Annotated in this window: 43 protein-coding genes, 6 tRNA genes, 2 pseudogenes and 1 other annotated feature (1 of these 52 running past the window's edge); of the genes and pseudogenes, 27 read left to right on the forward strand and 24 right to left on the reverse strand. The window is 41.9% G+C overall.

What is annotated here, in order from left to right:
- The first annotated feature begins 30 nt into the window (after window positions 1-30).
- The gene (locus ACF8FD_RS11215) at window positions 31-321 is read left to right on the forward strand and encodes a DUF4062 domain-containing protein (protein ID WP_234303799.1); all 291 of its coding nucleotides are present in this window, start codon (window positions 31-33) and stop codon (window positions 319-321) included.
- A gap of 36 nt (window positions 322-357) precedes the next feature.
- Here ACF8FD_RS11215 and ACF8FD_RS11220 read toward each other — a convergent pair.
- Window positions 358-1,591, reverse strand: a pseudogene (locus ACF8FD_RS11220) (IS3 family transposase).
- Window positions 1,200-1,316 (reverse strand) — a sequence feature (AL1L pseudoknot). It overlaps the preceding pseudogene by 117 nt.
- Window positions 1,592-1,611: 20 nt before the next feature.
- Here ACF8FD_RS11220 and ACF8FD_RS11225 point away from each other — a divergent pair.
- From ACF8FD_RS11225 to ACF8FD_RS11255, 7 genes are all read left to right on the forward strand, one after another.
- The gene (locus ACF8FD_RS11225) at window positions 1,612-2,205 is read left to right on the forward strand and encodes a DUF4062 domain-containing protein (RefSeq protein ID WP_234303800.1); all 594 of its coding nucleotides are present in this window, start codon (window positions 1,612-1,614) and stop codon (window positions 2,203-2,205) included.
- Window positions 2,206-2,399: 194 nt separating this feature from the next.
- Entirely contained in the window at window positions 2,400-3,782 is a 1,383-nt protein-coding gene (gene ahcY / locus ACF8FD_RS11230) for an adenosylhomocysteinase (protein ID WP_234303801.1), read from the forward strand.
- 185 nt (window positions 3,783-3,967) lie between these two features.
- Window positions 3,968-4,804: a methylenetetrahydrofolate reductase [NAD(P)H] gene (gene metF / locus ACF8FD_RS11235; protein WP_087010755.1), complete on the forward strand. Its 837-nt coding sequence runs from the start codon at window positions 3,968-3,970 to the stop codon at window positions 4,802-4,804.
- A 40-nt stretch (window positions 4,805-4,844) separates the two neighbouring features.
- Window positions 4,845-5,561 (forward strand): 16S rRNA (uracil(1498)-N(3))-methyltransferase, encoded by a 717-nt coding sequence (locus ACF8FD_RS11240; protein ID WP_279678763.1) that lies wholly within the window; start codon window positions 4,845-4,847, stop codon window positions 5,559-5,561.
- Between the two features lie 181 nt (window positions 5,562-5,742).
- On the forward strand, window positions 5,743-8,619 hold the full coding sequence (locus ACF8FD_RS11245; protein WP_279678764.1) for an EAL domain-containing protein: 2,877 nt from the start codon (window positions 5,743-5,745) through the stop codon (window positions 8,617-8,619).
- A gap of 139 nt (window positions 8,620-8,758) precedes the next feature.
- Window positions 8,759-11,038, forward strand: a complete 2,280-nt coding sequence (locus ACF8FD_RS11250) for an NADP-dependent malic enzyme (protein WP_234303804.1) — start codon at window positions 8,759-8,761, stop codon at window positions 11,036-11,038.
- Between the two features lie 83 nt (window positions 11,039-11,121).
- The gene (locus ACF8FD_RS11255) at window positions 11,122-12,345 is read left to right on the forward strand and encodes a multifunctional CCA addition/repair protein (RefSeq protein WP_205666866.1); all 1,224 of its coding nucleotides are present in this window, start codon (window positions 11,122-11,124) and stop codon (window positions 12,343-12,345) included.
- A gap of 52 nt (window positions 12,346-12,397) precedes the next feature.
- Here ACF8FD_RS11255 and epmA read toward each other — a convergent pair whose 3' ends face one another.
- Together epmA and ACF8FD_RS11265 are read right to left on the reverse strand one after the other, a co-directional pair.
- Entirely contained in the window at window positions 12,398-13,381 is a 984-nt protein-coding gene (gene epmA, locus ACF8FD_RS11260; protein WP_125273040.1) for an EF-P lysine aminoacylase EpmA, read from the reverse strand.
- Window positions 13,378-14,445, reverse strand: coding sequence for a 4-phosphoerythronate dehydrogenase (locus ACF8FD_RS11265; RefSeq protein WP_234303805.1), 1,068 nt, complete (start codon window positions 14,443-14,445; stop codon window positions 13,378-13,380). Before ACF8FD_RS11265 ends, epmA begins: the two co-directional genes overlap by 4 nt.
- Before the next feature lie 416 nt (window positions 14,446-14,861).
- Between ACF8FD_RS11265 and ACF8FD_RS11270 the strand changes: the two genes are divergently transcribed.
- Window positions 14,862-15,284 carry a hypothetical protein gene (locus ACF8FD_RS11270; protein ID WP_005242960.1) on the forward strand — a complete coding sequence of 141 codons (423 nt, stop codon included), beginning with the start codon at window positions 14,862-14,864 and terminating at the stop codon, window positions 15,282-15,284.
- A 103-nt stretch (window positions 15,285-15,387) separates the two neighbouring features.
- Here ACF8FD_RS11270 and ACF8FD_RS11275 read toward each other — a convergent pair.
- From ACF8FD_RS11275 to lldP, 6 genes are all read right to left on the reverse strand, one after another.
- A tRNA-Ser gene (locus ACF8FD_RS11275) sits at window positions 15,388-15,478 on the reverse strand.
- A gap of 87 nt (window positions 15,479-15,565) precedes the next feature.
- Window positions 15,566-17,602 (reverse strand): NADPH-dependent 2,4-dienoyl-CoA reductase, encoded by a 2,037-nt coding sequence (locus ACF8FD_RS11280; RefSeq protein ID WP_234305104.1) that lies wholly within the window; start codon window positions 17,600-17,602, stop codon window positions 15,566-15,568.
- 189 nt (window positions 17,603-17,791) lie between these two features.
- Window positions 17,792-19,489 (reverse strand): D-lactate dehydrogenase, encoded by a 1,698-nt coding sequence (gene dld, locus ACF8FD_RS11285; protein WP_279678765.1) that lies wholly within the window; start codon window positions 19,487-19,489, stop codon window positions 17,792-17,794.
- A 331-nt stretch (window positions 19,490-19,820) separates the two neighbouring features.
- Window positions 19,821-20,975 carry an FMN-dependent L-lactate dehydrogenase LldD gene (lldD, locus tag ACF8FD_RS11290; protein ID WP_062034458.1) on the reverse strand — a complete coding sequence of 385 codons (1,155 nt, stop codon included), beginning with the start codon at window positions 20,973-20,975 and terminating at the stop codon, window positions 19,821-19,823.
- Window positions 20,976-20,977: 2 nt separating this feature from the next.
- Window positions 20,978-21,721: a transcriptional regulator LldR gene (gene lldR / locus ACF8FD_RS11295; RefSeq protein WP_004694009.1), complete on the reverse strand. Its 744-nt coding sequence runs from the start codon at window positions 21,719-21,721 to the stop codon at window positions 20,978-20,980.
- 32 nt (window positions 21,722-21,753) lie between these two features.
- Complete coding sequence (gene lldP, locus ACF8FD_RS11300) at window positions 21,754-23,421, reverse strand: L-lactate permease (RefSeq protein WP_234303807.1); 1,668 nt, start codon at window positions 23,419-23,421, stop codon at window positions 21,754-21,756.
- A 626-nt stretch (window positions 23,422-24,047) separates the two neighbouring features.
- On the opposite strand from lldP, the gene argG reads away from it, so the two are divergent.
- The gene (argG, locus tag ACF8FD_RS11305) at window positions 24,048-25,391 is read left to right on the forward strand and encodes an argininosuccinate synthase (protein WP_234303808.1); all 1,344 of its coding nucleotides are present in this window, start codon (window positions 24,048-24,050) and stop codon (window positions 25,389-25,391) included.
- 55 nt (window positions 25,392-25,446) lie between these two features.
- Here the strand turns inward: argG and ACF8FD_RS11310 are convergent, their stop codons facing one another.
- Window positions 25,447-26,709, reverse strand: a complete 1,263-nt coding sequence (locus tag ACF8FD_RS11310) for a GGDEF domain-containing protein (protein ID WP_279678766.1) — start codon at window positions 26,707-26,709, stop codon at window positions 25,447-25,449.
- Between the two features lie 151 nt (window positions 26,710-26,860).
- Here ACF8FD_RS11310 and pyrC point away from each other — a divergent pair, with 151 nt between their 5' ends.
- The 10 genes and pseudogenes from pyrC to ACF8FD_RS11360 all read left to right on the forward strand — a co-directional run bounded on the left by pyrC (window position 26,861) and on the right by ACF8FD_RS11360 (window position 33,754).
- Entirely contained in the window at window positions 26,861-27,895 is a 1,035-nt protein-coding gene (gene pyrC, locus ACF8FD_RS11315; RefSeq protein ID WP_010326368.1) for a dihydroorotase, read from the forward strand.
- Complete coding sequence (gene rnt / locus ACF8FD_RS11320) at window positions 27,880-28,539, forward strand: ribonuclease T (RefSeq protein ID WP_081313228.1); 660 nt, start codon at window positions 27,880-27,882, stop codon at window positions 28,537-28,539. Before pyrC ends, rnt begins: the two co-directional genes overlap by 16 nt.
- 20 nt (window positions 28,540-28,559) lie before the next feature.
- A tRNA-Glu gene (locus tag ACF8FD_RS11325) sits at window positions 28,560-28,635 on the forward strand.
- A gap of 504 nt (window positions 28,636-29,139) precedes the next feature.
- A pseudogene (locus ACF8FD_RS11330) lies at window positions 29,140-30,570 on the forward strand (amino acid permease).
- A gap of 175 nt (window positions 30,571-30,745) precedes the next feature.
- Window positions 30,746-30,821 (forward strand) — tRNA-Glu (locus ACF8FD_RS11335).
- Window positions 30,822-30,930: 109 nt separating this feature from the next.
- Window positions 30,931-32,343, forward strand: coding sequence for an amino acid permease (locus ACF8FD_RS11340; protein WP_234303810.1), 1,413 nt, complete (start codon window positions 30,931-30,933; stop codon window positions 32,341-32,343).
- Between the two features lie 301 nt (window positions 32,344-32,644).
- Window positions 32,645-33,130: a hypothetical protein gene (locus tag ACF8FD_RS11345; RefSeq protein ID WP_279678767.1), complete on the forward strand. Its 486-nt coding sequence runs from the start codon at window positions 32,645-32,647 to the stop codon at window positions 33,128-33,130.
- A gap of 325 nt (window positions 33,131-33,455) precedes the next feature.
- Window positions 33,456-33,531: transfer RNA gene (locus ACF8FD_RS11350), tRNA-Glu, on the forward strand.
- Between the two features lie 24 nt (window positions 33,532-33,555).
- Window positions 33,556-33,631 (forward strand) — tRNA-Glu (locus ACF8FD_RS11355).
- A 47-nt stretch (window positions 33,632-33,678) separates the two neighbouring features.
- A tRNA-Glu gene (locus ACF8FD_RS11360) sits at window positions 33,679-33,754 on the forward strand.
- 77 nt (window positions 33,755-33,831) lie between these two features.
- Here ACF8FD_RS11360 and ACF8FD_RS11365 read toward each other — a convergent pair.
- Window positions 33,832-34,440 (reverse strand): YiiX family permuted papain-like enzyme, encoded by a 609-nt coding sequence (locus ACF8FD_RS11365; RefSeq protein ID WP_005399767.1) that lies wholly within the window; start codon window positions 34,438-34,440, stop codon window positions 33,832-33,834.
- Between the two features lie 62 nt (window positions 34,441-34,502).
- On the opposite strand from ACF8FD_RS11365, the gene ACF8FD_RS11370 reads away from it, so the two are divergent.
- Together ACF8FD_RS11370 and ACF8FD_RS11375 are read left to right on the forward strand one after the other, a co-directional pair.
- The gene (locus ACF8FD_RS11370) at window positions 34,503-34,748 is read left to right on the forward strand and encodes a glutathione S-transferase N-terminal domain-containing protein (RefSeq protein WP_279678768.1); all 246 of its coding nucleotides are present in this window, start codon (window positions 34,503-34,505) and stop codon (window positions 34,746-34,748) included.
- Window positions 34,749-34,895: 147 nt separating this feature from the next.
- A complete protein-coding gene (locus ACF8FD_RS11375) occupies window positions 34,896-35,273 on the forward strand; it encodes a glutathione binding-like protein (RefSeq protein WP_279678769.1) in 378 nt (125 codons plus the stop codon).
- Window positions 35,274-35,281: 8 nt separating this feature from the next.
- Here ACF8FD_RS11375 and ACF8FD_RS11380 read toward each other — a convergent pair whose 3' ends face one another.
- The 6 genes from ACF8FD_RS11380 to ACF8FD_RS11405 form a co-directional block, all read right to left on the reverse strand.
- Window positions 35,282-36,526, reverse strand: coding sequence for an NADH:flavin oxidoreductase/NADH oxidase family protein (locus ACF8FD_RS11380; protein ID WP_279678770.1), 1,245 nt, complete (start codon window positions 36,524-36,526; stop codon window positions 35,282-35,284).
- Window positions 36,527-36,645: 119 nt separating this feature from the next.
- Complete coding sequence (locus ACF8FD_RS11385; protein WP_279678771.1) at window positions 36,646-38,235, reverse strand: ABC transporter ATP-binding protein; 1,590 nt, start codon at window positions 38,233-38,235, stop codon at window positions 36,646-36,648.
- On the reverse strand, window positions 38,210-39,223 hold the full coding sequence (locus tag ACF8FD_RS11390; protein WP_234303816.1) for an ABC transporter permease: 1,014 nt from the start codon (window positions 39,221-39,223) through the stop codon (window positions 38,210-38,212). Before ACF8FD_RS11390 ends, ACF8FD_RS11385 begins: the two co-directional genes overlap by 26 nt.
- Window positions 39,223-40,284 carry a microcin C ABC transporter permease YejB gene (gene yejB, locus ACF8FD_RS11395; protein ID WP_279678772.1) on the reverse strand — a complete coding sequence of 354 codons (1,062 nt, stop codon included), beginning with the start codon at window positions 40,282-40,284 and terminating at the stop codon, window positions 39,223-39,225. The genes ACF8FD_RS11390 and yejB overlap by 1 nt, the downstream gene beginning before the upstream one ends.
- 21 nt (window positions 40,285-40,305) lie before the next feature.
- Window positions 40,306-42,147, reverse strand: coding sequence for an extracellular solute-binding protein (locus ACF8FD_RS11400; protein ID WP_234303818.1), 1,842 nt, complete (start codon window positions 42,145-42,147; stop codon window positions 40,306-40,308).
- Window positions 42,148-42,182: 35 nt separating this feature from the next.
- Complete coding sequence (locus tag ACF8FD_RS11405) at window positions 42,183-45,452, reverse strand: LysM peptidoglycan-binding domain-containing protein (protein WP_279678773.1); 3,270 nt, start codon at window positions 45,450-45,452, stop codon at window positions 42,183-42,185.
- 209 nt (window positions 45,453-45,661) lie between these two features.
- Between ACF8FD_RS11405 and dnaQ the strand changes: the two genes are divergently transcribed.
- From dnaQ to nudC, 3 genes are all read left to right on the forward strand, one after another.
- Window positions 45,662-47,083, forward strand: a complete 1,422-nt coding sequence (dnaQ, locus tag ACF8FD_RS11410) for a DNA polymerase III subunit epsilon (RefSeq protein ID WP_234303820.1) — start codon at window positions 45,662-45,664, stop codon at window positions 47,081-47,083.
- A 126-nt stretch (window positions 47,084-47,209) separates the two neighbouring features.
- Complete coding sequence (locus ACF8FD_RS11415; protein ID WP_234303821.1) at window positions 47,210-48,853, forward strand: chemotaxis protein; 1,644 nt, start codon at window positions 47,210-47,212, stop codon at window positions 48,851-48,853.
- A complete protein-coding gene (nudC, locus tag ACF8FD_RS11420) occupies window positions 48,853-49,629 on the forward strand; it encodes an NAD(+) diphosphatase (RefSeq protein WP_234303822.1) in 777 nt (258 codons plus the stop codon). Before ACF8FD_RS11415 ends, nudC begins: the two co-directional genes overlap by 1 nt.
- Window positions 49,630-49,671: 42 nt before the next feature.
- Here the strand turns inward: nudC and ACF8FD_RS11425 are convergent, their stop codons facing one another.
- Genes ACF8FD_RS11425 through ACF8FD_RS11435 form a run of 3 tightly spaced genes read right to left on the reverse strand, consistent with a single transcriptional unit; the run spans window position 49,672 to window position 51,697 of the window.
- Entirely contained in the window at window positions 49,672-50,556 is an 885-nt protein-coding gene (locus tag ACF8FD_RS11425) for an alpha/beta hydrolase (protein WP_062034475.1), read from the reverse strand.
- Entirely contained in the window at window positions 50,546-51,229 is a 684-nt protein-coding gene (locus tag ACF8FD_RS11430) for a BON domain-containing protein (protein WP_010326352.1), read from the reverse strand. The genes ACF8FD_RS11425 and ACF8FD_RS11430 overlap by 11 nt, the downstream gene beginning before the upstream one ends.
- Before the next feature lie 60 nt (window positions 51,230-51,289).
- Window positions 51,290-51,697 carry a YraN family protein gene (locus ACF8FD_RS11435; protein ID WP_078388871.1) on the reverse strand — a complete coding sequence of 136 codons (408 nt, stop codon included), beginning with the start codon at window positions 51,695-51,697 and terminating at the stop codon, window positions 51,290-51,292.
- A gap of 330 nt (window positions 51,698-52,027) precedes the next feature.
- Here ACF8FD_RS11435 and rsmI point away from each other — a divergent pair, with 330 nt between their 5' ends.
- On the forward strand, window positions 52,028-52,873 hold the full coding sequence (gene rsmI, locus ACF8FD_RS11440) for a 16S rRNA (cytidine(1402)-2'-O)-methyltransferase (protein WP_126035949.1): 846 nt from the start codon (window positions 52,028-52,030) through the stop codon (window positions 52,871-52,873).
- 212 nt (window positions 52,874-53,085) lie between these two features.
- On the opposite strand, the gene ACF8FD_RS11445 is transcribed toward rsmI, so the two are convergent.
- From ACF8FD_RS11445 to ACF8FD_RS11460, 4 genes are all read right to left on the reverse strand, one after another.
- Window positions 53,086-54,015 (reverse strand): LysR family transcriptional regulator, encoded by a 930-nt coding sequence (locus tag ACF8FD_RS11445; RefSeq protein WP_010326350.1) that lies wholly within the window; start codon window positions 54,013-54,015, stop codon window positions 53,086-53,088.
- A 95-nt stretch (window positions 54,016-54,110) separates the two neighbouring features.
- On the reverse strand, window positions 54,111-54,929 hold the full coding sequence (locus ACF8FD_RS11450; RefSeq protein WP_205666893.1) for a peptidoglycan DD-metalloendopeptidase family protein: 819 nt from the start codon (window positions 54,927-54,929) through the stop codon (window positions 54,111-54,113).
- A gap of 153 nt (window positions 54,930-55,082) precedes the next feature.
- On the reverse strand, window positions 55,083-55,853 hold the full coding sequence (surE, locus tag ACF8FD_RS11455; RefSeq protein ID WP_058869283.1) for a 5'/3'-nucleotidase SurE: 771 nt from the start codon (window positions 55,851-55,853) through the stop codon (window positions 55,083-55,085).
- 471 nt (window positions 55,854-56,324) lie between these two features.
- Window positions 56,325-57,029 carry a DUF1003 domain-containing protein gene (locus ACF8FD_RS11460; RefSeq protein ID WP_234303823.1) on the reverse strand — a complete coding sequence of 235 codons (705 nt, stop codon included), beginning with the start codon at window positions 57,027-57,029 and terminating at the stop codon, window positions 56,325-56,327.
- A 246-nt stretch (window positions 57,030-57,275) separates the two neighbouring features.
- Between ACF8FD_RS11460 and ACF8FD_RS11465 the strand changes: the two genes are divergently transcribed.
- On the forward strand, window positions 57,276-57,671 hold the 5' portion of the coding sequence (locus ACF8FD_RS11465) for a catalase family protein (RefSeq protein ID WP_234303824.1). 759 nt of this gene lie beyond the right edge of the window; the window shows 396 of its 1,155 coding nt (coding positions 1-396); the start codon lies at window positions 57,276-57,278; its stop codon lies beyond the right edge, outside the window.

Genomic DNA, 57,671 nt, shown 5'->3' on the forward strand with positions numbered 1-57,671 from the left:
TGTAAATAATCAAATTTCAGAAAATTAGAAATGGCATATCAAGCTACAATTTTAAATGTAATGATCGCATCCCCAAATGATGTCTCAGAAGAAAGACAACTAGTACGTGATGCAATTTATGAGTGGAATGCGATTCACTCAAAACAATTTGGTGTAATGCTAAATCCTGTTGGCTGGGAAACACATGTCGCACCAGAAATGGGTGGTAGACCACAAGAAATTATCAATAAACGAATTTTAGAAGATTCAGATATTTTATTGGGAATATTTTGGACTCGCTTAGGCACTGAAACTGGCGAATATGTGAGTGGTACTGTCTGAACCGTACCGGGTTTGTCGGAGGCTTTTTTATTTAAGTTAGGCCACCTGACCTAACGGATTAATCTTATCATAGTACATTGCTTCAAACTCAAAAGGCGATACATAACCTAGTGCACTGTGTACACGCTTTTTATTGAACCAATCTACCCAGTTTAGTGTCGCAAGTTGTACATCTGCTAAACCTTGCCAATCTGCTTTTAAATATTCAATCACCTCTGTTTTGTATAAGCCATTCACCGTTTCAGCCAGAGCATTATCGTATGAATCACCAGTCGTACCGACTGATGCTCGTAAATTTGCAGCTTCTAAACGATTGGTATAGCGAATAGAAAGATATTGAACACCTCTATCTGAATGATGAATCACATTCTTAGGCATACCTCGATCGTGCAATGCTTGCTCCAATGCATCGAGCACCATATCTGTATTCATCCGTGTAGATACTTTCCATCCAACAATTGCTCGTGAGAACACATCAATAACAAATGCGGTATATACCCAGCCTGAATGAGTTTGAATATACGTAAAGTCACTGACCTGAGAAGCACTGCTTCGCAAGGGTCAGGATGATCAGCATTAAAATTACGTTTCACTAAATCATCTGCCCGTTTTTAGTCATCTCGGTTACGGGTGGTTTGTTTATTCTTACCACGCCAAACACCTTGTATACCTAGCTTTTGCATCAATCGAGCAACTGTACAACGTGCAATAACATAACCCTCACGTTTCAATTTTTGCCAAACTTTACGTACACCATATCGACCTGAACTTTCTTTCCAAATACGTTTGATTTGCTCTGCATGATGTAAATCATGCAGAGCACGTTTCGCTCGATGTTCTGGGTTATCAACGAGATCTAAAGCCCGATAATAGGTCGAAGCTGCAATCGGTAAAATTCTACAAATCGCTTCAACACCATATCGATCTTTATTGTTATGGATAAAATCCACCATTATTTGTGTGGGCGGTCGAGCTCCGCCTGGGCGAAAAAAGCAGCTGCTTTACGTAGAATTTCGTTAGCACGTTGCAGTTCTTTATTTTCACGTTCGAGTTGTTTAATACGTTCTTGATCTGAAAGCTGCTGTACTTTAACTGGATTTTGTTTATCCAGATATTTTTGATGCCAAACACGTAATGTTTCAGGAGTACAACCAATCTTGGGTGCAATTGCTGTGATTGCAGCCCAAGTAGAAGGATAATCTTTTTCAGATTCAATTAGTAATTGAACCGCTCTTTCTCTGATTTCGGGGGTATAGTTTGGTTTTTTCATCGGCATAGTCTCTCAGAATATTGACTCTCCGACAAACCCGGTACGGTTCAGTCGAAGAAATTTCAAGACATATCGCATCTCAGAAACTAACCTCTATTTATATTTGTGACAGACCAATACCACCAAGTAAAATTACTGATCAATATCAAAAACTACAAGTACAAATTCGGGAATGGATGCCGAATGGAGTATTAGAATTTTATAATGATCTATTAACTCTTAAACAAAAAATTAAAGATCATATAACACTACAATTACAAAATAACGAATATATTCACAATCTTTTAGATAACTCATCATTTGAAAACGAAGCACCATCCTCAAATAAACACTCCATTGAACCTAGTGATGAAATGGTTCAACTCATAATAAGTGCTGGAGAAACACAAAGTGAAATTCAATTTATTTCGGGTATTGATTGCACAAATTTATACGCGGGCGATTTAAAATTGAATTTGGATACACCTAGAAAAATTGCTACATGGAAAAGCACTCTACATGAACTTGTAACATTGGGACTCATTCAAGACGAATATGATGGAAAACTCTTTAACCTCACCAAACAAGGTTGGAAGGCATTTGATCAACTGAAAGAACAGATGCAGGAAAAGTAAATAATATTCACACTAACAACTTGGAACACTTTTAGAATCCAAGTACAATACTTCGCTAGTCGAGGGATGCTGCGACTTTTTCACAGGTACATAAATGTGAAATCGCTAGGCTCGACGATCCGGTTCAAATCCCTTTTGAATCAACAACGGCATCCGCGAACTGAATGATCAATTTTTTATATTAGGAGATCGTGATGAACGCGGTTACTGCTTCATTTACAGATTACAAAGTTGCTGATATTTCACTCGCTGACTACGGCCGTAAAGAAATCAAACTTGCTGAAGCAGAAATGCCAGCACTTATGGGCCTACGTAAGCGCTATGCTACTGCAAAACCACTTGCTGGCGCAAAAATCCTTGGTTGTATCCACATGACCATTCAAACTGCGGTTCTTATTGAAACCCTAGTTGAATTAGGCGCAGAAGTTCGTTGGACATCTTGTAACATCTTCTCTACTCAAGACCATGCTGCTGCGGCAATTGCGGCTTCTGGTGTTCCAGTATTTGCTTGGAAAGGTGAAACTGAAGAAGAGTACATGTGGTGTTTAGAACAACAAATCAATGTGAATGGCACGCCTTGGGATGCCAACATGATTTTGGATGATGGCGGTGACTTAACACTTCTTGTTCATGAAAAATATCCAGAAGTGATTGCAAAAATTCACGGTGTAACTGAAGAAACGACTACAGGTGTTCAACGTCTGTATGAAATGCTTCGTGACGGTACTTTGAAAGTTCCTGCAATCAACGTCAACGATTCAGTAACTAAGTCTAAAAATGACAACAAATATGGTTGCCGCCACTCACTGAATGATGCCATCAAACGCGGTACAGATATGCTTTTATCTGGTCGTCGTGCGCTTGTGATTGGTTATGGTGATGTAGGTAAAGGTTCTGCTCAATCACTTCGTCAAGAAGGCATGATTGTACGTGTAACTGAAGTTGACCCTATCTGTGCAATGCAAGCATGCATGGACGGTTACGAAGTTGTATCTCCATACAAAAATGGCGTACAGACTGGTAAAAAAGAAGACATCAATGTTGACCTTCTTGAAAACACTGACCTGATCGTAACGACAACAGGTAACTACCACGTATGTGACGCTGCAATGTTAGATTCATTAAAAGCAGGTGCAGTGGTGTGTAACATCGGTCACTTCGACACTGAAATCGACACAAACTACTTACGTGGTTACAAGTGGGTTGAAGTGAAACCTCAAGTTCACCAAGTTTATCGTTCAGAAGATGAAAACAACTACTTGATCCTTCTTTCTGAAGGTCGCTTAGTTAACCTAGGTAATGCAACAGGTCACCCATCACGTATTATGGATGGTTCATTTGCCAACCAAGTCTTGGGTCAAATGCACTTATTCGCTGAGAAATTTGCTGATCTTCCAGAAGATCAAAAACAAGCGGCGATTCGTGTAGAACTTCTTCCTAAGAAATTAGATGAAGAAGTTGCTGCGGCAATGGTTGCTGGTTTTGGTGGCGTCTTGACTCAATTGACTCAAGAACAAGCAGACTACTTAGGTGTTCAAGTTGAAGGCCCATTCAAGTCTGATGCTTATAAATACTAAGTTTTATATTTCCCCTCATCCTAGCCTTCTCCCAGTGGGAGAAGGGACTTTTCATTATTAATGCAATTTATAGTAAAAGTCCCCTCTCCTGTAAAGCGGGTTTTAAGCACTGCTTTAAAGCTACGCGCAAGTGAGGGGCTAGGAAGAGGTCTAAATAAAAAGCATTTATAAAAAAGGATTTGAACATGTCTAAACACATTCCTATTTCTTTTGAGTTTTTCCCAACCAAAACCGATGCTGGTGCAGAAAAACTTAAAGTCGTACACCAAGAACTTCAGTTATTAAACCCAGAGTTCTTCTCAATTACTTACGGTGCAGGTGGTTCAACCCGTGAACGTACCTTAGCAGCGATTGCAGAATTTAATGGTAAAGGCACACCTGTTGCCCCTCACCTGTCGTGTATTGGCGATGACAAAGCACGTATTGCAGAGTTACTCGACATTTATAAAGATCAAGGCATTGACCGTATTGTGGCGCTGCGTGGTGACTTACCTTCAGGTCAAGTTGGCCTAGGCGAATTACCTTATGCCACGGATTTGGTTCGTTTTATTCGTGAACATTCGGGCGATCATTTCAAAATTGAGGTTGCCGCTTATCCAGAAATGCACCCTCAAGCAGATAGTTTTGACCTAGACATTCAACGTTTTTGTGACAAAGCCAATGCAGGTGCGAATGCCGCACTGACTCAGTTCTTCTTTAATCCAGATGCCTACTTCTATTTTGTAGATCGCATTCAAAAAGAAGGCGTGAACATTCCTGTAGCACCAGGCATTATGCCAATTACCAATGCCAGCAACTTGATTCGCTTTGCAGATGGGACAGGCGCTGAGATTCCACGTTGGATTCGTAAGCAACTGGCAACCTATGGTGATGACACGGCCAGCATCAAAGCATTTGGTCATGAAGTAATTGTGAAACTTTGCGAACGCCTGATTGCAGGGGGCGCACCAAGTTTGCACTTCTACACCATGAACACGACTGACCCTACCCGTCAGCTTGTACTAGACCTTGGTTTAGCATAAGCATTTAAACTAGATTCACCCTATTTGAGAGTAAAACCGAATGCCTCGTTTTTTTATGGAAGCAGAACTCAATGTTGATCGCACTGTCGAACTGACTGAAACTGTGTTTCACCATTGGGTCAAAGTTTTGCGCGCTCAAGTCGGTGAAACGGCTACCTTGTTTAATGGACAAGGCGGCGAATATGAAGTGACCTTAAGTGACGTTGCTAAAAAGTCAGCATCAGTTCAGGTCACTGCTTTTAACCCAACCAATCGTACGCCTGCGTTTAAAACTTTACTCGGTCAAGTCATGAGTAAAGGTGATCGTATGGACTATGTCATTCAAAAGGCAGTTGAATTAGGCGTTTCCGAAATTCAACTATTAACTTCTGAACGTTGTGAAATGCGTTTGAAATATGACCGCGACCAAAAGAAGATTGATCATTGGCAAGGCATTGCTATCGCGGCATGCGAACAATGTGGCATGAACATTGTTCCCACTATCCATGCTCCAGTCAGCTTAGACAAATGGCTCGCATCTGAATTACCTGCGACGCGGCTTGTACTTGCCCCGAATAAAGAAAAATTCGACGTATTGGCAAATGCAACACCAAACATTGCTCTACTCATTGGGCCTGAAGGTGGTTTAAGTGAGGCTGAAATTACGACAGCCAATGACCACAGTTTTATCAGCTGGTGTATTGGTGAACGTGTATTACGTACAGAGACAGCGCCAGTCGTCGCTTTGTCGATCCTCAATTACAATTTAGTGATTTAAATCACATAAACAGCCGAGTCACCCTTTTGTTCTGTTAATATATTGATTATTATGTACAACAATATTACCCTTGACTTATATCAAAATATAAATTGATTGTGTTTTACACAATGTATTTAAATTTGAAAAAAGACACAACACAACGCCATTGGGTCATAAAAAAAATAAGGTTTCGCGATTCATGCCAGATATTTCTACAGAAAATCTTGATCGGCACTTGCAGACTGCGCAAATATCGCATTCCATTAGCCATCTTCGTTTCCTCATCAGTAGTTTACTGATTCTTAATTTTTATATTTTCTGTGCATATCACTATAATTTTTCTCAAGATTCTTTTTATTTTAACCTGTGGTTCTTTGTTTCTGAGTTTATTCTCAGCATTTTTTGGCTCGTGAACACCGTGTATTTCAACCCGAAAAATCACTCTGCTAAACATGCGCACCGCTGGATTCAAGGCATCTGTTTGAGTATTGGTCTTTTGGTTGCAGCAGGCGTCGTCAGTATCTACTACTACTTACCCAGCCTATCTGGCAATTTTAACTATACAAATGCCCTACTCTTATCTGCACTTTTAGTGATTGTCACACAGACCGTTTGCCTCACCTATTTAACGCAACGCATTAGTTATTTTTGTTTGGTTTTTATTCCGTCTATCACCCCTTATGTCCTCTCTCAATTTATCAACTTCGATGCCAATCACACTCTTTTTCACCTTGCTGTGAACTTTATTCTGATTGTGATTTTGCTCTGTGCCAATGCCACCAACCGTATTAATCAGCACTTATCCCGTCTCTCAATTAAAAATCGAGAGCTGAAAAAAGAAGCTGAAAAACAAGTCGCTTGGACCGATGATTTATGCAAACAGCTACAAAACGAAGTGAATAAATCCAAAGAAATTGAACAACAGTTACAACTGAATAATCAATTGCTTGAGCAAAAAGTACGTGAACGAACCTTTGACGTAAATCAAATCAATAAAGACTTAAAAAATAAGCAAGAAAACCTATCGCTTGCCCATGAAATTTCAGGTATTCGTCCTTGGGATTGGAATATTAAAGATCGGCTCATTTCCCTGACCAATCACAAACAAGAAAAAGTACTTAAAAATTCCACAGAGCATCAACTTCAGCTTCAGTACCTAATTCATCCAAATGATATTGCCCCGTTTAAATCTGCAATGAAAAGTCATTTACGGGGTCATTCAGACCGCTATGAAGCCACTTATCGTGTGCAACACAATAACGGGAAATGGTACTGGGTACATGACACGGGACGCGTCATTGCTCGCGATCCAATCAATCAAAAACCGTTACAAATGGTCGGTATTCGACGCGATATTCAACATGAAAAAAGCAACCAAGAACGCCTTCGACTAGCAGCGAGCGTCCTTGAACAAGCTGAACAAGGGATTTTCATCTTAGATGAAGACCTGCGTTATATCGACGTAAATCCGTTCTTTGAACGTCTGGCTGGCTTTGAAGCTGCACAAATTAATGGCAAACATCTGTTTGATATTGTTGCGAACTATAAGTCACATCAACGCAGCACACATAACCAAATCATTGGACAGCTCCTAAAAAAAGGCGAATACGACGGTGAACTTAATGAAAAGTTCCTATCAGGCAAAGAGCTGTGTATTTGGATGCATCTGAATACCATTACCGATGAGCAAGATCGTGTCACTCATTATATTGGTATCGTGTCCGATTTAACCGAGCGCAAACTGCAAGAACAGCGTCTTTCCTATTTAGAAAACTACGATACGCTAACCGATTTGCCCAACCGTTTTTACTATAACTATCAGCTTCATCAGTATTTGGTTTCTCAGCAAGACAGTATTAAGCAACTGGCGATTATTCGACTCAATATTGACCGTTTCCGCCCATTGAATGAATTCTTAAGCAATAATGGCGGAGATGAACTGCTGCGCCAAGTTGCCCAGCGCCTTCGTTTAACCAATGCTGAAGCTTTGATAGTGGCTCACTTAAATGGTGACGATTTTGCAATTGTATATGAGGTCTCTCATATTCGCCCCTCTGTTCAGGAACATATTGATCGCATTAACAAAGCCTTTAGCCTGCCTTTTGATATTTTTGGTCAAGAGCACATTATTACGCTTTCAATGGGGATTTCGCAGTACCCCGAACATGGTCGTCAACTGGACTACTTAAACAACTGTGCTGAACAAGCACTGAGTGAAGCAAAGCGCTTAGGTGGAAACGCCACAAAGTTCTACAGCCTGAGCAATACCGTTGCATTGGAAGAAGGGATCTATTTAGAGCGCGATTTAAGACTGGCGATACAAAACAATGAGTTAGTGGTTTATTACCAGCCCAAAATCAACTTTCACAATCAGAAAATTTATGGTTTTGAGGCACTAGTACGCTGGAATCATCCAACCAAGGGCATCGTACCGCCAGGTCTGTTTATTCCTATGGCAGAAAAAACCAGCTTGATTTCAGACATCGGTCGCATTGTGATTTTACAAACCGCGAAGCAAATCAAAGAATGGAATAAATTGGGTTTTGATAATATCTGTGTCTCGGTCAATGTGGTTGCCCAACAACTACAACGCGGACAGCTTTTAAAGGACCTAGATGAAGCCCTTGATCGATACAAAATTAGTGGCAGCAGCCTCGAATTAGAAATTACAGAATCCACTTTGGTTGAAAACTCGGAAACGGTAAAAAATCTCCTTGAAACCATCAAATCACGTGGCATTCATATTTCTTTAGATGATTTTGGCACAGGTTATTCATCGCTGTCTTATCTGACCGACTTTCCAATCGACACCTTAAAAATTGATCGAAGCTTCATTTCAAAAATTGGACACTGCAAACAAGAAGCTATTTTGAGCGCCATGATTGCCATGGGGAAAGCCATGGGTATGACCGTGGTGGCGGAAGGAATTGAGACCGAACAACAACTGAGTTACCTACAAAACTTAGAATGTGATATCGCGCAAGGTTATTTATTTTCCAAACCTCTTCCGCAGCTCGATGCTACCCAATATTTAAGAGATCATCTCGACACACCCTCGTATACATACTTAATATAAATCAGACTGTTTTAGCTCTAAGTTTGCGTTAAAAAGCACCAGCTATCACTGGGATATGCCAGCAACTAATGGTATATTCGGTCTTGTCTACTAAAAACTACCAGCTCCGCTGGCTAACCCACGCTACAAAGAGATTCAGATGGACGATCAATCATTAAAACAGCAAGCTTTGTATTATCACGAATTCCCAACCCCAGGGAAAATCAGCGTTACACCTAGCAAGCAGCTGGTCAACCAACACGATTTAGCCTTGGCGTATTCACCTGGTGTCGCAGCACCATGTCTTGAAATTGAAAAAGATCCTTCAAAAGCAGCGCTTTATACTGCACGTGGAAACCTTGTTGCCGTAATCACAAATGGTACTGCCGTTTTGGGTCTAGGTAATATTGGTCCACTGGCTTCTAAACCTGTCATGGAAGGTAAAGGCGTTTTATTTAAAAAATTCGCAGGTGTTGATGTATTCGACATCGAAATTGCAGAAAATGATCCTGACAAAATTGTCGATATTGTTGCTGCATTAGAACCAACTTTTGGTGGTATCAACCTTGAAGACATCAAGGCGCCAGAATGCTTCTATATTGAACAAAAACTTCGTGAACGTATGAATATCCCTGTGTTCCACGATGATCAGCATGGTACATCCATTATCGTTGGATCTGCTTTACTGAATGCTTTGCAATTAAATGGCAAAAAAATTGACGAAATTAAAATCGTCGCTTCAGGCGCAGGTGCTGCAGCTCTGTCTTGCCTAGATTTACTTTGTGCCATTGGTGCAAAAAAAGAAAATATTATTGTTGCAGACTCACGAGGTCTACTTACAACAAAACGTGAAGGTCTAGACGACTCTAAAAAACGTTATGTACAAGATGTTGAAGGCACTCAACTGGCTGACGTGATTGCAGGCGCAGACATGTTCCTCGGCTTATCTGCTGCGGGTATCTTAACCAAAGAAATGGTTAAAGTAATGGCGAAAGATCCGATTATCTTCGCACTTGCCAACCCAGATCCTGAAATTCTGCCTGAACATGCACACGAAGTTCGTGATGACGTGATCATGGCGACAGGTCGTTCAGACTATCCAAACCAAGTGAACAACGCACTTTGCTTCCCTTACATTTTCCGTGGTGCTCTTGATGTAGGTGCAACAACGATCAATGAAGAGATGAAAATCGCATGTGTCTATGCAATTGCGCGTATGGCACACATTGAAGCAGATGCGGCATCTTATGGTGAAAAATCTGCATCCTTTGGTCGTGATTACTTAATTCCACGCCCACTTGATCAGCGTCTGATTTTAGAAATTGCACCTGCTGTTGCACAAGCGGCCATGGATTCAGGTGTTGCAAGTCGTCCAATTCAAGACTTCTCTGCATACCGTCAACGTCTTTCTGAGTTTGTTTATAACTCAGCACTGATGATGAAACCTATTTTTGCTCAAGCAAAATCTGATCCGAAACGTATCGCTTATGCTGAAGGTGAAGACCTACGTGTACTTCGTGCAGTACAAATTGCGGTCGATGAAGATCTTGCAAAACCAATTTTAGTCGGTCGTACTGCGGTTATTGAAGCGAACATTAAAAAATTAGGCTTACGTCTTGAACATGGTGTGAACATCACGATTGTGGATCAAGAAAAAAATCCTGACTACGAATTGTTTGCAGATGACTACTACACGCTTATGCAGCGTAAAGGTGTAACACCTGAATATGCACAACGTGAAGCACGTCGTCGTTCAACCTTGATCGCATCGATGTTAGTGAAACATGGTAAAGCAGACGGTATGCTATGTGGTACGTATTCAAGCTACGACATTCACTTAGACTTCGTTAAAAACATCATTGGTAAAAAAGAAGGTCACAACTCTTTCTTTACATTGAATGCTTTAATGCTTGAAGACCGTAACCTGTTCATTGCTGACACTTATGTCAACACTAACCCAACAGCTGAACAGTTGGCTGAAATGACAATTTTAGCCGCTGAAGAAGTACGTCGTTTTGGTATGACACCACGTGTTGCTCTACTTTCTCACTCAAGCTTCGGTTCAGATCAAACGGACCCAAGCGCGCAAAAAATGCGTAAAGTGTTTGAAATTTTGACGCAAATCGCGCCAGAACTTGAAGTTGAAGGTGAAATGCATGCGGACGCGGCATTGGATGAAAACATCCGTAACTTTGCATACTCAAACTCGCGCTTCAAAGGTTCTGCGAATCTATTGATCATGCCAAACTTGGATGCAGCCAACATTTCATTTAACCTGTTGAAATCAACTTCAGGTAATAATGTCACCATTGGCCCTATCCTACTTGGCGCAGCGAAACCAGTTCATATTCTTACACCGACAGCAACAACACGTCGTTTAGTGAATATGACTGCGCTGACTGTAGCGGAAATTCAAGAAGCGGAGAAAAACGGCGACTAATTGTTTGTCGTTATACACGTATCTTGTGACTTGAGAAAACCTCTATTCTGTAGCATGATGGCTGCAAGAATAGAGGTTTTTTCATGCAAGTTTATTTAGTAGGCGGTGCGGTCCGAGATCAGCTTCTGGGTCACCCCTATCACGAAAAAGATTATGTAGTTGTCGGTGCAACGCCTGAACAACTGCTTACCCAAGGTTTCCAACCTGTAGGTAAAGATTTTCCTGTTTTTTTACATCCTGAAACCAAAGATGAATATGCACTTGCCCGCACCGAACGTAAGTCGGGACAGGGTTATCATGGCTTTGAGTTTTATACCGACAGTACCGTTACCTTAGAACAAGATTTAATTCGACGCGACCTTACCATCAATGCCATCGCCATGGATGATGAAGGCACACTGTATGACCCCTATGGTGGCCAGCGCGACTTAGAGCTGCGTGTTTTAAGGCATGTTTCTGATGCTTTTGTAGAAGACCCACTACGCGTCCTCCGTGTTGCACGATTTGCTGCACGTTATAAAACCCTAGGATTTACGGTAGCCGAAGAAACGTTGGCACTGATGCAGCAACTCGCAGACTCGGGTGAACTGGAGGCACTAACTCCTGAACGCATTTGGAAAGAAACCTCTCGTGCTCTGATGGAAGATCATGCCGATGAATACTTTGAAGTGCTACGTCGCTGTGGTGCTTTAAAAGTACTTTTTCCAGAAATCGCGGCACTTTACGGTATTCCACAGCGCCCTGAGTATCACCCTGAAATTGACTGCGGTATTCATACCATGATGTCACTACAGCAAGCATGTCGTGCCAACTACGCACTGGATGTTCGTTTTGCTGTTTTAGTGCATGACTTAGGCAAAGCTTTGACACCTGTGGACGAGCTACCGCGTCATATCATGCATGAAGAACGTGGGGTCAAACCTGTGACAGAAGTGTGTGAGCGTCTAAAAGTTCCAACGCAGATGAAACAGCTCGCAATTACGGTCTGTAAAGAACATTTGAAATGTCATCAAGCTCTAACCTTAAAACCAGGCACTTTATGGCGCTTACTGCAACGCTTAGATGTACTACGTCGTCCAGAACGGGTTGAAGCCTTTGTGCAGGCCTGTGAATGCGACTCACGTGGTCGTTTAGGGCTTGAAGATCGTGAATACCCACAGTCTTCATATATTTTAAAGGTGATGGATGTGGTGCGAAATATCAAAGCACAAGACCTGCCTGCGGATATCAAAGGCCCTGATATTGGTGAAATGCTGATTGAACGTCGAATACATGCGATTGGAGAGCTAAAGGCTCAATACAGTTAAAACTTGATCGACTCAAATAAAGCGCCACAATCGGCGCTTTATTTAATTTCACTTAAGAAATGGATGCGGGAAAAGTAATGACTTTTTCCAACTGCATCTGTTCTGTTGCAATCATTAACAAACGATCCACACCTAATGCAATACCTGCACATGCCGTCATTTGAGGCAAAGCAGCCAATAAAAACTCATCAATTGGCATCACATGTAAGCCTAATTTTTCACGTTCAGCATTATCGGCTTCAAAACGCGAACGCAATACCTCTGCGTCGATCAACTCATCATAAGCATTGGCGAGTTCCAAACCCTCAATATACAGCTCAAAACGTGCTGCAACCCATTCACCGTCTTCATCCGTTTTAGTTTTGGCAAGCGAGGCCAACTCTGGCGGAAAATCGGTCAGAAATACAGGCGTATCAAAACCTAGACTTGGCTCTACAAAATGTGAAAAGAGCAAATCGATATAGCCCAGTCGGTCATCGCCCAAGTCCAAATTTAAACCCACGCGGTTACAGCAGTTTTTTAACTCTTTCAAACTGGCTTGCAGTGGGTTCAAATCCAAGCGATCCATAAACGCATGCTTATAGCTCAAAATGGTAGGGCGGACTTCACCAAAACGCTGCTTTAATGTGACATTCAATAAATCTGTCACTTCAAACATCAAATCCTTCAAACTGAAATTCGGTCTATACCATTCCAACATGGTAAATTCACTATTGTGTTTACGACCATGTTCATCATCACGGAAAACTTTACAGATTTGATAAATTGGCCCACTACCGCTGGCCAATAAGCGCTTCATGGCAAACTCAGGTGAGGTCTGCAAATAATGCGTTTGTTGCTTGCCTTGTAGATGGCGCTGTGCTTGAACCGAAGCCAAATGCACATCGGTCACACCAGCTTGAGATAAAATCGGGGTTTCAACCTCAAGCACTTCACGTTCAGCAAAAAACTGACGAATTTGGCTGTACATTTGCGCACGCGCTCGCATGGCTTTTAAGTCACAGGTTGGCTGATAATGGATCACGTCCTGAGTCATACCTTCGGCCCTCCATGTGCAGTCCATTCACGGCGTAATGGATAGGTCTTTCTTAAATGATCAAAAGCTTTTTGATCGATCATTCCCTCTTTTAAGCAAGCACGTAAGGCTTGGTCATCCCGTGCAATCGGGTAGATTTCACTTAAATGCTGTTGAAGTGCAGATTTAAAATCTTGCCCTTCAAAATATTGAGCACACACAGCCAACTGTAACTCGAAGCTTTTATGGGCTTCAAATTGGAAAGTTTTACAGAAAGCCTCATAGATCATTTGTGTACCACGAGCTTTACCTTCTAAGCTATAACCTGCGATATGTGGTGTCACCAGACTCACAGCATTCAACACTTGTTCAGAAATCACAGGCTCATGCTCAAAGACATCTAGTACCACTTTACGCTGTGTTTTTTCGATGTCGGCCAATAAAGCTTGCTCTTCAATCACAGGCCCACGCGCAGAATTAATCAATATTGCTTTCGCTTTCATCGTAGCCAAAGCTTCGGCATTGAACAAATGGTAGGTTGGATGTGGTCCTGTTTGGGTTAAAGGCACATGCAATGAAATCGCATCGGCAGTACTTAATAAGGTATTAAAATCGACCTGCTGAATCGCATCTTGCTGTACAAAAGGATCATGACCGATCACATTCCAGCCCAATAATTGGGCCATATAAGCTAAGCGAGAACCGACATTTCCTAGGCCAATAATGCCCAAAGTAAAACTTTCTTCAGCGTTCAGCAATGCTGGATTCAAATGAAGTAAAGCTGTAATCACATATTCAGCCACCGCCTGCGCATTACAACCTGCGGCATTCGCCCATTGAATATTCTGCTTTTCAATAGCGTTAATATCTAAATGATCTGTACCAATGGTGGCACTACCCACATATTGAAGTGTGGTGTTATTGATTAATGCTGGATTGACTTGAGTTACGGAACGCACCAACAGTGCTTTGGCATCTACAACATCGGCATGCGTTAAAGTACGCCCTGCTTTGTGCTCAATTTCACCAAATTCGGCAAAAAAATAATCGGTAAATGCGAGATTTTCATCTGCCACGATTTTCATAATGTCTTCCAACGCTTTGTTGACTCTATGATAACCGTTGCACAAGCGCAACACTATGTTGCTCTGCAATACATCTGAATAAACAGTCACGATGTTTCATCTTCATGGTAAAAAACCGAATCCTTGAAAGGCTGGTTTAATATAGATTGGCTTTGTTGCATAAATATTTTGCAAGATATTGGTTTTTAATGAATTTGCGAAAATTTCAATAAAAAATAAATATAATAAAACCATAATTTAGGTATTTATGAAACAAAGTTCACTGCCACTGACAATGTAATTTTTTTCAACTGGCTCAGTTCCAACATGTACACCCATGTGTACACCCCAAACAGTCGGAGTATCAGACATTTATTAACCTTAAATACTTGTAATTTATGCCGATCAGCATATCTTAAACAAGGGTAAATTTGAATATGAGTATTATTGTGGGTATCGTTTCTGAGTTTAAAAAATTTGATGCTGATCTAAAAAATCCAAACTGGTCAGTATCCTCAATTAGCTCTAATAATGAACTAATTGTTAGTTTATGGGGTCATAAACCTTTAATGTCCAAACATCCAACTGAAAGAAAACAAGTTTATCGTGACCGTATTGATAGATGGTCTGGTAATGGACGTAATGAATTTAAGAAAAACCTTGATCTTGCATTAGAAGAAAAATTAAAAATTAGACCAATTATAGCTATGCTCGATAAAAGCTCGGATTTTCAGAATATTTTAGATGGTAAAGATGGCAGTCAATACCCCAAAAGATTTAATGCAAAAACCGATTGGATCGGTGAATTAACTATTTGGGACGGTATCCAATTTGAGATTGTATTTAGTCTTGAACAATAATTTAAACTCAAACCAAGTTTTTATTATGCTTACTACAGGCTTACGTTGCATAAGCCTAGAAACAACAAAGCCCTGAGGATGTCAGGGCTAAGTCGTTGATATTTGGCGGAAGCGGTGAGATTCGAACTCACGGAGGGGTATAAGCCCTCGTCGGTTTTCAAGACCGGTGCATTAAACCGCTCTGCCACGCTTCCATGTGCGCCATCATACGGAGCTTTTGTTTCAATGACAAGTGAAAATTCACCTTGAAGCAACCAACTGCATATTGTTTCATCAAACGTTTACAATTTTGCAGCAACTTCTGCACCTTCACGAATGGCACGTTTTGCATCTAACTCAGCTGCGAGTTTAGCACCACCAATAATGTGATAATTGGCTAACGTATTTTGCTCAGCACTTGGCATCAGATCTTTCACTGACTCCTGTCCTGCACACACAACGATGGTATCGACACGTAACAATTGATCTTGTCCTGCCAAATCTATCCAAAGACCTTCATTAGTCACAGCTTTGTACTGAACCCCACGCAACATACGTACTGCATGCTTTTTCAACTGTGCGCGGTGTACCCAACCCGAGGTTTTACCCAAACCTGCTCCAAGTGCAGAGGTTTTACGTTGTAATAAATAAATCTCACGAACAGGCGGATGAACTTCTGCGGCTTGCGTGCCTCCTTCAGAAACATAATTCGGGTTTGGATCTACACCCCATTCACGTTGCCAATCTGCAAGTGGTTGTGGCTGTGGTTGATACTCAGGTTTCAATAAATACTCAGACACATCAAAACCAATCCCTCCAGCACCAATCACCGCAACTTTTCGACCAACAGGTGCGCCGCGTAACACTTCTGCATAAGACAAGACTTGCGGTGAATCACTCCCTTCAATACGTAATGCACGTGGCACAACACCCGTGGCAATGATAATTTCTTCAAAGCCTTCACGCTCAAGCTGCTCACGATTCACCTTGGTGTTTAAACATAAGTCGACTCCCGTTTTTTCAATCTGTACTTTGAAATAACGAATGGTTTCATGAAACTCTTCTTTACCGGGCACAACTTTTGCCAAGTTGAACTGTCCACCCACTTCATGACTTGCTTCAAACAATGTCACTTGGTGTCCACGACTGGCTGCAACCGTCGCGGCTGACATCCCTGCGACACCACCACCCACTACCGCAACTCGTTTCGGTTGTTTCGCCTTCAAATAAACCAACTCTGTTTCAAACGCTGCACGCGGGTTGACCAAACAGGTTGCACGTTGGTTTTTAAAAGTATGATCTAAGCATGCTTGGTTACAAGCGATACACGTATTGATCTCATCAACACGATTGGTCGCTGTTTTATTCACCCAAAAAGCATCAGCCAATAACGGACGTGCCATTTGCACCATATCCGCTTTGCCCGATGCCAAAATCTCTTCCGCGGTATCTGGCATATTGATGCGGTTTGAAGCAATCACTGGCACAGCCACGTGCTTTTTCACTTCCGCAGTATAGTCTACAAAAGCAGCTCGCGGCACCGAAGTCACAATGGTCGGAATCCGCGCTTCATGCCAGCCAATCCCTGTATTCAACAAGGTAATGCCTGCTTTTTCTAGTGCTTGCGCAATGGTAACCACTTCTTGCATGGTATTGCCATCATGCACTAAATCCAGCAATGACAAACGGAAGCAAATAATAAATTTCTCACCAACTTGTGCACGTATCCCTTTGACGATTTCGACCGCAAAACGCATACGGTTTTCAATCGGTCCACCCCAACGGTCTTCACGTTGGTTCACATGACGGCTTAAGAACTGATTCAGTAAATAACCTTCTGAACCCATAATTTCTACACCGTCATAGCCTGCTTTTTTTGCAAGACTGGCACAGTTGACGTAATCATCAATCGTATTCAAAATTTGTTTTTCAGACATTTGACGCGGTTTAAAAGGCGAAATCGGCGATTTAATTGGGCTGGCAGAAACCACAAAGGGTTGGTAGCCATAACGTCCAGCATGCAAAATCTGCATTAAAATTTTTGCGCCATGCTTATGTACGGCATGGGTCACTAAACGATGTGGAGCAATATCCCCCAGCGTATTCATCGTTCCACCCGCAGGAAGGAGCCAACCTTGACGGTTTGGAGAAATCCCGCCTGTAATGATCAGGCCAACACCGCCTTTAGCACGCTCACCGAAGTATGCAGCCAATTTTGGATAATTATAAAAACGATCTTCCAAGCCCGTATGCATGGAGCCCATCACCACACGGTTTTTAATGGTGGTAAAACCCAAATGTAAGGGTTTTAAAATATGTGCATAGCTATTGGTTGTCATCATGAATCCTTATCTTTGGCTTTGCAACTTGTTGCATACTACTTTAGCTGTTTTTTAAATTATTGGGATGACAATTTATAAAAAATTCTTGGCATCTACGGTCAATCCGACTGAACTCTCAAAAACATACGACAATAAAAAAACCAGTGACGTTGCCCTCACTGGTTTAGTTTTTTAGACCAAAGCCCTTTACTGCCAATGCTTTAACTTACTGGTTTGACCAATACCCACATTAAAACTATTGGTGGGATCAAGCTTTTCATAATGCGTTCGTAGTGCAGGTTTTGCTACATATAAATGTCCGACATTATGCTCAGCTGGGTATTCCGCCCCACGAGCATCCAGTAAATGCCACATTTGATGTTCCATCGCCAAAGGATCTACGCCTTTTTTCACAATATAGTCCTGATGAAACACATGACATAAAAAGTGACCATAATAGAGTTTATGAACAATCAGATCATCCATCTCTTTGGGCAAGGTTTCCACCCACTCGCGATCATTACGACGTAATGCAATATCCAGAGCCACAATATCTTCAACTTCTGAACGGTGCGTATCCCGATAGCGAATCGCTGCACCAGCAACAGCAAAGCGATGTAAAAATGCTTTACGTCCTTCTTCCTCGCTACAGTGGAAAAAATCACCTGAGGTTTTATCTTGGAAATAACGTTTTAAAAAGCTTTCAACTTGTTCGACATCTTGATTTTCAATCCGAATAACCAAATGATGTTCATACAGATCACGGAAGGCATTCATCCGTTTCGGTAAATGATTCGGCAAAAATTTGGTGATCAATTGCAGGGCTTTATCTGACAGTCCTTTCATACCAAATTTTTCTAAGTACGCATCAACCTTATCTTTCATTGCAAATGCAGCAGGTACTTTAGCTGTGCCGAGTTTTTCAATGAACATGAAGGTGTCTTTACCGTACTCCGCCCCAATGTCATAAGCCACGCGGTGGATATATTCCCCTGCAATCGGCAATCGCGGCAAATCTTTTAGTAAAAAACGGCGGATTTCAGTCAAATCATCATGTGAATTTGTACCCACGTAAAATACCTGACTTGGAATTTTTTCAAACGTATCCAAACGTACGGCAAAGACACACACTTTACCTGCTGAACCCGATGCTTCATATAAACGAGACGGATCGGCATTAAAACGCGCGGGCGTATTTTCATCCACTTGTTTAACATCATGTCCATAACGATGGTCCGATGCGCAGCAGCCTGAGTTATTGATAATATCGCCGATTTGATAATCTTTTGTTTCAAGTTTGCTCAGGATTTCTTCAGGTGTTTCTCCGAGATTTACCCCTAAATGATTCACCAACTCTAACTGACCATCATCATTGACACGGGCATACAGTGCCAGCTCAGTATAAGCAGGACCACGGCGCACCAAAGCACCACCTGAGTTATTACAGACACCACCTAAAACCGAAGCTCCAATACAAGATGAACCAATCACCGAGTGTGGCTCCCGATTAAATGGCACCAATTCTTTTTCAAGTCGATCTAGTGTTGCACCAGGTAGACAAATCACTTGCTGACCGTCATTAATAACCTGAATTCCAACCAATCGACGCGTGCTGATCAGAACCACAGGACGGTCATAGTCATCGCCAAAAGGCGTTGAGCCGCCAGTCAAACCTGTATTGGCAGCTTGCATAATCACAATACACTCTGCATCAACAGCCGCTTGTAGTACTTGCCACTGTTCAAGTAATGACCCCGGTGCAACAACAGCCAGTACTTTTCCTGCACCGTAACGACGGCCTTGGCGGTATAAACGTGTGTCTTTATCTTCAGTTAAAACGTGTTGTTTACCAACAATGGTGATGAGTTTTTGAATAGTTTGCTGTGGAGATAATTGAGTTTGCATAAGGAGTTTTCCTATTCCAAATTTTAATTAAGGAATAATGTTTATTTATTCATTTATTTAACTTCTTATATTCGAATTCAAAGTGCAAAGATCAATTCCATATTTGAAATCCCCCTATATCTCCCTTTTCCAAAAGGGGACTTTTCTTTTACCTAGATCAATTCAAGTAAAAACAAGCCCCTCCGTTTACAAAGGGAGAGTATTGCAAATTTTACAATCAATTAATTTGCAACATTCCCCTCTTTTATAAAGAGGGGTCAGGGGAGATTTACATTGTGAATTAAAACAACTTCACACTATCCATTTTCATACAATAGAAATTATTAAAAACTTACTCAGCCAACTCTCGCTCTAACTTCACTAAACAGTCAGACGTAATATCAGCAATGGTTTTTGCACCTGTTAAAGTCATTGCCACACGCATTTCTTTATCAATCAGTTCCAATAGATTTGAAACACCTTCACCGCCTGCTGCACCGAGTGCATAAACAAAAGCACGACCGAGCATACACGTGTCCGCACCCAACGCCAGCATACGTACCACGTCTAAACCATTACGAATACCCGAATCCGCGAGGATTTTAATATCACCTTTGACTGCATCTGCAATTGGTGGAAGTGCGCGTGCAGAAGATAAAACGCCATCGAGCTGACGACCACCATGGTTTGAAACCACAATTCCATCTGCACCGAAACGCACTGCATCTTTGGCATCTTCAGGATCCAAAATTCCTTTAATGACCATTGGGCCATCCCAAAACTCACGAATCCACTCAAGGTCTTTCCACGAAATAGACGGATCAAAGTTAGAACCTAACCAACCAATATAATCTTCTAGACCTGTAGGCTTACCTAAGTATTTAGAAATATTGCCCAAGTCATGCGGACGTCCCATCATGCCGACATTCCACGCCCAATGTGGGTGGAAACACGACTGCATATAACGGCGCATTGCTGCATTTGGACCACTCATACCCGAGTGGGCATCACGGTAACGTGCGCCCGGAACAGGCATATCCACAGTAAACACCAAGGTTGAACAGCCTGCCGCTTTAGCACGTTCCAAAGCATTTTTCATGAAACCACGGTCACGCAGTACATAGAGCTGGAACCACATTGGACGCTGAATCGCAGGCGCCACTTCCTCAATTGGACATACTGAAACGGTAGACAGTGTAAATGGAATACCCTTTTTATCTGCAGCGACAGCAGCTTGAACTTCACCGCGGCGTGCATACATGCCTGTTAAACCCACAGGAGATAATGCAACAGGCATCGACAAAGTTTCATCAAACAGTTTGGTCTCTAAACTTAACTGTGACATGTCGTTCAGTACACGCTGGCGCAAAGCAATTTTTGATAAATCTTCTACATTACGCTTCAGGGTATATTCTGCATACGCACCACCATCGATGTAATGGAATAAAAATGGCGGTAAACGACGTCGTGCCGCTTCACGGTAGTCATTGGCAGAAGAAATAATCATGCTTATATCCTGTTTAATCGACTGGCGCGCTGACGACGAGCTTCTTCTTCATCAATCATTCGCACCTGTTGTACTACAAACTCAATGTGTCCACAGACTGCTTTACGTGCAGCTTCTGGATCACGACGTTCAATTGCATTCATGACTTGAAAGTGCTGATCATGCAATTGATCAAAACGGTGTGCTTCGCTATAGACTTTTCGACGTCCCAAAGCGACGTTGAACTGCAACAAATCGAACAGACCACGCATCATCTGAATCAAAACCAAATTATGAGATGCTTCAGCAATCGCTAAATGAAATTTCGCATCTGCACGAGCCGCCTCGTCATCATTTCCCAAAGCCTGAAAATGGTTAATCTGGTCATAATGATGTCGGATGTTCACCAGATCTTCTTGGGTTGCGCGTTGTGCTGCATACCAAGTTGTTCCACCTTCTAAAATAATGCGCGCCTCTTGCACATCAAATCGATAGGCAGGATCCTCACTCATCAAATTACTAATCGGTTGTACGATTTGATAACTGGACCACGTTGCTGGTAATTGTTTTAAAAAAGTCCCCGCCCCCACTTTGCTGACCAACATACCCATGCTGGTCAACTGCGAAATGGCCTCTCTTAAAGAAGAGCGAGAGACTTGAAGCTGTTCACACAGTTTTCTTTCAGCAGGCAGACGGTCTCCAACTTGCATATTGCTTTGTTCAATCAATACACGCAGGCTTTGTACAGCTTTATCGGAGACTTTCATCTGCTTTCCTTAACGTTGATACACAATTTGTGTTATGGAATCATCCATGGGAACACATAGGCTTGTAGAGTAATCATAATACCCATCATAATTGTGAACGTTATACTGTGTTTTAAGGTAAAACGGAATAAATCAGACTCTTTACCAACCAGTCCTACCGCCGCACACGCAATCGCAATCGATTGAGGTGAAATCATCTTACCGGTCACACCACCACTGGTATTTGCTGCCACCAGTAAAACTTCTGGCACACCAATTTGCTGAGCCGTAGTGGCTTGAAGTGCTGAAAACAGTGCATTGGCAGAAGTATCTGAACCCGTGAGGAATACACCCAACCAACCCAAGAAAGGCGAGAAGAACGTAAATGCTGAACCTGTATGTGCAAGGGCCAAAGCCAAGGTCGAAGACATACCCGAATAGTTTGCGATAAAAGCAAAAGACAACACCATACCAATTGAATAAATGGGAACTTTCAACTCATTCAGAGTTTCACCAAAAGTTACCACAGCATCTTTCGGTTTCATCTTCAAATAGGCAATGGTGATCAATGCTGCAATAAAGATCGCAGTTCCTGTCGCCGAGATCCAATCAAACTTGTAAATCGCGTCATAATCTTTAATTTCAGCAACCACAGGTGGCATTTTTTGAATCATTTGATGCAAAAATGGTACTTTGATTGAAATCACGAGATCATGCAATGCACCGTCTTTGGCAAATAAATCCTTAAACGGTTTCACACTCCAGATCGTCACCATCACTGTTAAAATCGCGAATGGAGACCATGCTTTTGCAATTTGTCCTACAGTGTATTTTTGCTGTTTTTGTGCAGCCACATCTTCACTCATCGTTGCGTCTTGATCTGCAAAACGGAAAATGTGCTTCGGCTGCCAGTATTTAAACAAAATTGTTAAAGAAACCAAGGATGCAATTGCAGCCGTAATATCGGGTAATTCTGGACCAACAAAGTTAGAAGTTAAGTATTGTGCAATTGCAAAGCTACTTGCACCTACCACAACTGCTGGCCATGTTTCTTTAACACCGCGCCAACCGTCCATGATTGCCATAATCCAGAACAACACGATTGGCACCATAAATGGTAGCTGACGGCCCACCATTTGGCTGATTTCCATCGTATCGACACCAGAGACTTGTCCAGCAACGATAATTGGAATACCCATCGCACCAAAAGCCACAGGTGCTGTGTTTACGATTAGGCATAGACCTGCTGCATATAACGGTTTAAAGCCTAAACCGACTAATAATGCTGCGGTAATCGCCACAGGAGCACCAAAGCCTGCAGCACCCTCTAAGAAAGTACCGAAAGCAAAACCCACCAACAGCATTTGTAAGCGCTGATCTTCAGTAATTGAGAGAATAGAAGAACGAATGATGTCAAACTGGCCTGTCTTCACTGAAATTTTATACAGGAATACCGCACCAATAATGATCCATGCAATCGGCCATAAACCGTAGAGGAAACCATAAGCCATCGATGCGAATGCCATCAGCACCGGCATCTTATAGACAAATAAAGAGACAAGAAGTGCAAGTACAACAGTAATCGTACCTGCCACACTGCCTTTTAAACGAAATACCGCGAGCGCCAAAAAGAAGAATATAATCGGAATCAGTGCAATTAGACTTGAAATCCAAATATTCCCCATCGGGTCATACATTTGCTGCCATTGAAGCATTGTCATCTCCTTGAAATGCTTACTAAGATTTAATTTTGAGCATATTATTGGCACTTTTGCCAATATTGGACAGACCAATATAAGCAACCGTAAAGAGAAACAAACCAATAATGACTTATGCTTGGCTTATTTTGATTTAAAATGAAGTAAAACTTCAATTAAAAGTTAATATTGGTACGACCAATATTAGCTACATTTATAAACCAGATCATATTTCAATCAAATTAATATCATTGTTTTTACTGATTTTTTTATTAAAATAATGCCAATTTTAGACTTTAGTCTAATAATATAAAAAATAATCACCGAACTTAAATCGAGCTTAATACTCAAAAAATGGAAAAATCACACAATATTGGTCATACCAATTTAAAACCAAACCAACTCCCCCACTTTTCTGATTAATTTACAGCCTAAACATCTTCTAAAAAGACAAAAAGTGAGCACACAATATAGAAACCGATTTTCTCCAGAAATTTTTCAACAGTATCGATATGCACATGAGCTTTAATATTTTTAAAGCCCTATGATTTTTTAGAAAAACCATTTGGAAAAGTGCTACAATCGCGACCATATGTATTCTTTCAGGCCACCCATTCTCGGTGCCTATATTTATATCGTTAGGATTAACAATGACTGATAATGCAACTATCTTGCAGAATGTCCCAGTTGGCAAAAAAGTTGGTATTGCCTTCTCTGGTGGTCTAGATACTTCAGCTGCACTTTTGTGGATGAAACAAAAAGGCGCAGAACCTTATGCTTATACAGCAAACTTAGGTCAGCCTGATGAAGACGACTACGATGCGATTCCAAAAAAAGCGGAAGCGTATGGCGCAGTAAAAGCTCGCTTAGTTGACTGCCGTTTACAGCTTGCACTTGAAGGTATTGCTGCAATTCAATGTGGTGCGTTCCACATTTCAACTGGTGGTGTACCGTATTTCAACACGACGCCATTGGGTCGTGCAGTAACAGGGACTATGCTTGTTACCGCAATGAAAGAAGATGACGTCAACATCTGGGGTGATGGTTCAACTTATAAAGGAAACGATATTGAACGTTTCTACCGTTATGGTTTGTTGACCAACCCTGCACTTAAAATCTATAAGCCTTGGTTAGACCAAACGTTTATTGATGAATTAGGTGGCCGTGCTGAAATGTCGCAATTCTTGATCGACAACGGCTTTGACTACAAAATGTCAAAAGAAAAAGCGTATTCAACTGACTCAAACATGTTGGGTGCGACCCACGAAGCAAAAGATCTTGAATACCTCAATGCAGGGATCAAAATTGTTGACCCAATCATGGGCGTTGCATTCTGGAAAGACGACGTAGAAGTTAAAGCTGAAGAAGTCTCGATTACTTTTGAAGAAGGCTTCCCTGTTGCAATCAATGGTCAACGTATCGAAGACCCTGTCGAGTTCATTCTTGAAGCCAACCGTATTGGTGGTCGTCATGGTCTAGGTATGTCTGACCAAATCGAAAACCGTATTATTGAAGCAAAATCTCGCGGTATTTATGAAGCACCAGGTATGGCACTTCTACATATTGCTTATGAGCGCTTGGTGACTGGTATTCATAACGAAGACACGATCGAACAGTATCGTATTAACGGTCTACGTTTAGGTCGTTTACTTTACCAAGGTCGTTGGTTCGACTCTCAAGCATTAATGCTTCGTGAAACTGCACAGCGCTGGGTTGCGAAAGCTATCACTGGTACTGTGACTTTGGAGCTTCGTCGTGGTAATGATTACACCATTATGAACACTGAGTCTGAAAACCTCACTTATAAAGCTGAGCGTTTAACGATGGAAAAAGGCGACTCAATGTTTACGCCAATGGACCGTATTGGTCAGTTAACTATGCGTAACTTGGATATTACCGATACTCGTGCGAAACTTGGTATTTATACCAATACTGGTTTGCTTGCAGTCGGTACGGGTTCTGCTGTTCCACAGTTAAAAGACAAAAACAAATAAGTTTGTTGAATGTCAAAAAAACCGCTCATAAGAGCGGTTTTTTTATTTCAGTGATTTATTCCGTACAAGTCGATGTGGTTAAAGGCTGATAATAAATCTGATTACGCCCCAATTGCTTGGCACGGTATAAAGCCTGATCTGCGATCCCCAGTAACTCGACTTTGCTCAAATCGACCTCGCCTTTAAAGACTGTAATCCCTAAACTAATGGTGACAAATGGAGACACTTCAGACATTTCATGCGGAATTTCCAAACGCTCAATCGCTCTATAAATATTTGAAGCCACCGCATAAGCGCCATGTGCATCAGTTTCAGGTAATAACACCACAAACTCTTCGCCGCCATAACGCGCCACAAAATCCATATGCCGAATCGCATTTTTAATAGATTTTGCAATGGATGAAATTACATCATCACCCTTTTGGTGACCATAACAGTCGTTATATTTTTTGAAAAAATCAACATCAATAAACAAAATGGATAAAGGTGTTTCATCCTGACGTGATTGCTCATAATAGGTATCCATCATTTCGTCAAAATTACGCCGATTTGATATCTTCGTCAGTTCATCATTTTGACTTAAATGCAGCAATTCTGTGGTATGTATTCGATGTATTTTTTCACTGATTTTAGCACGGCGAATATTTAAAAAAATGATGCGCTCGCGGGCGTAAATCATACGACTGATGATAAACCCCAGCAAACAGCTACCAAACATCACACGCCCCATCATGATCGCATCAAACTTGACCAGCGTCGAAATCAGGACTAAAAATGAAACCCCAGCAGCTACTACGCCTGCGATAAAAACATATCCCGGCTTTACCCCAGTCAGTAAATATCCCAACACATAAATCATGCAAATGATCATCATCGCTTGATGGCGCAAAGCTTCGGTATGTACCGACATGGTCAACCAAGTCGTCGAGACCACAGCCCAAAACACAGTAAACATGGCTGCATAAGCAAAAAAAGGCTTCAGCTTGGTAAAATGTGAAAAAACATAAAGGAACAAAAGACAGACAGCACCATTCAGCAATCCCAGTAAGCAATGAATAAAATCTTGTTTAAAATGAGACTGTTCAATAATCCAGTAATCCCCTGGAATCGTTAAAATGGCAAAAATAAAATAAGCCAAAACACCAGACCAAAGAAAGTCATTAATATTGCGACGCGCGCGCTCCAAGTTTAATCGCCAAAACTCTTGTTCTAATTTCTGAGGAAAAACCTGACCAATACGACGGTTGTGTCGTGTAATCAGCTCTTCCATTTTTTCTTTATCGTACTGAAGTTTGGCGAGGTTGTATTTATATTCCATACCAGACCAGATTTAATTCTTGTAGTTGCTTAAAAATAACACAAATTTACAAAGATAAATCATAATAATCAGACAAGATGCCTTTATTTGTCATTACCATTTTTGGCGTATATGCATTATCATCTGTTTTATTTCTTTGACAGAAATCGCCTTGAATACGATTACGATTCTCCAGCCAGATGACTGGCACGCTCACCTTCGTGATGGTCTTGCATTACAACGTACGGTTCCCGATTTAGCCCAACAGTTTTCACGCGCTATTTGTATGCCAAATACCGTACCTCCTGTTAAAACGGTTGAGGAAGCGAATGCGTACCGTGAACGCATCATGGCGCACGTACCAGAAGGCAATGCCTTCGATCCACGCATGGTGTTGTATTTTACTGACACAACTTCGCCTGAAGAAGTCAAGAAAATTAAAAACTCTGAGTTTGTAAATGCCATTAAACTCTACCCTGCTGGTGCGACCACCAACTCAGACAATGGTGTAAGCGACATTCGTAAAGTTTATGCTGTCATTGAGCAACTTGAAGAGCATCAGGTTCCATTACTGTTGCATGGTGAAGTTACACACAATCATGTCGATATTTTTGATCGTGAAAAACGTTTCTTAGACGAAGTTCTTTCTCCGCTGCTAAAACAATTTCCAAAACTGAAATTGGTTTTAGAACACATTACGACCAGTGAAGCAGCCAACTTTGTTTTAGAACAAGACCGCAATGTGGCTGCAACCATTACTCCGCAGCATTTACTGTTTAACCGTAATGATATGTTGGTTGGTGGCATTAAACCGCACTTCTATTGCTTACCCATTTTAAAACGCCAAACGCATCAGCAAACTTTGCTCGAAGTTGCGACCAGTGCCAACCCTAAGTTTTTCTTAGGCACAGACAGTGCACCACACTCTAAAAATGCCAAAGAAAATGCATGTGGATGTGCAGGCTGCTACAGCGCACCAACGGCAATTGAACTTTATGCTCAAGCATTCGATCAAGTGGGTAAACTTGAACGCCTTGAAGGTTTTGCCAGCCACTTTGGTGCAGACTTCTACGGTCTACCGCGCAATACTTCAACAATTACACTCGTAAAAGAAGACCAAGTCATCCCTGAGAGTTTAGACTATTTGGATGGTGAACAAATTATTCCGCTGTATGCGGGTAAAACCATTCAATGGAGAAAAGTGTGACAAATGAAACATTGCCAATAATTGGTCAGCGTTTCCGTGGTTTTCTACCTGTTGTTGTCGATGTCGAAACAGCAGGTTTTAATGCACAGACCGATGCCTTATTGGAAATTGCTGCAATTCCGATTATTTATAATGAAGAAGGTCAATTTGTACCGGGTCCTGCACATCACGCGCATATCAACCCCTTTGAAGGTGCAAATCTAGACCGTCGCTCATTGGACTTTATTGGTATTGATCCCTTTAACCCCATGCGCATGGCCATGGCTGAAGACGAAAAAACAGCATTAAAACGTATTTTTAAAGCCGTTAATGAAGTTCGTCGCCAACAAAACTGTACACATGCAGTCTTGGTCGGTCATAACGCCCACTTTGATTTAGGTTTTGTACAGGCAGCGATTGCACGTACAGGGACTAAAAATCAAAACCCATTTCACAGTTTTTCAGTATTTGACACCGTCACCCTAAGTGCTGTGATGTTTGGTCAGACTGTTCTTGCGAAGTCATGTATTCAAGCTGGGATTGAGTTCGATGGTAAAGAGGCCCACTCGGCTTTATACGACACTCAAAAGACCGCCGAACTGTTCTGTTATATTTTGAACAAACTCGCGCCACACCTACTTGACACTCTGGTGGCGGATCAATAAGATACCGCCATCCTCGCAACGTCCCTATCGTCTAGAGGCCTAGGACATCGCCCTTTCACGGCGGTAACCGGGGTTCGAATCCCCGTAGGGACGCCATCTTATTCTATTTCTAGAAAACACTACTTTTCATTTAATCGGTTCTGATTGACCACCGATGTTTCATTTCAATTTTAACCATTCACTAGCTATACTATGGTTCGTGTTTTTCAAGGTTGATTGTTATGCTTAAGAAATTTTTAATCTTTTTATTGATTCTATCACCTTCTATTTTTTACCTCTGGTTTGTCCAACAAGAGACAAATAACACCAACCAAGACACTGTTGTACAAGAAATCCATTCAAGTGCTGAAAATAGCCCTTCTTATCCAACACCTGACCACTAAAAAATTGACTTTAAACATTTTTTTAAATTAATAGCCAAAGTTCATCAGATAATCTTAATTCACGTGATTTTTCATCTTATTAAAAACTATAGCTAAATTCTAAAAACACTAGCACATGGAAACATCTGTAAAACCTCATTTCCTATGCTTTTAGGTGTGATAATAAACTAAGTATTCAGCTATAGAATATCACTTTAAGCCCATTGTTTGATTTTCTATGCAATCTGCAATGCCACCTTCGCAGTCTTCAATTGATTCACCCCAAAATACCTCATTAAAACATGCCATGAGCACAAGCCACCTGATCATGTCATGTTATCGCTTGGTGGCGCCATGGGTACAGGTCTGTTCATGGGCTCAGGCGAAGAGATTTCACAAGCAGGCCCTCTTGGTGCTGTGCTGGCTTATATTATTGGGGGGTGATTGCATATATGGTCATGCTTTGCCTTGGAGAGCTTGCAGTACATTTACCTGTTTCTGGTTCATTTGGTGCCTTTGTAACACGTTATATTGGCTCTGGCACAGGTTATATGGTGTCGTGGATGTATTGGCTCGGCTAGTCGGCAACACTTGGCACCGAATTTACCGCAGCAGCCATTTTGGTACAGGAATGGTTCCCGCAAACGTCAATCTGGTTATGGACGTTAATCTTTGCCAGTGGCGTCCTGATTTCAAACCTTAGCTCAACCCGAGCTTTTGCAGAGTCTGAGTTTTGGCTATCCATGATTAAAGTCGCGACTGTACTCATTTTCATTCTTTTAGGCTTTGCCTGTATTTTCGGTATCATTCCTTTTCAGGGCTATGAATCTGCCCCCTTATTTAACAACTTAACAGCACAAGGCTGGCTACCAAATGGCCTTATTCCTTTGTTTACCACCTTATTAATTGTGAATTTCGCTTTTAATGGTACAGAAATGATTGGCATTGCCGCAGGTGAAAATGAAAACCCAAAAAAATGTACCCAAAGCCATTCATGCCGCGGTTTGGCGCCTCATTATTTTCTTTGTTGGTACTATCATTGTCATCAGTTCGCTACTTAACTACACCAACACAGGTTTGCAAGTGGGTGGACATGGCGGCTTAAGCAGCAGTCCATTTGTGACTGTATTCACCCAAATGGGCATTCCCTATGCCGAAGACTTTATCCGTTTTGTGATTATCACGGCATTATTATCAACCGCGAACTCAGGCTTATATGCTGCATCACGCATGATGTGGGCCCTGTCCTCACAAAACCAACTCCCCAAGCTTTTTGCTAAAGTAAGTAAATCTGGCGTGCCTTATATTGCCATTTGGGTCACCATGATTGGTGGCTTGCCGGGCTTACTCTCAGAGCAGTTTGGTGCAGATGTCATTTTTAAGAACTTGATGGGTGTTGCAGCATTCACTATGGTGATTGTCTGGATGAGTATTTGCTAGTCAGTTTAACTTTCGTCGCCAATGGTTAAAGCAAGGCCATGCTTTATCGGAGCTGAAATTCCGTACCCCTTGGTATCCGTTGGTTCCGATCCTAGGCTTTATCTGCTGTACAGCAACAGGCTTAAGTATGGCGGCTGACCCTGAAATGCTTTCAGGTTTTATTGGCTGCTTGCTCTTTATGGCGGCTTGCTATGCCAGTTACTATTGGCTCTATCATAATAAAAACTAAGCACCTTCAGCAAAGTGAGCTTAAGCTTATTTTTTGGGCTCACTTTTGCAACAATAAAAAATTCATTCAATTTAATTACTTGTTTTGCCTAATGTTTGAACTTTCAACCATCACAGAGCAAAAACCCTTTTGACAAATAGGCCTTTAATCCTTAATATACGCATCACCTCGCAACGTCCCTATCGTCTAGAGGCCTAGGACATCGCCCTTTCACGGCGGTAACCGGGGTTCGAATCCCCGTAGGGACGCCATCTCTTGATCTTATCCGATCAACACTTATTCATAATTACTATTATTTCATTGCAGATTTGCAGTTTTTCACTACAATAGCCCGCTTCATTCCTGAACTTATTAACGCTTATGCACTCATCTCCGAATGATGCTTCGCATCAGGGCAATTCTGCGCCTTTAAAACGCGCTATGAGTACTCGACATCTGGTTATGATTTCGCTTGGCGGCGCAATCGGGACTGGCCTATTTTTAGGATCGGGTGAAGTCATTGCACAAACGGGGCCTGTAGGTGCCATTATTTCTTATTTCCTCGGCGGGATCATTGCATATATGGTCATGCTGTGTTTAGGGGAACTTGCTGTTCATATGCCTGAGTCTGGCTCATTTGGTGCTTATGCCAAACGCTATATCGGACCAGGTACAGGTTATACCATCACATGGCTGTACTGGCTAACGTGGTCAGTCACGCTAGGAACCGAGTTTACAGCTGCCGCTCTGCTCATGCAGGAGTGGTTTCCAAATAGTTCAATGTGGATGTGGACTCTAATTTTTGGTGCTTTTGTATTTAGTTTAAATATGATCTCGACCAAATGGTTCGCTGAATCTGAGTTTTGGTTGGCTTTAGTCAAAGTTATCACCGTTGTTATTTTTATTTTATTGGGTCTACTCGCTATTTTTGGCGTGATTGGCTACAGAGGCTATGAAGCTGCGCCTTTATTTAGCAACTTAACGGCTCAGGGTTGGTTCCCAGAAGGCTTGTTCCCTATCTTTACCACCATGTTGATCGTGAACTTTGCATTTTCTGGTACAGAGCTGATTGGTGTTGCTGCGGGTGAAACCAAAGATCCTGCTAAGAATGTACCCAAAGCCATCAATACTGCGATTTTCCGCTTATTGATTTTCTTTGTGGGTACCATCTTGGTCGTGACTTCACTCCTTCCGCATCAAGAAGCAGGTTTAGCAGCTGAAGGCGTGAGTAGCAGTCCATTTGTGACCGTATTCCAGCACATTGGCATTCCTTATGCTGAAGATATCATTCGTTTTGTGATTATCACTGCGTTGCTATCTGCTGCGAACTCAGGACTATTTGCCGCTTCGCGTATGATGTGGTCCTTGTCTTACCAAAAACAGTTGCCAGCAGTCTTCTCAAAAATCAATGCACGTGGTGTCCCTTACGTGGCAGTCATCGTGACCATGATTGGGGGTATGCCGGGCTTACTGTCTGAACAGTTTGCACCTGAAGCCATTTTTACAAACCTTTTAGGTATTGCAGCGTTTACCATGGTCGTCGTTTGGATGAGTATTTGCTTAAGCCAATTTAACTTCCGTCGCCAATGGTATAAACAAGGACGTAAAAAAGAAGAATTAGGTTTTGCAGCACCCCTGTTTCCTATTTTGCCAATCCTTGGCTTTATCTTCTGCTTTATCACCTGCGTTAGTATGGTGTTTGACCCAAGTATGCGTATTAGCTTCTTTGGTTGTTTACTGTTTATTGCAGTATGTTATGCCAGTTATTACACCTTTTATCACAAGAAATCTTAATCCATATTGTTAAAAAAGAGCGACTTCGGTCGCTCTTTTTTTATACTGTTTTTATCAAGTATATCATCGGTGCATACACGATGAATATTGTATGGATTCATGGAATGAATCAGCAGCACAAGACTGCATGTACCCTGCTTCAACATTGACTTGTGATCTCACAACAGGTACTGAGCGAACTTGGCTGCGCAGATGACCTACCTTATCTTCAGCGGTACAGTCGGCTGGACTTTTACGGAGATATTCTAATACGTCAGCATTTAGAAAACACCCTCAGCGCCAGCAACCTCATGCCGCAACATTGGTTTCCTTTTTACATCCTATTCACCTAACTCACACCGCTGCACCCAATATTGAACATCAAGCTGAAATTTCTAAAAATCCTCAGCTCACACTTTCAGATGAATTCTCATTCAATAATAAAATTAAATACATCAGCCTCCTCGGCAAAGATCTGGCCTTGCGTGACTTAGCTAGTTTAATCAACCATTTCCCAGAGTTGCATAGCAGCTTTATTCATCGTTTTTTGATGGAAGCGTATCTATATTTATCCAATCCACACTTCATCCACACCGCACATATACGTCTGCGTGAGCACTTACATGGTACGAAACCCAATATTGTGATTGCCCACTCTATAGGCAGCGTGATTGCCTATAATTATTTAATTCAACACCCTGAGCTTAAGATTCAAGCACTGATTACCCTCGGTTCACCACTTTGCCTTTCGCGTTATTCAGTGTCATTTGCAGCAACCTATTCAACGGCCCGCTGCTTTATACGGTGATTAGATCAACTTTTATTCAGATGCTGATTTTCTAAGTGCGTTTCCACTAAACAAAAAACCGTTTGCTTTTACTCCCGCCATTATCAACAAGCAAATCACCACTGATATTGCTCATCCTCATCTGATCGAAGGCTATTTACGCCATGCCGAATTCATTAACAACGTGCTTAAGTTGCTTAAAAAATCGACTTAAATCATATGATTTTTAATCATTTTATTTAGATTGTTGTAAATTTATGCATTCAACACTTAAAACTGGAATTATTTAGAGAAAAGCATTTGACACCCCTCTATTTTCACCCTAATATACGCGCACCTCTGAAACGTCCCTATCGTCTAGAGGCCTAGGACATCGCCCTTTCACGGCGGTAACCGGGGTTCGAATCCCCGTAGGGACGCCAATTTCAGAAGTAAAGTTTTATTAAGTCCCTATCGTCTAGAGGCCTAGGACATCGCCCTTTCACGGCGGTAACCGGGGTTCGAATCCCCGTAGGGACGCCATTACTTAAGATCAAAAGTAATCGGTTTTAGAACATCACTTCTGTACTGTCCCTATCGTCTAGAGGCCTAGGACATCGCCCTTTCACGGCGGTAACCGGGGTTCGAATCCCCGTAGGGACGCCATATTCGAGATTGATTTTTTCTAGAGTCATCTCATAAAAAAGCCCAAGTCATAATACTTGGGCTTTTTTATTGCTTTTCTATTTACGATCAACTTCAACTAAAGCGGTCGAGGCAAAAATAGCCTGTGGCGCAATCACAGTTTCATTCAAGGGAATGTTTTGCCCATATCGCTGTTGCATGAGTTGCTTGACTTCAGACGAACTTAAATCAAATTGCTTCAGTTTGGATAACGGCGCCAACTCAATACCTAAAGCATCATGATAGGCCTTCCAGACTATTTCTGAGCAATATAAAGCACGATTGTCCCACTCAAAATAAAGATCATAAGGCTGGCCTAAGTATTGTTCTGCGTTCTTGATTAGCGTCTGCTTTTGCTGAACAGTCAAATTCGTTTTAAAGCGCTTCACCACATAATGCCGCTCAACCCCGCGATCAATCCACTGCTGAAGTGCCGTATATTTCACAGGCTGAACTGCCTCTAAAACCCATGCTTTTCCATCTTTATTAACAATTAAACCCATATGGCTATAACGAGACTTGGTCGCTTTTTGTATCCCTAAACTTTGTTGCGACTTCGAGACGTGAAAAATAATATCGCCTGTTTGATAGGACATATTCGCCCATAGCAGTTGAGGACTTACCAACAGTGAAACAGCACTTAAAATCACAACATTGCTATTTTTCATCTTAGATTTCCTTTATTCTTCTTTTTATAGATACGATCAATCACTTAAAACTAAAAATATTTATGATCTTACATCATCTTCAAAACTCACGTTCACAGCGTATTCTTTGGCTACTTGAGGAACTTGAGCTGTCTTATGAACTCAAGCTGTATGATGCAACACAAGCTAGACAAACGAATCTAAAATTTCCAACGCTCGACATTTCACATGATACTCAGACGATACGACTTACGGAAAGCAGTGCAATCGTAGAATACCTATGCCAACTGTGCCAGAAGTTGATTATTCCCCATGACCATACACAGTAAACCTCTTGCGAAAGTATCGTTTTACCTAATTTTTGAATTGGCTAAAACCTTATAAAATGTAGCTTTGGGCTGTTTAAATTTTGACTAACGCAAGAAGTCCAGTATTGGAACTTCTGTTTTTATAGCCATTATAGCGATGCCAGTCTCATGCCCAATTTGGCATTAAAACAAGTTTTCCAACACATTAAGCAACAAACACCTTTGCTTGTGCGCTTTGTAAGTTTGGCCTTTCAAAGCTCGTTCAATCGCGCTTATTTAAACCCTGAGCTACATCGACAACTGAAAGAAATTGATACCCACTTAAGCACGCATTCATACTTTGCTGGCGATGTGTTTAGTTATGCCGATATCTTGATGTGGTTTCCACTCTATGCGGCCAGTTATGCCACTCCGCAGTTTGCCCAGTATCAGTCTATTCAACACTATTTCACCCAAATACAAAGCAGACCTGCCTTTAATGCTGCAATGGCACGTGGGCAATGGTCTGCTTCTTATTTTGAACACTATTGGTCTATCACACAGTGAGGCTATGCTTAAGCTGACTTTCTAGAGTTGACTTGCCCCTTAATCACGGCTTTCACATTGCCTTTTAAATAATTAAAAAACACTTTGAGCGGTGACAGTTTCGGATTTGGTTGTTTACCTTCTGCGATATCCTTAAATTGTGCGGCATACCAGATCACTTCCATAATCGCCATTTTATCAATCATCGAAATGCCTGTTTTGATCTTATCAACTGCATAACGTACATCTTGCCCTGCAATTAAACGATTGGTCACGTCGGGTTCTACCGCAAATGGACGCGCCATCCCAATAAAGTCACACGCGCCACTTTCTAAGGCTGCGTTCATACCCGCAGCAGTACGAAAACCGCCAGTCACCATCAACTTACACTGGACTTGTTCACGAATTTTTTCAGCAAACTCTAAGAAGTAAGCCTCACGTGCAATAGTCGATGCCTTACGTTTTTCTTGCTTCACCCCTGCCATCGCAGGTGCTTCATAGCTGCCCCCTGAAATCTCAATCAAATCAATCCCGGCCGCATCAATAGCTTTAAATGTCGCAATGACATCTTCTTCCGAGATTCCACCACGCTGAAAATCTGCCGAATTGAGTTTGACCGAAATAATAAACTGCTCTGACGTTGCAGCACGTACTGCTTTATAAATTTCCAATAAAAAACGCATGCGGTTTTCAACAGAGCCGCCCCATTGATCTTGGCGTTTATTGGTCAACGGCGATAAAAACTGACTGATGAGATAACCATGTGCACCATGTAATTGCACGCCTTCAAAGCCTGCTTTCTCACAAATGGCAGCTGAAGTTGCAAAGCGCTGGATAATATCAAGGATTTCATCTTCACGAAGCGCTCGCGGAGTTCCAAAACTCATTGCTAAAGCAGGGCTAAACGGTACTGCTGAAGGTGCAACCGTTTCCCTATTTAAACCCTTAGGACACTGACGGCCTGGATGTGACAACTGCACCAATTGCACCATGCCATGTTTTTTACCAATCGCAGCCCATTGTTTTAGTGGTTCTAAGTCACGTTCGGTTTCAATCACCACCACGCCTGGTTCATTTTTAGCTCGGAAGTCCACCATCACATTGCCTGTAATGGCACAGCCTAGGCCACCTTTTGCCCAAGCCTCATACAAGCCTAAGTGCAAATGATTCGGCTGGCCTGCATGATTGGCGAGTGCTTCACTCATCGCCCCTTTAATCATCTTATTTTTAAAATGGACCTGCCCTACGTCGATTGCGCTTGCAAGCTGGCTCATGAAAATACATCCTTTAATATTTTTTAGTGTTTTTACTCTATGTGTTTTTTGGCGACAGTCAAGAAAATTTGACAATTCATTTTGTCAAATTTTTTAATTTTTTATTTAGCAAAATAATTTTACTGATACTGACTGGCTTGAATCAATTGACGCGTATAGTCAGACTGCGGTTGCTCAAAAAGTTGTTCAGTGGCTTGCAATTCCACCACTTTGGCATGACGTAAGACCAAAACCTGTTGGCATAGTGCTCGTACCACTTGTAAGTCATGACTAATAAACAAATAGCTCATACCCTGCTCGTGTTGTAGACGGCGTAATAACGCCACAATCGAACGCTGCGTACTTCGGTCTAAGGCCGAAGTTGGTTCATCTAAAATCAATAGTTTCGGTTGAAGTACCAAGGCTCGTGCCAAAGCCACACGTTGCCTCTGCCCACCAGATAGCTCATGTGGATAATAGCTTTTAAATGTGACAGGCAACTCCACCTGAGTTAAGACATTCTCAACATGCTGTGTCCTCTCAAACAAAGACAAAGGCTTTAAAGTTAAACCTTCTGCAATGATTTGTTCAACACTCATGCGTGGGTTCAAACTTGCGAACGGGTCTTGAAACACGATTTGAAAATCACCGCGAAGCGGACGTAATGCCTTTTGTGAGAGTTGGTTTAAATCATGTTCTCCAAACTGGATCTGTCCTCGACTTTCAATCAACCTTGCTACAGCCAGTGCCAAAGAACTTTTGCCTGCACCACTTTCCCCCACCACTCCCAAAGAATGCCCTTGAGCCAAGCTCAAATCCAAAGCTTCAACCGCAACAAGATACTGTGTCATGCGATTAAACCAGCCTTTTTTAATCGGAAATTTGACCTCAAGTTGTTTTAAACTCAGTAAAGGCACAGCATCTTGTACGCTAATGGCTTGACCAAAAGAATGATTGAGTAAGTTTTGAGTATAAGTAGACTGCGACTGTTCAAAAATCTGCGCAACCGCCCCTTGCTCTACGACCTTACCTTGATGGATGACCACGACATCATCAGCATAGTGTTTCACCAAGTTGAGGTCATGGCTGATCAAAATCATGGCCATGTTATGGCGCTGTTGTAAAGACTTCAGCAAGTCTAAAATTTGAACTTGCAGCATGACATCTAGTGCCGTGGTGGGTTCATCGGCAATCAAAATATCAGGCTCTTGCACCAGTGCCATGGCAATCATGACCCGCTGGCGTTGGCCGCCAGACAGCTCATAAGGAAAACGCTGTAACACACTTTCAGGATTTGGAATACCCACATCCTCTAGCAAGGCAATCACTCGTTTCCGCGCTTGCTTTTTAGACCAACCCTGTGACCATAAAGTCTCGGCAATGATCTTTTCCACCCGATGCAAAGAATTTAAAGCGGTCATTGGCTCTTGAAAAACCATCGCGATTTTTTTCCCACGAATCAGCCTAAGTTGCGCATCGCTCAGCTTTAAGAGATTTTTTCCGTCTAACAGCACTGAGCCATGTACTTGCAATGCTTTCGGTAATAACCCCATCAAGGCTAAAGCACTAATCGATTTTCCTGAACCGCTCTCTCCAACCAGCGCCAAAGTCTGCCCAGCATACAGTTCAAAACTGAGCTGATCGACCAATAGGCGTTCTGCACTTTGAATACTCAGTGCATTCACTTTAAGTATAGGGGCTGTACTATTGGCGTCTGGGGTCAAATGCATCGCGCAAAGCCTCCCCGATATACATCAGCAACGCAAGCACAAGGGCCAAGCTGAAAAAGCCAGACAGTGCTAACCATGGTGCATTTAAATTATTCTTACCTTGTAACAAAAGCTCGCCCAATGATGCCGCATCAGGCGGTAAGCCATAACCCAAGAAATCCAGTGCTGTTAGCGCTGTAATATTGGCTGTTAAGATAAAAGGCAGTTGTGACAGGCTAGAGCTGATTGCATTGGGTAAAATATGCCGAAAAATAATAGCTCGGTTAGTGACACCTAAACTTCGCGCGGCACGGACATAATCCAACTGGCGCGCCCTCAAAAACTCAGCTCGTACCAATGGAACTAAAATCGTCCAACTGAATAACAGCATGATTAAAAACAGCCAGTAAATATTTGGGCTAAACATACTGACTAAAATCATCACCATGAATAGCATGGGTAACCCACCCCAAACTTCTAAAATGCGCTGTCCGATTAAATCGACCCAACCACCGTAATAACCTTGTACTGCTCCAATCACAATACCCAGTACAGCTGAACTGAAAGTCAAAACAAAACCGAACAGCAATGAGACACGTAAGCCATATAATACTCGTGCCAAAACATCACGACCTTGGTCATCTGTCCCGAGCCAATTTTGCATCGTGGGCGGGGACGGTACAGGAACAGTCAAATCTACGTTGGGGGTTTGATATGAATATCGAATCAACGGCCAAACAGCCCAACCTTTTGCCTGAATCAGCTGTTGTACCACTGGATCTTTGTATTCAGTTTCAGTCTCAAAAACTCCACCAAAAGTCGTTTCAGGATAGTGTTTCAATACAGGGAAATATAAGGTCTGATCATACTTAAGCAACAGCGGTTTATCATTCGCAATCAGTTCTGCGGCTAAAGACAACACGAAAACACAAAGAAATAAAATACAACAACTGAGACCGAGCCTATTTTGCTTAAATCGCTTGAAACCTGCCTGTAAAATAGGTGACATCAGCCTCTCCCTTGCGAATCAAAATGTATTCGCGGATCAATCCACTGATACAACACATCGCCAATTAGACGCAACAGCAAGCCCAACAAAGTAAAAATGAACAATGTGCCAAAAATCACAGGATAGTCACGCTGCACAATGGCTTCAAAGCCCAATAAACCTAAACCATCCAGATTAAAAATGATCTCAATAAATAAATTGCCTACAAAAAAGTAAGCGATTAAAGCTTCAGGTAAACCTGCCACCACAATCAATATTGCATTGCGAAACACATGACCGTACAACACTTGAGACTCAGTCAGACCTTTAGAACGCGCCGTCAGCACGTAGGGCTTGCTGAGCTCTTCCATAAACGAAGACTTGGTGAGATAAGTCACTGTGGCAAAGCCACCAATCACCATCGCTAAAAGCGGTAAAGCCATGTGCCAAAAATAATCTTTAATTTTTCCCCATAGTGACAAGTCCGCAAAATTTTCCGAGACCAAACCCTGCAAGGGAAACCATTGGAAATAAGAACCGCCTGCAAAAAAGACAATCAGAAGAATTGCAAAAATAAATGCGGGAACTGCATAGGCCACTGCCAACAGTAGCGATGTAGACTGATCAAACACCGTGCCGTGCAATCGGGCTTTTTTAATGCCCAAAGGAATGGAAATCAGATAGATTAGCAAGGCACTCCACAGCCCCAAGGACACGGATACAGGTAATTTATCCTTAATCAGTGCTGTAACGGGCTGGTCTTTAAAAAAGCTCGTACCGAAGTCCAGTTGCACATAATTCTTTACCATTTCAAAAAAGCGTATATGCATGGGCTGATCAAAACCATAATGTGCTTTGATCTTTGCGAGCATTTCATCACTGAGTCCTTGTGCGCCTTGATAGACATTTGAGCCTCCACCTGCACCGCCCAGATTACCCAAAGTTTGCATAGCTTCCGCTTGTTGAATGGCTTGCTCAACAGGACCACCGGGCGCAATTTGGATCACAGCAAAATTGATCAGCAAAATCAGAAATAAAGTTGGAACAATCAGCAACAGCCTTTTGAATATATACATATGCATCTCCAAAACCCCTATGCCAGCTTATGGCTTGGCTGCCTGACCTAAATACCGACCCACCTTTTTTGCCTGTTTGGCATCACTCCACCAATAATCCAACCCGACATTCAACTGCGGACTCTGTTTTGGTTTTTGGTACATATTCCAATAGGCATACCATTGATCAGCTTTACCATAGGTCGGTATTTGATAATAACCCGCACGCAGCAAGCGATCTAAAATACGCGTTTGCACGACCACTTGCTTGCGATCAGGCGCTTGAATCAACTGTTGAATCATTTGATCAATCACCGAATTTTGAATACCCGAATAATTATAATTTCCCACCTGATGGGCTGAAGCACTGCCCCACAGTTGCACCTGTTCTTTGCCCGGTGTCAAAGACTGTGGCATCGTTTGTAGGGTCATATCAAAATCTTGAGTCCGCATACGCTCATAGTACTGCGGTGTATCAACCTGTCGAATGTTCAGCTGTATTCCTAGGCGCTTTAGATGGCGAACAAAAGGGGTAATTTCACGTACAGCATCACTCGGCTGAATCAGAAATTCAAACTGAATCGGCTTATTTTTCCGATCCAACAATTGCCCTTTGGCATTATATGTATAGCCATTTTTTAATAAAATCTGTCGTGCAATGAGTAAATTATTTCGATTATAGCCCGATCCATCTGAAGCTGAATAACGCCAGTTCTTTAAAACGCCATCTCGCTGTACGGGATGCAATTTCGCCAAATAAGGCTTTAAGATTTTGATTTCAGCAGCCGAAGGCGCACCCTTCGCCTCTAGTTCGCTATTAGAAAAATAACTTTGCAAGCGTTGATATTGCCCATAGAACATCGCTTTGTTTTGCCACTCGAAGTCGTAGGCATAAGTCAAGGCTTGGCGAAAATAAATATCTTGAAAAGGCTGACGACGGGTATTAAATACAAAACTTTGCGTTGGAATCGGATTGAAATGCTTAAAGCGATATTTTTTAACGAGACCTTGTTTCGCTGCGGGAAAGTTATAGGCTGTCACCCATTGTCGTGCAGACTCTTCCTCATGCAAGGTATATAAACCGGCCTTAAACGCAGTAAAAGCAATATCTTTGCTGCGATAGTACACATAATCCACGCGGTTAAAATTATAACGCCCTTGGTTGACCTTTAAATCTCTGGCCCAATACTTTGGATTACGCTTATAAACAACCCGCTGCCCTGCATTGATTTTCTCTAAGAGATAAGGGCCTGAGCCTAAAATCGGTTTGACCGAAGTTTGACTAAAGTCTTTGCCTTGCCAGTCTTTTTTTGAATAAATTGGCATTCTGGCCACAATCAAAGGCATTTCCACATTATTTCGGGTTTTAAAATGCATTTTGACGCTGTATTTGGACAACACTTCGGTCTTGGCTAAATCCGACAAATACATCTGTAAGCCAAAATTGGATTTGCTTTGAAAGATATCAAAACTGAACTTTACATCGGCTGCAGTAACAGGACTGCCATCACTAAACCGTGCTTTTGGGTTTAAATGAAAAATGATCGCGTTAAAATTTTTTGGGTCATAGCTTATCTTTTCAGCCAGCAATGGATACATCACCGCAGGCTCATCCAAAGAACTACTCATGAGTGAGTCAAATAAATAGTTGGTTCCCTCAACCGCAGTACCACGACCATTCATGCTGTTTAAGTTATCAAAACTCCCAATGACTGCACGTGTTAATTCGCCACCCTTCGGTGCCTGCACATTGGCATAAGGCAAATGATCCAATTGGCTGTATTTCGGCGTACTATAAGGTGCAATAAAAGGCATGGTCTGTAGTGCAGACCATGCCTTTAAAGGAATAGCTACAAGGCTGAACAGCAAGAGTGTTGTTCTAACCGTCATCAAAGCTTACTCTGAAATTGCATTTTAACTCAATATTAGTTCGGCACCTTAATTACATCCCCAATGCGCAACTGCGTATTCGGTTTAATGTCATTGAGCTCAGCCAATTGCGAAGTATCCATACCATAACGACTTGCCAGTCCAATTAAGGTATCACCACGTTTCACCGTGTACTGCGAAATCAGTTTTGGGATTTGAATGGTCTGCCCAACTTGTAAGCCCGCACGCGGACTCAGATTATTTAAACTAGCAAGCTCTGACACTGACATCCCCGCACGGCTTGCAATTGAGTTTAACGACTCACCTGACTTCACTTTATAAGCTTCAGTTGCACGGCTAGAAGTTGCTTGTGGCTTTGCTGCCACTGTTTCTGTTTTGATTGGAGCTGAATCAACATCACCTTCAATTTTTAAACGCTGACCAACACGAACATTCGCCGTACGGCTTAGGTTGTTTAATTCAGCCAAATAGTTCAGTTGCAAGTGATATTTACGCGCAATGCTATTTAGGGTTTCACCCGATTTCACCACATGGATATCGGTTGAGTTATTACTTGCAGTAGTTTGTTTTTCGACTGTTTTCGGCGTTTCAACAGTAGGCACTTCACCCGTTAATTTGAGTTTTTGACCTGCACGTAAGCCCGCTGTACGACTCATGTTGTTGAGGTCAGCAATATAATCCATACCCAAATTATATTTCGAAGCAATCGCAGTTAACGAATCTCCTGACTGAACGGTATAAGTATCTGGCACGGTTGAACCCGCAGGGATCTTAATACTTTGACCCACTTGCAAGCCGCTATTGGTTGACAGATTATTGAGATCAGCCAACTCCGACAGGCTCATCTTCGACTGTGATGCAATGCTATACAAAGTATCACCACGTTGTACTTTATAGCTTTCAACTTTGAATTGTGGCTCGGCTTTAACTGGAGATGCTTTGGCACTACTTGTCGTTAAGCTTTTGACATCATTGAGTGGCACATTAATTTTTTGTCCAACCAACAGGTTGCTGCCCGCATTTAAACCCGGTGTTAAATCTGCCAATTCTTGATTTGACAGCGCATAACGGTCTGCAATCAATTTCAGATATTCACCACGTTTCACCGTATACGACTGGGTTGCCACTTTGGTTGGGCTGCTGTTTTTTTCATCGTTGGATTTAGTACGGGATTGAGCTGTTTCTTTTAATGATAGCTTTTGCCCCACACGTACACCACTGGTTACGCTTAAACCGTTATAGTCAGCCAACTGTTTTAAGCTTAAACCAAACTCATCCGCAATGCCTGTTAAGGTATCATTGGCACGAACGGTATAACTCTCGGGTTTAGTCTCAGCTTTCACGGTAGAACGCACTTCAACTTTTTCAGCTTGTGGTTTTGCATCATATAAATAAATCGATGTACCGACATAAAGTGTGGCATTGGCATCCATTTGGTTCCACTTCGCCACATCACGCCAGTTCACCCCATTTTTGGCAGCAATCAGCGCCAAAGTATCACCCGGTTGTACGGTATAAGTTGAACGTTTACCTTTTGGCGGAACAATTACAATTTCAGAGTCAGTCTTAACAAAATTTTTGCCTTGATTACGCTTCACTTCATCTGAATCTAAACGAGTATTGTCAGCCACAGATTTTGGATAAGCAAAACCTTTGGTTAACTCTTTACCTTGCAGCTCTGCCACGGACTGACTGGTTTGAATTGCGGTGAGCTTAATTTTACCATCTAAAGGATCCACAATTTCTGTGCCTTGAGGGGCTAAAGCCTGAATTTCAGCTACCACTTCAGCTTGCTCTGCTTTCGTCGCAACTGGTTTCAGAACTTCATCGACAGTTTTGCTTTGACCTTCAGCTTGAATTGCCGCGGTTAACTGCTCACGTTCTGCTGCTGAAATTGGTGGTTCAACGGAAACTGGTTTCACTGGGGTCGCTGGCGTAACCGCAACTGGAATACGCGGCGCACTTGGAATATCGCTATTGGCAGCAAAAGCAGCCAGTGCATTAGACCCTTTAGGCGTTGAACCACGGGTAGGCGTCGTAATAGAAGTACTGCTTGACGACGTCACTGTAGACGAAGTGGCAGACTTTCCTGTTGTGGTTTTTGCGGTTGTCGTCGCTAAAACAGGTGGTGTAGTTTTCGACGGTGTGATCGCTTTGGTATTTAACCTCGGTGGTTCAATTTTGCTTGGTTGAATCGTTTGGTTATTTTCAGGCAGTTTGGTATTTGCAGATGCCCACAAGCCGCCTGAACCACCCTGTAATTTTTTCAAACGTACATCCACTGAAGGACTCAAATCCGCAGGAATTAAAATCCGCATTGGACTTGCACCATCAATCCATTCACCACGGTGTCCCGGATTTAACTGATACAGCTCGGCACGACTTAAACCTGTAATCGACGCAACTTCATTTAGACTCACCGCGCCCACAGTGACTTCTCTAAAGTGCGGACGATTGGCAATCGGTGGTAAATTGATGTTATAGGCATTTGGATTTTTAATGATCTGTGCAACCGCCAAGAACCGTGGCACATAGTTCATAGTTTCTTCAGGCAGTTTTAACGACCAATAGTCCGTCGGCAAACCTGCGGCTTTATTACGGTTAATTGCTTGTTGAATACGGCCCGGACCTGCGTTATAAGCTGCTAGGGCAAGTTCCCACGAACCGAACTGGTTATATAAACTGCCCAAGAACTCATACGCAGCCCGTGTTGACTCGACCACATCACGGCGTCCGTCATATTGGCTACTTTGTTTTAAGCCATAAATACGTCCCGTACTTGGAATAAACTGCCATAAGCCCGCAGCCGCAGCACTACTGGTTGCAGCAGGGTCATACGAACTTTCAATCACAGGCAGTAGAGCCAGCTCTGTTGGTAAACCGCGACGCTCAGCTTCTTTAACAGTGTGATACAAATAACGTGATGCACGTGCACTTAAACGATCCAAATACGGTTGGCGTGAAATGAACCACCCGCGCTGTGCATCAATACGAGGATTCCAATGATCGGTGTTCATTTTAAAGCCCACGGTCATACGCTTCCAAACGTCACCGTGTTTTAACACCAACAGGCGATCCCCTTCCACCGCACGCATGTCGGTTGCAGAAAGTAAATCTTCTAAAGAATCTAGACTATTTGCGTCTAAGTAGTTTGATCCGACTTGTTTGGATTTAGATGTTTGCGTTGCACTTTGCGTCGAGGAGCAACCAGCCAGTCCAAGTGTCGCAAGTGCTGAACCGAGTACTGTAATTTTAAATAATGTCGGTAACATCGGTTGGCCAAAAATGGCAGCTGACTTATACATAAGAAAATCCAAACAACTCGTATAAAATTTATTTTTTAGATCTGCCATTGTAGTAAAGCACGCAGCAGACACAAGGCGTTAATTTAACTTGAAATCAGTATAAATGTTACAAGAAATTAAAAAAGCTGCATGTTATACACTTCTCTAGTGCATTTGCGTTATACAATGGTGCCCGCTTAGTTTTAATTTTCAGTTTACGGAAGTTGTGTATGTCACAAACAATTACCCTGTATGTCGATGGTGCTTGTCGTGGAAACCCTGGTCTTGGGGGATGGGGCGCGTACATTATTACAGAAACTGAAGAACATAAACTGTGTGGCGGTGAAGACAACACCACCAATAACCGTATGGAACTCACCGCGGCCATTGAAGGCATTCTTTTTTGCCCAACCGATGCGAAGTTGGTAGTCTGGACAGATTCAACCTATGTCAAACGCGGCATTACCGAGTGGATTACAGGTTGGAAAAAGAAAAACTGGAAAGACGTTAAAAATCCAGATTTGTGGAAAAAACTCGATGCAACCTGCCAAGGCCGTGATATCGATTGGCACTGGGTCAAAGGCCATGCAGGTCATGAAGGTAATGAAATGGCAGATCAATTGGCAAACCTCGGTGCCGATCAAACACAGGCTCAACTTCGTCAGTCTAAAACAACGACAACAGAACCATCTGTAGATAAAAAAAAAATTGAACCAGACTGGTTGTTAAACGACCCTTTTGGTTTGGGTTTCGATGACGAAGAAGCCGATGACAGCGAAGATTTAACCGAAAGTGAAATACACGTTGCAGAACAAGAGCCAAGTTTAGTCGCTGAACCAGAACTTGCTACAACGGTGCCTTCTATTGAACAAACGTCTGAAGTTGTGGCAAGTGTGGATTTAACACAACTTAAACAACATCCACAAATTGTGATTACTCCACGTAAGGTTGAGGTCTTTGGACCTCGACAGCTCATTCTCGATACAGAGACCACGGGTTTCTATTATCAAGATGGCGATCGCATTATTGAAGTTGGTGCGATTGAAATGGTCAATCGAAAGCTTACAGGCAGCTCTATTCATATCTACATCAACCCGAAAAAACCTGTGGGCGATTCTGAAAATGTCCACGGGATCTCTGATGACTTTTTAAAAGATAAACCGCTGTATCAAGAGATTGCTGACACTTTATTTGCCTATCTCAAAGGTGCGGAAATCATTGCGCATAATGCAAACTTCGATATGAACTTCTTAGACATGGAGTTCAAGCGTGCAGGATTTGTTGCGCTTTCTGAAGTTTGTGCAGTGACAGATACCCTCGCGATGGCAAAATCTAAGCATCCGGGGCAAAAAAACTCACTCGATGCCTTAGTTCGCCGTTACGAAATTCCACAGCGTGACCGTACCTTCCACGGGGCCTTACTCGATGCTGAAATTCTAGCCGACGTTTACTTGGCCATGACAGGTGGTCAGGTTTCCTTTGATATGGACGCCCTGTCGAATAGTGAAGAAGAAAATGGGCAAAGTCAGCGTCAAACACTGGATATTGAACTGGCGGTAATTCACCCTTCAGCCGAAGAACTTGAAGCACATGAGACTTGGGTCAAACAATACCAAGAAAAACATGGCACACCCTGCCTTTTTGCCAAATAAAATCTAAAGTTTATGTTAACTTTTGTATTACAAGATTTTTCAGTTAGGCTATAGTGATAAACAAGTTGCTATGCCTCTATTGGGCAGCATATAAACACGATAAAACACTAGGATAGGTGCAGATCAATGTCTTACCAAACCTCTATTCATTTTAATCCAACAGCGCTGCTGATAATAAAAAATGAAGTGGATAACTCCATTAAGCTAGTTGAATCAGCTGTGAGCACCTTAGCAGAAGATCATACTTTACCTTTTGGAATTGACGACGCATTAAACCAATTTGAGCAATGTGCTCAAGTGCTTGCCTTGATTGATATGTCGAGCTTAGCCAAAATTGCTGAATATTCCGCAGAGCTTATGCGCAAGATCATGGGGAATCCTGCACAGATTAATACGCAAGATGTGATTGCACTCAGCGAAGGCACGACCATGCTGAAGCGATATATTGAGTTCATTTGCTTAAGAGAAGTGAAAATTCCACAGTTTTTACTCGACACCTTAAACCGTCTTGAAATTGCACTAGCAAAGCCTTTAACACAAGAAGGTCAGCACATCGAGTCCTTACTGGACTGTATTACCCCAGATTTCAGCCTCCCTCAAGCACCAAGTCTTGAAAAATCTCAATATGTTCATCGCCTGTATAAGCTGTCTTTAAGCCAAATGCTGAAACAAGAAGAAAGCGAACTTGATTTACAAGCAATGAAATTGGTGGGTACTTATTTAGCGGGTCTAGCAGAACAAAAGCCGAGTAAACAGTACTGGAACTTGGTCTATGTTGCACTCAATCAAATTGAAAAATTGCTCATTAATGAACCACGTTTACGCACTTTGATTAGTATCGAACGTAACATTGCTCAGTTCTTTACTGCACCTAAACGTTTCAAAGCCAACCTCACAGATCTTGCCAACATTCTCAGCTTATGTATTAGCCAAGAAGACGAAGTGTCTCAACACATCCGCGGCAAACTCAATATTGGCGACGACCTACTCACAGATACGCAGCTACAAGTTTTCAGTCGTCATCTGTATGGCCCTGATTTCGACACAATGCATACCATTAGTGATTTGGTAACCACCGAAATGTCGCAAATCCGCAATGACATTGAGTACAACTACCAAACCATGACCCCTGAGAAGACCCGAGAGCTCCAAGCAAAACTGGTCGATTTGGCGAACATCTTCAAAGTATTGAACTTAAATGAAGCACATAATGACTTAAACCGTCAGGCAGCATCACTTAGTCAACCAGATATGCTGAAAGATGAAGGTTTTGCGCAGCAGTTGATGAACGTGATCTTGTCGGCAATGAACTCGATTGGCGTGTTAGAACGTCACCATACTTCAAGCCGCCTACAGCTGCGTGTCAACAACATGAATATTTCACTAGACCGTTTAGATGAAGCCCATGCTGCTTTATTGACTGAGGCTAAAACGTCTATTGACTTAAGTAGTCAAGCGTTGGCGCAATATCAGCAAGAACAAGATTTAGCTACACTTGAGAACACCCCTGCACAACTACGTGAAGTTGCTGGCGCAATGCTGTTCTTAGGCGCTGAAAATGGTCAAACTGCTCTGAATCTTTCAGCAGATTTTGTGCAACAACAATTCACGGCTGAAACTGCGCTCACTGCCGCTCAGGTGAATCATGTACTTGATGCTCTCGCAAGTGCAGATATGCTGATTGATAACTTAAAAAACAAACAGCCTGTATTACACAGTATGTTTGATGTAGCATTGAACAGTAGCCAAAAACTAAAGACTGTTGCCTAATGTCAGAACTTTCACTTGCTTATATTTTCCACCAACAACAATTGTTGGTGGACCATAACTTTCAATTGCCTCGTGTGGAAAAACTAGCAAGTGATTTAAGTTTTCACTCGGGTGATCAAGTGATTGCACGAGACCTGCTAGACAATGAGCCGATTCCTGAAGGCTTAGAACTCATCCCAATTCGCCAGTTGCTTCCACTCTGGAGCACTAAACAATTCGAACAGGCCAGCCGAGCTATTCAACTGCTAGAATGGCGTCGCAATCATAAATTTTGTAGTCATTGCGGCCACGCCACAGAAGCACATGCCAGTGAATATGCCATGATCTGTCCTGCCTGTGGTTATCATCAGTATCCACGGGTACAACCCTGTGTTATCACCGTCATTACACGAGGTGAAGATGAAATCCTGTTGGCAAAAAATGCGCGTAATACCCGTAGCAATATGTATGGGTTGATTGCAGGCTTTGTTGAAGTCGGTGAAACCTTAGAAGAAGCGGTACGCCGCGAAACCTTAGAAGAAGTCGGCATTCAAGTTAAAAATATTCAATACTTGGCGAGTCAGCCTTGGCCTTTTCCAAGTAACTTAATGATTGCGTTTAAAGCAGAATACGCATCGGGTGAGCTTTGCTTACAAGAAGAAGAAATCAGCGATGCCCAATTCTTTAAGTTTGATCAATTGCCTGAAATTCCGTTCAAAGGCAGTATTGCACATGCCATGATCATGCATGCGACAGAAGGCACAACGGTCGCAGATGATACACGTGAGTGGCTCTAAGCTCACTCACTATCTCTACAACAAATACACTTTAAAACCCAATTAGTGCTTAAGCGCATCCTCTAGCGCCTGCATAATTTTTTGCTTGGTCGTGAAGTAACGACTAAACAAACTCGATACCGAACCAATCATTGAAATATGACCGATACGCGGCACCGTCCAAAGTTGACTGTAGTTACCTTTTTCTTTCAACCTACGATCCAAATCAACGGCATTGCTTAACCCGACGACATCATCATTCTCCGCAACCAATAGATAATGTTTAACCGTATTCGACTCGACGAAATAATATGGCATCACTTCTTGATAAGGCCTGTTCTGATCAAAAGCATCCGCACAAATTGGATCGCCTTTATAGTCGAAATGATAAGGTCCGGCTAAACCAATAATGGCGGTAATTTGGCTGCGGCATTGTATTTCATACGGTTTCGGATGATAGAGCGCAGACATCACATTAAATGCGCCCGCAGAATGCCCCATCAACACCACTTTTTCAGTCGAAATTTGATATTTAAGTTGATGTACATTGAGATAATTTAAAGCCAAGCTGAGATCATCAATAGAGGCAGGAAAAATATGCTCAGGCGCCAAGTGATAGTTAATCACCGCCACATCAAAGCCTTCTTTGGCAAAGGCTTCGCCAATAAAACGATAATCTTTTTTATCGCCATGCATCCATGCGCCACCATGCACAAATACAATCAGAGGACGGTGTTCACGCGGTGTTTGTGTACGAAACAAATCTAAACGGTGTCGCGCACGTAACCCATAGGCTACATTTTCTTGGACCGAATAACCCTTACGCGGTGTTAAACGGTTTAAGGCATAACTACCGACATCATAAATACGAAAGTCACGATAGAGTAATCTTGCATACTCTACCGAACGATTCAGTCTTTGAACAAAAGGCTGAAGCTTATTGAACATTATTTGGCTCAACTTGGTCTGGGTCTATCGCAACAGGCGTTTGCTCTGTCGGTGTTGAATTAATCATTGGTGATGCAAATGCACTGGTCGTTTGCGTCTGTTGCTCTATATTATCCACCAGTGTGATAATTTTAGTCACATTCCCCACTTGCTGTAACACTTGGTTTAAATCGGTAATTTCAGCACCATTTAAACGTCCCATCACATATAACACGCCATCTTCGGTGTGAATACGCACTTTCGCATCTGAAACAACTGCAGCTTTCATGATCAAGCCACGTGTATTTGCTGTAACTGAGGTGTCTTGCATGATGGTGCTATAACTAATTTGGTTTCCAACTGTAATGTAGTTATGCACGGTTTTGACATCCGACATCGCACGTACATTGTCTTCGGCCAACTGACGTAAGTGTTGATCGGGTACTTGTCCTGTTAATAAGACATTGCCATGAAAACTTTCGATATTGACGCGTGACTGTTTAAAACGACTGTCCAATTTATATAAGTTAATTTTTGCAGTACGCTCAATTGAAGAGTCAATAAAGACCTGCCCTAATGAACGTGCACCGCTTTCTGTTCCTACAGCGGCTGTTCCTGTCCCACCCGAAATGAAACTTGCACATCCAGATAAACTTGCGACGCATAATACGGTCATTGCAATACGATTGAACACTCAGCAAGACTCCTCAACTTTTCAAACTATTTTAATTCAGCATTTCAGCTTTGATTTTGTTCAAAGATTAATAAAGTCTTGATCAAAAGTAAAAGCATTTTCTATCCATTGCTGATCATAAGTGAATTTTGAAAAATCTTGCTGTATGGTTTTTGCAATTTCTTTAAAAAAATCAAAACAAATCACATCAAAGCGGCAATAATATTGCTGGAAATGTGGATGATCTTGTAAAAATAACATGGCCGTTTTTGCTATTTTGCGTTGTTTTGAATAGGAAATTGTTTCAATAGCCTGCGCAAAACGCGTTTTTGAGCGTGCTTTGACCTCAACAAAAACCAATTCCTGCCCTTTTTGTACAATCAGATCAATTTCGCCAAAGCGCGAGTGATAATTGGACCGTACATGAACATACCCCTGTTCTTCTAGCACAGTCAAAGCTTGTTGCTCTGCCCATTGTCCCAGCTTCATCTCTTTATCTTCCCCCACTTCTTTTTATTTTTTAATCAGTGCATTTTGAAAAGCTCAATTTCGATCAAAAATCTTACGTCTTGATGTTTAAAACCACTGCTGTGAATCTCTCAAGCCAACCATTTCATTTCATTCCGTGTTTTAAAGCTTTCTTGGCGTTTAGATTTCAGTCGAATGTCTTACCAACTCCTGCAAATCCATCGCCGACAACATTCTAGCTCACGCCACGACGGACAATTCAGGTAGAATGCTTATCGCGGTATCGGTTGAATGCATCAAAGCACTCAAGCCAACCTATTATTTTATTATTTTGCAGCGCGGAGAAAACCCATGAGTGCCCAGTTATTTGTAGTCGCAACCCCTATTGGGCACTTAGATGACATGACTTACCGCGCAATTGATGTACTAAAATCAGTCAAAATCATTGCTGCTGAGGATACACGAACTTCAGTACAATTACTGAAACACTTTAATATTCAAACACCGCTCACCGCATGCCACGATCATAACGAAAGCAACAAAATTGACATTTTGATTCAACGTTTATTGAAAGGTGAAGATATGGCGCTTATCAGTGATGCAGGAACGCCTCTTATCAGTGATCCAGGTTTTAAATTGGTTCGTGCGGCACAAGAGCATAATATCCGCGTAATCCCTGTACCGGGCGCATGTGCTGCCATTGCAGCTTTAAGCTCAGTGGGCTTACCAAGTGATCGTTTCAGCTTTGAAGGTTTTTTGTCTTCTAAACAAACCCAACGACTGGCAAGTTTGGAAAAACTCAAAGACGAAACGCAAACCCTAATTTTTTATGAGGCACCACATCGTATTTTAGACAGTGTCAGTGACATGGCTAAAGTCTTTGGTGCTGACCGCCCTGTCGGTTTTGCCCGTGAAATTACCAAAACTTTTGAAACCATCAAAAAGATGACTTTAGGTGAGTTGGTTGAATTTATTGCAAACGATCATCATCAACAAAAAGGTGAAATTGTGCTGGTTGTCGGTGGTGCGACCACTGAAAAAGATATGGCGCAAGAAAAACTCGACCAGCTTTTAACACGTCTCTTACAAGATTTATCAGTGAAAGCTGCATCACAGTTAGCGGCTGATTTGACCGGTATTAAAAAGAAAATTGCTTACCAACGTGCTTTAGAATTAACACAAGATCAGGCTGAATAGGCTTCGATAGCTTGAGCTTGAAATAAAAGTATTGTTTTTTTTGAAGGAAAAAAATAAAGAGCAACAGACATAAATGCTTTGGCCTTTCTCTGCTGCTCTCCATGTTAAGCGGTTCCATGTGAACCGCTTAACTCAAATTATGTAGTTATGTCATTTAAAATTTATAAGCATGTGTATGGGTTGACTGATCGTCAGTTACAATCTCTATCGAATTAGCTTGCTTCTTGGTAAATACGACCGCCGGGGAGTTGGCAAAAGTATTGTTTCAATGCATCCAAACAACGATGGATTTTCATCGGCTGTTGTTCATGCTTTGAAATGATGGCATATAGCGTAAAGTTAGGGAGCTTCCACTCTGGAAGAACTTCCACTAAAGAACCGTTTACCAATTCTTTTTGCACATCTAAATATAAAATACGTGCAACTCCATGCCCATGTTGGCATAAAGTCTTTGTCACTAAAATATTATTACTGGCTACTCTTGATTTCATCTCAAGTTTAACCGCGTCACCTGTCACCACATTTTTAAAATCAAAATCATGATTATTTTTCATAATCGTGATCGGAATTAGATCATGATTTTTCAAATCTTCAGGTCGTGAAATTGGTGCAGACTGATTCAAATAGCTCGGTGAAGCAACCAAAATCTGTTCCACGCGCGCCAATGGCACAACATGTACGCTTTGATCGTCAACTGTTGGGCTCATTCTGAGGGCAATATCAATTCGCCCATTCATCAAATCCACATAATGATTATCTGCTTCAATATGAATAGATAATCCGCGATGTGCAGACATCCAATGCGACAAAGCAGGAATCACATGATTGGCACCTAACTCTGGCGTAGTGGCTATTCGCAGCTCACCCACAAGATCATCGCGCAATTCATTGATACGTATTTTGCCACGTTCAGCAGCGGCGAGCATTTCTTGACAGCTGTGGAAAAAAGCCTGGCCTGCTTCAGTTAAATTCAACTTTCTTGTTGAGCGATGTAAAAGAACAACTTCCATCTCTTGCTCTAAAGAACGAATTTGCTGACTCACAGCACTTGTAGTGATGCCTAACTCACGTGCGGCACCACTAAATGAACTCTTTTCGACAACACAAGCAAAAACACCCATTGCCCGTAGTTGATCTAACATAAAATTCTCTCTGGATTCATGAGAAGTTTTCATCTATTTGATAAAAACAACTCATTGTATTATACGGTGAATTTTTTGCGTTGGATTCAGATTTTTTAATTTAATGGTAAAACTATAGTCGGATTGATTGGCTTGCCATCTAAGCGTACTTGGAACTCTAACATGGTACGTGTTGCACCTGTGGAGCCCATTTCCGCAATTTTCTGTCCTGCCGTCACATTTTGACCGCTCTTCACATTCATTGCACTGTTGTGTGCATATGCTGTGATATAACCATCAATATGCTTAATCAAAATTAAGTTTCCATATTCTTTCAATCCGTCTGCTGCATACACCACTTGGCCATCTGCTGCTGCATAAATTGGATCACCTTGGTTACCAGCATAGCGAATACCTTTCACATTATTTGCTAAATTATAACCTTGCAAAACAGCGCCATTACTTGGTTTTACCCAGCGTAAAGTTGAACTTTTCGAGCTCGCAACAGGTGCGGTCGGTACTTTAGCAGGAGTTGTTGTGGTTGTGGTGGTCGTATTTTGACTCGGGAGACCAACATTTTGACGTTGAATTGGAGCGGTTTGTGTAATAGGTTGCGTCGTGATTGTACGCGGACTACCCGAACCTTTTAAACGTAATGACTGCCCCACATAAATACGATACGGCGCAGCAATATCATTCATGTCTGCAACAGAGGTATAACTCAGCCCATAACGAGTTGCAATACCGCTCAGCGTGTCGCCTGAACGAACTGTATAATAGTCTGGTGCTTTCGCAAAACGTGTTGCATTGTTAACCTGTGGTTTAGAAGCACAACCACTCAAAATAACAGTTGAAACTACAGCTGTGGATAACACGACAGTTTTCAGTAGTGCTGTAGGAATTGCAATGAAACGAATTTGAGACAACACAGACATTTATCTTACTCTCTAAAAATACAAAAAATAATCAGTTTAATTTGCGCTAAGATTAGCAAAAAAGTATGTGAAAATAGTATCTCTGCGCGTATTTTCACAAAGTTATAACAAACAGCTGAATACACTCCCTGTATTGCTCAGCTGTAGTGCCTTTTAAGCACTTATTTGCCCTTGTAATGCATGCAAAACTTCATAGTTGGTTGCATCCATCTGAATAGGCGTAATACTGACAAAACCATTCGCCACGGCGAAAAAGTCTGACTCTACCTCATCATAGCCTCTTTTCGGTTCTGCCACAGCTTCACCTGCAAGCCCAATCCAGTACACTTGACGACCACGTGGGTCAACATGACTGGTAATCGGCTTAGACTGACGACGACGTCCTTGATAAGTAATTTTAGCGCCCTGTAACTCAGCAACATCTGGAATATTAATATTTAAAATATGGCGTGGTGGCAGTGCAGGCAAACCTTGCTTCACAAAATCATGCACCCACTGTGCGGCATGATGATAATCTTCTGGACGATTGTACGAACGGACTTCAGGACCCGCAAGTGATACCGCAATGGCTGGCTGTTTCATTAGACGCCCTTCAAATGCTGCTCCAACAGTACCTGAGTAGAGTACATCATCACCCAAGTTTGCCCCGCTATTAATGCCACTAACAACCAGATCAAACTCAAAGTCAAATAAGCCATTCATGGACAAATAGACACAGTCCGCGGGTGTTCCATTGACTGCCCACATGTCGGGTGCAATTTCGATTGGGCGTAAGGGGCGATCTAAAGTCAAAGCACTGGAAAAACCACTGCGTTCACTTTCAGGTGCTACAATCACCACGCGACCTAATGGACGTAAAGCATGTGCGAGCGCTTGAATACCTGGTGCAAAAACACCATCGTCATTGGCTATTAAAATATTCACTGATGGATCTTCTTCAATCTATATGAGTCGGTAAAAGTCTTATACATCTATTTTGCACTCGTCTTCGTCTTTTTAATCTGCAATTCAAACAGGTAGATTTATGGGTAGCTTGAAAAAACTAAATTTTTAAAGCGAAAAGAAAAGCTATAGAGTCCTCGATGCAGAAAGACTATACATTGAGATCAGGCAATCTGAAAAGATGAAATCATTGATCTGGGTGAGTACTTTACTCTTGCATGGGCAGAACAAAAGAGAGAGCTTAAAAATAGAAGAATAAGCATACGTTTAAAGTGTTTACTGGTGAGTACGCCTTCAAAAAGATAAAATATAGATCTCTTGATTTTGTAAAAGCACTCTTCTCTTACATAGAAAAATAACTATAAAGCAAAGAGTTAAAAAATCTAAGAAAGCGAGTTTAGCTATCACTCACTCTTACAGAAATGCTTTTAAGTGTTTGGATATTGAGCCAAGTTATTTGCGTTTTTTACTCATTTCGGATAACAAATCCAGTTGTATTTCTTGTATTTGGGCTAACCTATTCCACTGATGCATCAACAGATGATCTAGTTTTTCATTTAAGTGTTGAATTTCTAACTCTGCCTTTAAATTAATTTTATAATCGTTTTGCGAACGCAATCTGTCTTTGGCTTCCTGTCTATTTTGGCTCATCATAATCACAGGAGCTTGAATCGCTGCAATACAGGATAAAATTAAATTTAATAAAATAAAGGGATATGGATCGGCAGGGTGCGTAACCATGACCACTGTATTGACAATAATCCAAATGGCTAGGAAAGTCGCAAAGCACATGAGAAAAGCCCAACTACCGCCAAAGGTCGCAATTTTATCTGCCAGCCTTTCCCCTAAAGTCCAATTTTGATCCAACTGATTTTCAACATTTTTGGTGATCACTTCATGTTGTTGCAAACTTTTAATCACCTCATATTCAAGATCAGTCACTTCCCCCTTTTCAGACTTTAACAGTGAATGAACATACTGAATTCGATACTTAGTTAAGTCTGCTTGGCATATATAACTTTGAGGCGACCATTCTGGAAAATCATGTGAAATTTCTTCGGTAATAGATTTTCGTATTGCCCCCATAGGAATGAGGTTTTTAATGAGGAATTTCTGCCCACAGACTAAACATTCATGACTTTGATTTTTTTCGCTCATGCTCGTTCTCTTTTATAATCATTATTGGTTTTGGGGAGATAAACATCTTCGAACAAATTTTAAACCAATGTCAAATTTTCAGCACCTCTAAGATTAGCTCCTCATTAAGTTTTTTCTAGACAGTAGCCATGAATAAAAAAATGCCACAGATATAATCATAATTCTGTGTCTTAAATAAGACTAAACAAGTCCATATCATCAGGCTAAAAATTAAAAAAATCCAGCTTTAGAGCAAGGAGACAATCAATGCCTAACTCCGCAAGGCCTATGTGTTTAGGTCTACTTTTTCATGCCATATTACTCACAGGTATCGCCGCTAACGTAGAAGCGAATACACCACCTGTAATGTTGACTTCTCCTAAAGATTTTATATACCCAGATGTAGATCATGCTCTAAGTGAAAGTCTTTATCCAAATGAGGCCGCCACTGCTAAAGAAATCGCGAACATCATTGAAATGACGATCCGAAAACAATATTCCACAGATATCGCGCTACGTGATGCGCACCCTAAAGCACATGGTTGCGTACGTGCAGAATTTAAGATAAACGAAACATTGCCTCAAAACATGGCTTATGGTGTTTTTTTTCCGGGAAAAACTTATCAAGCATGGATTCGTTTTTCGAATGGATCGAGTAATGCA

Origin of the sequence: Acinetobacter sp. TYF_19 (assembly GCF_043105125.1) — a bacterium.
Taxonomy (GTDB): Bacteria; Pseudomonadota; Gammaproteobacteria; order Pseudomonadales; family Moraxellaceae; genus Acinetobacter; species Acinetobacter johnsonii.

What these genes read in the sequence shown, in the direction of transcription:
- ACF8FD_RS11215 (WP_234303799.1), top strand. Translation starts at nt 31, where the DNA reads ATGGCATATCAAGCTACAATTTTAAATGTAATGATCGCATCCCCAAAT.
- ahcY (WP_234303801.1), top strand. Translation starts at nt 2,400, where the DNA reads ATGAACGCGGTTACTGCTTCATTTACAGATTACAAAGTTGCTGATATT.
- metF (WP_087010755.1), top strand. Translation starts at nt 3,968, where the DNA reads ATGTCTAAACACATTCCTATTTCTTTTGAGTTTTTCCCAACCAAAACC.
- ACF8FD_RS11240 (WP_279678763.1), top strand. Translation starts at nt 4,845, where the DNA reads ATGCCTCGTTTTTTTATGGAAGCAGAACTCAATGTTGATCGCACTGTC.
- ACF8FD_RS11245 (WP_279678764.1), top strand. Translation starts at nt 5,743, where the DNA reads ATGCCAGATATTTCTACAGAAAATCTTGATCGGCACTTGCAGACTGCG.
- ACF8FD_RS11250 (WP_234303804.1), top strand. Translation starts at nt 8,759, where the DNA reads ATGGACGATCAATCATTAAAACAGCAAGCTTTGTATTATCACGAATTC.
- ACF8FD_RS11255 (WP_205666866.1), top strand. Translation starts at nt 11,122, where the DNA reads ATGCAAGTTTATTTAGTAGGCGGTGCGGTCCGAGATCAGCTTCTGGGT.
- epmA (WP_125273040.1), bottom strand. Translation starts at nt 13,381, where the DNA reads ATGACTCAGGACGTGATCCATTATCAGCCAACCTGTGACTTAAAAGCC.
- ACF8FD_RS11265 (WP_234303805.1), bottom strand. Translation starts at nt 14,445, where the DNA reads ATGAAAATCGTGGCAGATGAAAATCTCGCATTTACCGATTATTTTTTT.
- ACF8FD_RS11270 (WP_005242960.1), top strand. Translation starts at nt 14,862, where the DNA reads ATGAGTATTATTGTGGGTATCGTTTCTGAGTTTAAAAAATTTGATGCT.
- ACF8FD_RS11280 (WP_234305104.1), bottom strand. Translation starts at nt 17,602, where the DNA reads ATGACAACCAATAGCTATGCACATATTTTAAAACCCTTACATTTGGGT.
- dld (WP_279678765.1), bottom strand. Translation starts at nt 19,489, where the DNA reads ATGCAAACTCAATTATCTCCACAGCAAACTATTCAAAAACTCATCACC.
- lldD (WP_062034458.1), bottom strand. Translation starts at nt 20,975, where the DNA reads ATGATTATTTCTTCTGCCAATGACTACCGTGAAGCGGCACGACGTCGT.
- lldR (WP_004694009.1), bottom strand. Translation starts at nt 21,721, where the DNA reads ATGAAAGTCTCCGATAAAGCTGTACAAAGCCTGCGTGTATTGATTGAA.
- lldP (WP_234303807.1), bottom strand. Translation starts at nt 23,421, where the DNA reads ATGACAATGCTTCAATGGCAGCAAATGTATGACCCGATGGGGAATATT.
- argG (WP_234303808.1), top strand. Translation starts at nt 24,048, where the DNA reads ATGACTGATAATGCAACTATCTTGCAGAATGTCCCAGTTGGCAAAAAA.
- ACF8FD_RS11310 (WP_279678766.1), bottom strand. Translation starts at nt 26,709, where the DNA reads ATGGAATATAAATACAACCTCGCCAAACTTCAGTACGATAAAGAAAAA.
- rnt (WP_081313228.1), top strand. Translation starts at nt 27,880, where the DNA reads ATGGAGAAAAGTGTGACAAATGAAACATTGCCAATAATTGGTCAGCGT.
- ACF8FD_RS11340 (WP_234303810.1), top strand. Translation starts at nt 30,931, where the DNA reads ATGCACTCATCTCCGAATGATGCTTCGCATCAGGGCAATTCTGCGCCT.
- ACF8FD_RS11365 (WP_005399767.1), bottom strand. Translation starts at nt 34,440, where the DNA reads ATGAAAAATAGCAATGTTGTGATTTTAAGTGCTGTTTCACTGTTGGTA.
- ACF8FD_RS11370 (WP_279678768.1), top strand. Translation starts at nt 34,503, where the DNA reads ATGATCTTACATCATCTTCAAAACTCACGTTCACAGCGTATTCTTTGG.
- ACF8FD_RS11375 (WP_279678769.1), top strand. Translation starts at nt 34,896, where the DNA reads ATGCCCAATTTGGCATTAAAACAAGTTTTCCAACACATTAAGCAACAA.
- ACF8FD_RS11380 (WP_279678770.1), bottom strand. Translation starts at nt 36,526, where the DNA reads ATGAGCCAGCTTGCAAGCGCAATCGACGTAGGGCAGGTCCATTTTAAA.
- ACF8FD_RS11385 (WP_279678771.1), bottom strand. Translation starts at nt 38,235, where the DNA reads ATGCATTTGACCCCAGACGCCAATAGTACAGCCCCTATACTTAAAGTG.
- ACF8FD_RS11390 (WP_234303816.1), bottom strand. Translation starts at nt 39,223, where the DNA reads ATGTCACCTATTTTACAGGCAGGTTTCAAGCGATTTAAGCAAAATAGG.
- yejB (WP_279678772.1), bottom strand. Translation starts at nt 40,284, where the DNA reads ATGCATATGTATATATTCAAAAGGCTGTTGCTGATTGTTCCAACTTTA.
- ACF8FD_RS11400 (WP_234303818.1), bottom strand. Translation starts at nt 42,147, where the DNA reads ATGACGGTTAGAACAACACTCTTGCTGTTCAGCCTTGTAGCTATTCCT.
- ACF8FD_RS11405 (WP_279678773.1), bottom strand. Translation starts at nt 45,452, where the DNA reads ATGTATAAGTCAGCTGCCATTTTTGGCCAACCGATGTTACCGACATTA.
- dnaQ (WP_234303820.1), top strand. Translation starts at nt 45,662, where the DNA reads ATGTCACAAACAATTACCCTGTATGTCGATGGTGCTTGTCGTGGAAAC.
- ACF8FD_RS11415 (WP_234303821.1), top strand. Translation starts at nt 47,210, where the DNA reads ATGTCTTACCAAACCTCTATTCATTTTAATCCAACAGCGCTGCTGATA.
- nudC (WP_234303822.1), top strand. Translation starts at nt 48,853, where the DNA reads ATGTCAGAACTTTCACTTGCTTATATTTTCCACCAACAACAATTGTTG.
- ACF8FD_RS11425 (WP_062034475.1), bottom strand. Translation starts at nt 50,556, where the DNA reads ATGTTCAATAAGCTTCAGCCTTTTGTTCAAAGACTGAATCGTTCGGTA.
- ACF8FD_RS11435 (WP_078388871.1), bottom strand. Translation starts at nt 51,697, where the DNA reads ATGAAGCTGGGACAATGGGCAGAGCAACAAGCTTTGACTGTGCTAGAA.
- rsmI (WP_126035949.1), top strand. Translation starts at nt 52,028, where the DNA reads ATGAGTGCCCAGTTATTTGTAGTCGCAACCCCTATTGGGCACTTAGAT.
- ACF8FD_RS11445 (WP_010326350.1), bottom strand. Translation starts at nt 54,015, where the DNA reads ATGTTAGATCAACTACGGGCAATGGGTGTTTTTGCTTGTGTTGTCGAA.
- ACF8FD_RS11450 (WP_205666893.1), bottom strand. Translation starts at nt 54,929, where the DNA reads ATGTCTGTGTTGTCTCAAATTCGTTTCATTGCAATTCCTACAGCACTA.
- ACF8FD_RS11460 (WP_234303823.1), bottom strand. Translation starts at nt 57,029, where the DNA reads ATGAGCGAAAAAAATCAAAGTCATGAATGTTTAGTCTGTGGGCAGAAA.